General features: G+C 47.0%; 45 protein-coding genes, 1 tRNA gene and 1 rRNA gene (1 of these 47 cut by a window edge). 12 read left to right on the top strand and 35 right to left on the bottom strand.

Annotated features, from left to right (window positions below):
• The 10 genes from LZU85_RS16980 to LZU85_RS16935 form a co-directional block, all read right to left on the bottom strand.
• A 16S ribosomal RNA gene (locus LZU85_RS16980) occupies positions 1 to 78 on the bottom strand; the annotation flags it as partial.
• 460 nt (positions 79 to 538) lie between these two features.
• On the bottom strand, positions 539 to 1,795 hold the full coding sequence (locus LZU85_RS16975) for an HD-GYP domain-containing protein (RefSeq protein WP_237287887.1): 1,257 nt from the start codon (positions 1,793 to 1,795) through the stop codon (positions 539 to 541).
• A 94-nt stretch (positions 1,796 to 1,889) separates the two neighbouring features.
• Positions 1,890 to 2,297 (bottom strand): VOC family protein, encoded by a 408-nt coding sequence (locus LZU85_RS16970; protein WP_176299006.1) that lies wholly within the window; start codon positions 2,295 to 2,297, stop codon positions 1,890 to 1,892.
• Between the two features lie 64 nt (positions 2,298 to 2,361).
• On the bottom strand, positions 2,362 to 3,360 hold the full coding sequence (locus tag LZU85_RS16965; protein ID WP_237287886.1) for a LacI family DNA-binding transcriptional regulator: 999 nt from the start codon (positions 3,358 to 3,360) through the stop codon (positions 2,362 to 2,364).
• A gap of 94 nt (positions 3,361 to 3,454) precedes the next feature.
• Positions 3,455 to 4,213 carry a chitin disaccharide deacetylase gene (gene chbG / locus LZU85_RS16960; protein WP_237287884.1) on the bottom strand — a complete coding sequence of 253 codons (759 nt, stop codon included), beginning with the start codon at positions 4,211 to 4,213 and terminating at the stop codon, positions 3,455 to 3,457.
• Between the two features lie 42 nt (positions 4,214 to 4,255).
• Positions 4,256 to 5,578, bottom strand: coding sequence for a 6-phospho-beta-glucosidase (locus tag LZU85_RS16955; protein ID WP_237287882.1), 1,323 nt, complete (start codon positions 5,576 to 5,578; stop codon positions 4,256 to 4,258).
• 13 nt (positions 5,579 to 5,591) lie between these two features.
• Positions 5,592 to 5,900 carry a PTS lactose/cellobiose transporter subunit IIA gene (locus LZU85_RS16950; protein WP_237287880.1) on the bottom strand — a complete coding sequence of 103 codons (309 nt, stop codon included), beginning with the start codon at positions 5,898 to 5,900 and terminating at the stop codon, positions 5,592 to 5,594.
• A gap of 50 nt (positions 5,901 to 5,950) precedes the next feature.
• Positions 5,951 to 7,282: a PTS sugar transporter subunit IIC gene (locus tag LZU85_RS16945; protein ID WP_237287878.1), complete on the bottom strand. Its 1,332-nt coding sequence runs from the start codon at positions 7,280 to 7,282 to the stop codon at positions 5,951 to 5,953.
• Between the two features lie 89 nt (positions 7,283 to 7,371).
• The gene (locus LZU85_RS16940; protein WP_237287877.1) at positions 7,372 to 7,677 is read right to left on the bottom strand and encodes a PTS sugar transporter subunit IIB; all 306 of its coding nucleotides are present in this window, start codon (positions 7,675 to 7,677) and stop codon (positions 7,372 to 7,374) included.
• A gap of 698 nt (positions 7,678 to 8,375) precedes the next feature.
• Positions 8,376 to 8,460: transfer RNA gene (locus LZU85_RS16935), tRNA-Leu, on the bottom strand.
• Between the two features lie 192 nt (positions 8,461 to 8,652).
• Here LZU85_RS16935 and LZU85_RS16930 point away from each other — a divergent pair.
• Positions 8,653 to 9,126, top strand: a complete 474-nt coding sequence (locus tag LZU85_RS16930; RefSeq protein ID WP_108694257.1) for an RDD family protein — start codon at positions 8,653 to 8,655, stop codon at positions 9,124 to 9,126.
• Between the two features lie 96 nt (positions 9,127 to 9,222).
• On the opposite strand, the gene lptG is transcribed toward LZU85_RS16930, so the two are convergent.
• Together lptG and lptF are read right to left on the bottom strand one after the other, a co-directional pair.
• Positions 9,223 to 10,296, bottom strand: a complete 1,074-nt coding sequence (gene lptG / locus LZU85_RS16925) for an LPS export ABC transporter permease LptG (protein ID WP_237287876.1) — start codon at positions 10,294 to 10,296, stop codon at positions 9,223 to 9,225.
• Between the two features lie 3 nt (positions 10,297 to 10,299).
• Positions 10,300 to 11,400, bottom strand: a complete 1,101-nt coding sequence (gene lptF, locus LZU85_RS16920; protein ID WP_237287875.1) for an LPS export ABC transporter permease LptF — start codon at positions 11,398 to 11,400, stop codon at positions 10,300 to 10,302.
• 192 nt (positions 11,401 to 11,592) lie between these two features.
• Here lptF and pepA point away from each other — a divergent pair, with 192 nt between their 5' ends.
• From pepA to LZU85_RS16895, 5 genes are all read left to right on the top strand, one after another.
• Complete coding sequence (gene pepA, locus LZU85_RS16915) at positions 11,593 to 13,101, top strand: leucyl aminopeptidase (protein ID WP_176298996.1); 1,509 nt, start codon at positions 11,593 to 11,595, stop codon at positions 13,099 to 13,101.
• Positions 13,102 to 13,164: 63 nt separating this feature from the next.
• Positions 13,165 to 13,614, top strand: coding sequence for a DNA polymerase III subunit chi (locus tag LZU85_RS16910; RefSeq protein WP_176298995.1), 450 nt, complete (start codon positions 13,165 to 13,167; stop codon positions 13,612 to 13,614).
• Between the two features lie 87 nt (positions 13,615 to 13,701).
• Positions 13,702 to 16,557, top strand: a complete 2,856-nt coding sequence (locus LZU85_RS16905) for a valine--tRNA ligase (RefSeq protein ID WP_176298994.1) — start codon at positions 13,702 to 13,704, stop codon at positions 16,555 to 16,557.
• Positions 16,558 to 16,718: 161 nt separating this feature from the next.
• Positions 16,719 to 17,129 (top strand): DUF2061 domain-containing protein, encoded by a 411-nt coding sequence (locus tag LZU85_RS16900; protein ID WP_237287874.1) that lies wholly within the window; start codon positions 16,719 to 16,721, stop codon positions 17,127 to 17,129.
• A 46-nt stretch (positions 17,130 to 17,175) separates the two neighbouring features.
• Positions 17,176 to 17,670: a GNAT family N-acetyltransferase gene (locus LZU85_RS16895; RefSeq protein ID WP_237287873.1), complete on the top strand. Its 495-nt coding sequence runs from the start codon at positions 17,176 to 17,178 to the stop codon at positions 17,668 to 17,670.
• A 5-nt stretch (positions 17,671 to 17,675) separates the two neighbouring features.
• Here LZU85_RS16895 and LZU85_RS16890 read toward each other — a convergent pair whose 3' ends face one another.
• Entirely contained in the window at positions 17,676 to 18,452 is a 777-nt protein-coding gene (locus LZU85_RS16890; protein WP_237287872.1) for a glycosyl hydrolase 2 galactose-binding domain-containing protein, read from the bottom strand.
• Positions 18,453 to 18,607: 155 nt separating this feature from the next.
• Positions 18,608 to 19,030 carry a ribonuclease E inhibitor RraB gene (rraB, locus tag LZU85_RS16885; RefSeq protein WP_011079425.1) on the bottom strand — a complete coding sequence of 141 codons (423 nt, stop codon included), beginning with the start codon at positions 19,028 to 19,030 and terminating at the stop codon, positions 18,608 to 18,610.
• A gap of 586 nt (positions 19,031 to 19,616) precedes the next feature.
• Here rraB and arcA point away from each other — a divergent pair.
• The 5 genes from arcA to LZU85_RS16860 all read left to right on the top strand — a co-directional run bounded on the left by arcA (position 19,617) and on the right by LZU85_RS16860 (position 24,140).
• Positions 19,617 to 20,837, top strand: coding sequence for an arginine deiminase (gene arcA / locus LZU85_RS16880; protein WP_237287871.1), 1,221 nt, complete (start codon positions 19,617 to 19,619; stop codon positions 20,835 to 20,837).
• Between the two features lie 134 nt (positions 20,838 to 20,971).
• Positions 20,972 to 21,976: an ornithine carbamoyltransferase gene (gene argF, locus LZU85_RS16875; protein WP_237287868.1), complete on the top strand. Its 1,005-nt coding sequence runs from the start codon at positions 20,972 to 20,974 to the stop codon at positions 21,974 to 21,976.
• Between the two features lie 259 nt (positions 21,977 to 22,235).
• Positions 22,236 to 23,165 (top strand): aspartate carbamoyltransferase, encoded by a 930-nt coding sequence (pyrB, locus tag LZU85_RS16870; protein ID WP_194592981.1) that lies wholly within the window; start codon positions 22,236 to 22,238, stop codon positions 23,163 to 23,165.
• A gap of 14 nt (positions 23,166 to 23,179) precedes the next feature.
• Positions 23,180 to 23,641, top strand: a complete 462-nt coding sequence (gene pyrI / locus LZU85_RS16865) for an aspartate carbamoyltransferase regulatory subunit (protein WP_011151230.1) — start codon at positions 23,180 to 23,182, stop codon at positions 23,639 to 23,641.
• 109 nt (positions 23,642 to 23,750) lie between these two features.
• Positions 23,751 to 24,140, top strand: coding sequence for a RidA family protein (locus LZU85_RS16860; RefSeq protein ID WP_011079420.1), 390 nt, complete (start codon positions 23,751 to 23,753; stop codon positions 24,138 to 24,140).
• A 59-nt stretch (positions 24,141 to 24,199) separates the two neighbouring features.
• On the opposite strand, the gene LZU85_RS16855 is transcribed toward LZU85_RS16860, so the two are convergent.
• From LZU85_RS16855 to rapA, 3 genes are all read right to left on the bottom strand, one after another.
• Entirely contained in the window at positions 24,200 to 25,162 is a 963-nt protein-coding gene (locus LZU85_RS16855) for a D-2-hydroxyacid dehydrogenase (protein WP_237287866.1), read from the bottom strand.
• A gap of 56 nt (positions 25,163 to 25,218) precedes the next feature.
• Entirely contained in the window at positions 25,219 to 25,971 is a 753-nt protein-coding gene (rluA, locus tag LZU85_RS16850) for a bifunctional tRNA pseudouridine(32) synthase/23S rRNA pseudouridine(746) synthase RluA (RefSeq protein ID WP_013571073.1), read from the bottom strand.
• Between the two features lie 92 nt (positions 25,972 to 26,063).
• The gene (gene rapA, locus LZU85_RS16845; protein WP_237287863.1) at positions 26,064 to 28,973 is read right to left on the bottom strand and encodes an RNA polymerase-associated protein RapA; all 2,910 of its coding nucleotides are present in this window, start codon (positions 28,971 to 28,973) and stop codon (positions 26,064 to 26,066) included.
• A 538-nt stretch (positions 28,974 to 29,511) separates the two neighbouring features.
• On the opposite strand from rapA, the gene LZU85_RS16840 reads away from it, so the two are divergent.
• Positions 29,512 to 30,891, top strand: coding sequence for a PhoH family protein (locus LZU85_RS16840; RefSeq protein WP_237287862.1), 1,380 nt, complete (start codon positions 29,512 to 29,514; stop codon positions 30,889 to 30,891).
• 244 nt (positions 30,892 to 31,135) lie between these two features.
• Here LZU85_RS16840 and tldD read toward each other — a convergent pair whose 3' ends face one another.
• The 18 genes from tldD to LZU85_RS16750 all read right to left on the bottom strand — a co-directional run.
• Positions 31,136 to 32,581, bottom strand: a complete 1,446-nt coding sequence (gene tldD / locus LZU85_RS16835; RefSeq protein ID WP_176298983.1) for a metalloprotease TldD — start codon at positions 32,579 to 32,581, stop codon at positions 31,136 to 31,138.
• 23 nt (positions 32,582 to 32,604) lie between these two features.
• The gene (locus LZU85_RS16830; RefSeq protein WP_176298982.1) at positions 32,605 to 33,429 is read right to left on the bottom strand and encodes a carbon-nitrogen hydrolase family protein; all 825 of its coding nucleotides are present in this window, start codon (positions 33,427 to 33,429) and stop codon (positions 32,605 to 32,607) included.
• A 10-nt stretch (positions 33,430 to 33,439) separates the two neighbouring features.
• Complete coding sequence (locus tag LZU85_RS16825; protein ID WP_237287860.1) at positions 33,440 to 37,327, bottom strand: YhdP family protein; 3,888 nt, start codon at positions 37,325 to 37,327, stop codon at positions 33,440 to 33,442.
• Between the two features lie 10 nt (positions 37,328 to 37,337).
• Complete coding sequence (rng, locus tag LZU85_RS16820) at positions 37,338 to 38,807, bottom strand: ribonuclease G (RefSeq protein ID WP_176298980.1); 1,470 nt, start codon at positions 38,805 to 38,807, stop codon at positions 37,338 to 37,340.
• A gap of 22 nt (positions 38,808 to 38,829) precedes the next feature.
• Positions 38,830 to 39,390 (bottom strand): Maf family protein, encoded by a 561-nt coding sequence (locus LZU85_RS16815; protein ID WP_237287858.1) that lies wholly within the window; start codon positions 39,388 to 39,390, stop codon positions 38,830 to 38,832.
• Positions 39,391 to 39,393: 3 nt separating this feature from the next.
• Positions 39,394 to 39,882 (bottom strand): rod shape-determining protein MreD, encoded by a 489-nt coding sequence (gene mreD, locus LZU85_RS16810; protein ID WP_176298978.1) that lies wholly within the window; start codon positions 39,880 to 39,882, stop codon positions 39,394 to 39,396.
• Positions 39,872 to 40,762: a rod shape-determining protein MreC gene (mreC, locus tag LZU85_RS16805; RefSeq protein ID WP_176298977.1), complete on the bottom strand. Its 891-nt coding sequence runs from the start codon at positions 40,760 to 40,762 to the stop codon at positions 39,872 to 39,874. Before mreC ends, mreD begins: the two co-directional genes overlap by 11 nt.
• A 56-nt stretch (positions 40,763 to 40,818) precedes the next feature.
• Positions 40,819 to 41,862: a rod shape-determining protein gene (locus tag LZU85_RS16800; RefSeq protein WP_011151240.1), complete on the bottom strand. Its 1,044-nt coding sequence runs from the start codon at positions 41,860 to 41,862 to the stop codon at positions 40,819 to 40,821.
• A 152-nt stretch (positions 41,863 to 42,014) separates the two neighbouring features.
• Positions 42,015 to 46,208 (bottom strand): DUF6701 domain-containing protein, encoded by a 4,194-nt coding sequence (locus tag LZU85_RS16795; protein WP_237287857.1) that lies wholly within the window; start codon positions 46,206 to 46,208, stop codon positions 42,015 to 42,017.
• Positions 46,205 to 46,621 (bottom strand): MSHA biogenesis protein MshP, encoded by a 417-nt coding sequence (locus LZU85_RS16790; RefSeq protein WP_237287855.1) that lies wholly within the window; start codon positions 46,619 to 46,621, stop codon positions 46,205 to 46,207. The genes LZU85_RS16795 and LZU85_RS16790 overlap by 4 nt, the downstream gene beginning before the upstream one ends.
• Complete coding sequence (locus LZU85_RS16785) at positions 46,611 to 47,309, bottom strand: PilW family protein (RefSeq protein ID WP_237287853.1); 699 nt, start codon at positions 47,307 to 47,309, stop codon at positions 46,611 to 46,613. Before LZU85_RS16785 ends, LZU85_RS16790 begins: the two co-directional genes overlap by 11 nt.
• Positions 47,309 to 47,875: a type IV pilus modification PilV family protein gene (locus LZU85_RS16780; protein WP_237287851.1), complete on the bottom strand. Its 567-nt coding sequence runs from the start codon at positions 47,873 to 47,875 to the stop codon at positions 47,309 to 47,311. The genes LZU85_RS16785 and LZU85_RS16780 overlap by 1 nt, the downstream gene beginning before the upstream one ends.
• Positions 47,875 to 48,372 (bottom strand): prepilin-type N-terminal cleavage/methylation domain-containing protein, encoded by a 498-nt coding sequence (locus LZU85_RS16775; RefSeq protein WP_206625947.1) that lies wholly within the window; start codon positions 48,370 to 48,372, stop codon positions 47,875 to 47,877. Before LZU85_RS16775 ends, LZU85_RS16780 begins: the two co-directional genes overlap by 1 nt.
• Before the next feature lie 74 nt (positions 48,373 to 48,446).
• Positions 48,447 to 48,914 (bottom strand): prepilin-type N-terminal cleavage/methylation domain-containing protein, encoded by a 468-nt coding sequence (locus LZU85_RS16770; protein ID WP_206625948.1) that lies wholly within the window; start codon positions 48,912 to 48,914, stop codon positions 48,447 to 48,449.
• 33 nt (positions 48,915 to 48,947) lie between these two features.
• Positions 48,948 to 49,526: a prepilin-type N-terminal cleavage/methylation domain-containing protein gene (locus LZU85_RS16765; protein WP_206625949.1), complete on the bottom strand. Its 579-nt coding sequence runs from the start codon at positions 49,524 to 49,526 to the stop codon at positions 48,948 to 48,950.
• 77 nt (positions 49,527 to 49,603) lie between these two features.
• Positions 49,604 to 50,065, bottom strand: a complete 462-nt coding sequence (locus LZU85_RS16760) for an MSHA biogenesis protein MshF (RefSeq protein ID WP_206625950.1) — start codon at positions 50,063 to 50,065, stop codon at positions 49,604 to 49,606.
• A 5-nt stretch (positions 50,066 to 50,070) separates the two neighbouring features.
• Positions 50,071 to 51,291, bottom strand: a complete 1,221-nt coding sequence (locus LZU85_RS16755; RefSeq protein WP_176298969.1) for a type II secretion system F family protein — start codon at positions 51,289 to 51,291, stop codon at positions 50,071 to 50,073.
• Positions 51,292 to 51,300: 9 nt separating this feature from the next.
• Positions 51,301 to 51,654, bottom strand: partial view of an MSHA fimbrial ATPase MshE gene (locus LZU85_RS16750; protein ID WP_176298968.1) — the 3' portion only. 1,371 nt of this gene lie beyond the right edge of the window; only the last 354 of its 1,725 coding nucleotides appear in the window; its start codon lies off the right edge, out of view; it ends in the stop codon at positions 51,301 to 51,303.

Raw genomic sequence — 51,654 nt, 5'->3', positions numbered from 1 at the left:
TCTGTGCTGCCGCTCGACTTGCATGTGTTAGGCCTGCCGCCAGCGTTCAATCTGAGCCATGATCAAACTCTTCAATTAAAAGTTTTTTGAAGCTTTCGCTTCGGCTCAATGAATACTGAATAAATTGACTGTGCCGATACTTAGTATCGTTTTGGTCACTCAGTTCATTGATAAATCTTTTGGATTATCATCAACGAGTGCCCACACAGATTGATAGGTTTATATTGTTAAAGAGCTTGCTTCTCAAGAAGTTTTTCTCTCAAAGCGGAGGTGAATTCTAGCGAGTTAATTTGAAGAGTCAAACACTTTTTCAAATTTATTTTCTCAGAAACTTTTACCTCACCCGACCTCGCCGAAGCCTTACGCTGTCTGCCGTGTCGGTGGATGCGCATTATAGGGAAGACGTTTTTCTTAGCAAGCAAAAAAATAGTTTTTTTATTAAAAAAACGCTCAAGTGAACACATTTCACTCAAGCGCTTATTTGCTTGTATTTTATATTCAGGCTATACAGAAGATATTCACAAAATCCTGTGGATAACTAATCATCGCTATCGAAGAAATAAGAAATTCGTGAGCGAGGGTTTAAGTACTCTCTCACTTTGTCAGGTAACTTATTAGGATGAATTGCGCTGACTATCTTTATATCTTTGTCCGCCAAATCGATGATGGGCGCCTGAGTTCTTGGTACTGCTGGGTCGTACATCAAAACATTGGGATACAGTAGATGTGCCGCATTAACGGAAATGACCAGCCCGACCATATTATTGGAAAGTTGTACAACCGTTCCCGGAGGGAAAACCCCCATAAACTTGATCAGTATATTGAGGTTTTCTACGTTATAGAGATGCTTACAGTTCTTGTATAGATGAGAGAGAGCGGTATAAGGGATCTTTTGTTCCGCAGGAATATTATGGTGACATAAGTTATCAAACGCGTTTGCAACCGCAATAACTTGAGTTAACTCATCTATTTGATCACCTTTGAGACCGTCAGGGTATCCTGAGCCGTCATTAAGCTCGTGATGCTGCAGAATTACTTTCTTCGCACTTTCTGGGAACCCTTCCACTGTATTGGCTAGGTCCAACCCATATTTCGTGTGTAGCTTAAGATAGTTAAATTCAGGTTCGGTTAAAGGCGTCTGCTTACGAACAATCGCTGAAGGAATTTTTATTTTGCCAATATCATGAAATAAAGCGGCAAAAGACAGCTCTTTCAACTGCTCAGCCTTATAGCCTTTCGCCTTTCCTATCATCATGGCGATGACGGAGACGTTTAACGAATGAAAGTAGATATCTTCAAACTCACTTTTTCCATTCATAAGATGAAGAGTGACATTATCATCGCTCATCAGCTTTTCAACAATGTCGTCGATGAGTTGTTTAGCTTCCTCTACCGCATCGGTTGGTCGATTGCGAATTTTTGTCATCACAGAGCGCATTCTAGCCAAAGAACGTTCAAACTCTTTCTCGCACTGAATCACACGTCGGCGATAAGAACTGAGCTTTTCTATACGCTTTTGCTTTTCATCCCAAAGCTTTTTGGTTTCACCATCCAATTTCTCTGACTGAGCGTCAAGTTCACTAACGCTTCTCTGATTGGCAGGCAGGGGCTGTGTGTCACTTTGATTGACATTAAGAAACACATATTTAACGCCCAAGTGGCGGATCATTTCCACTTGTTCCTGGTCTTTAATCTTAAAGCTATTAAAAAGAAAAGGATGCTCGTTCCACTTCAACGGCAGACGTATATGTAATCCAGGCTGAATACGATCTACTGTAATTTTGATAGTTGCCACTTCTCGTAAATACCAAAATTTCCAAAACAAAGGCGAAATTTTAGTGCATTTTGTCAATTAATTCATCAATAACAATTCACATTTTCAATCACAATCAATTTGTGAGTTTACAGTGAATCATCCAGCGAATCCCAAACTTGTCTTCTACTTTTCCAAACCGAGTGCCCATAAATGAATCCGCGAGAGGTAACATGACGCGGCCATCTTGAGCAAGGCGATCAAACAGTTTTAACTGCGTGTCCAGTTTATTTACCACGATAGATAAGGCTATATTGTTCCCATGCAACTCCTTTGCAACGACGCCATCGGATAACATGAGTTTCAACCCCGGAGCTTCAAACTCAGCATGCATAATCCAATCTGGCACAACGCCATCCATCTGCTGAGGTGCATCTTTAAATAGACGAATATTGGTTATCTTTCCGTCAAAACACTGATGATAGAAATCGAGAGCTTCGGCGCAACGCCCAGCAAAGAATAAATAAGGGGTAAGTTGATACATTGGCCATCTCCTGTTATTTCTATTAAAAGATAGCCGACAAATCAACTTACTGCAGGTTGATTAGTTACGATATCACTCGATCTGCGTTACGTTTTTTCAGAACTGGACTGAAACTTGCGGGGGTGGTAATGATCTGCCCTTTGGTCAGACTCACTAGGGTTTGAACTGCCACTTCCGCCATTTCACTAATGGGGAAATGAACAGCTGTGACCGTCGGATAAAGGCTTTCACAGAGATCGACACTATCAAAGCTAACTAACGAAATAGATTCTGGAACGGAAATACGCTTTTCATGCAAGTATTGCATCGCCCCAATGGTCATTTCTTCACTGCATGAAAAGACCGCCGTTAAATCGGCGTGATGCGCTAGCAGGGTCTCCATTGCTTTGTAGCCACTTTTTCTTCCATAGTCGCCTTCCGCACATAAGAGTTCCAAATCACCTACTCCCAATGAACTCATGGCGTCTAGATAACCTTGTTTTCTTAACTGGCTGTTATAGCGTTGCGCCGGACCAGTAATGCACCCAATCTTTCGATGTCCTTGCTCTATGAGATGATTGACGGCAAGCACACTCGCACCTCGATGATCAAACGTAATGCATCGTTCTTCCAGCCCTTCTACATATCTATCTAACAGCACAAATGGCGTATCTTGCTGTGCTAGTGCGCGTAAATCATCATCCGAAAGATAGCGACTGTGCAGCACGTAGCCATCACAACGTAGATCATGAAAACGTTGAATCGCATTCTTCTCCCCTTGCGCAGAATGATGACCTTGAGCAGTAATTAAGAACTTATTGTGAAGATCTAATTCGGTTTGAACGCGATCCATCATTTCGCCAAAGAAACCACCTGTATAGTAAGTGACAAGCAACCCCATCATGTTTGACGATGAGGTGGCCAGAGAGCGCGCAATGGCACTTGGGCGGTAGTTAAGTTGCGCCATCGCCCATTCCACTTTTTGTCTGGTCTCTTCCTTGAATTTTCCTTCACCATTGATGATTCTCGAAACCGTTGAACGGTTAACGCCAGCAAGTTCTGCTACGTCTTTTATTCTTGCCATTTCTCTGCCTATCTATAATGCGATTTAGCGCTTTCTATAAAGTGACTGCCAGCAACTCGTAAGGTGACTAAGGGGACGTTGCTGACAGTCTTAATCATACACAGCTATGCAACGGTGCAAAAATTAACTCAGAATAATCCGTGATTTCGATATCATGCTTTTGCAGACTTAGACGTAATTCTTTACTGGTTAACACAGCAAGCTCTTCCTCTCTTTGCTTTGCATAACCACTACAGCGCTCCAACGCACTATCAACCAATGCAGGGTGACACATCACTTCAACGAGATCGTATTTGCCTTTTAAGGAAACCAGATGTTCCACCAGCGAATCGTGCTCAACACGTTCATCGTAAAAATGGTCCGTAAAGTAATAGCGACAGCCAAACTCTTCCTCACCTGCCATTCCTGTGCTGCGCAAAGGTACATGATAGGCTTTGGCGATATCATAGATGACCGATTCAAACTGCGGATGCGTGTGTGCATGATGATGACTGTCTATGTGACTAAGAGTTAGACCTAAAGCAAGGAAGTGCTCAACTTGAGCCATCGCCTCATCATGTATTGCAATGGGATCGTAATCTCGTCTCTGCCAAAAATCGCTGTAACGAGTAAACTCGCCATTAGGATCACACAAGTTGGTTTCTTCTGTTAATGGCCTACCAGCTGTGAACCTAAGATGAAGGCCAACTTTTAACTCTGGCAACTGATTGGCCAGTTCAACCGCATGTTTTTCTGCTGGCATACCAACCATCATGGTCGTGGACCGGACGACGCCTTCCAAATGCGCTTTCGCGATGCCATCATTGACACCCTGCGTCAAACCGAAATCATCAGCGTTAAAAATAACTTTCATCTTAGGATTCACCTTTTGTTTGAGGGCCTTTCGTTTAAGTGCCTAAAGCGACGTTAACTTAAACTGCGGGAGATATTGCGCGTTTTCACGAAGAATATCGTCCAGAATTGCCTTAGCTCGACCAATATCGGGCACTAATGGGTTGCTTGCTAACGCCATCAACGCTTGGTGGTAATCGCCATGAACAGCGGCTTCAATCGCCAGTTGTTCGTAGGCTTTCACTTGATGTAGCAACCCACTTACTTTAGGCGATAGGGTACCTACTGCAATCGGTTTGGCTCCCCAGCTGCCAACAACGGCACTACATTCAATCACAGCATCATCTGGCAATGTACTGATAGCGCCACGATTAAGAACGTTAACCACGTGAATACCATTTCGATTGTTGTAGATAGCATCAACCAAGTTGAGAGACGCATCTGAATAGTACGCACCACCCCGCTGCTCTAACTCTTGCGGTTTTTGATCAAGCGTTGGATCTTGATAGAGATTAAACAACGCCTTTTCTGTTTCCATCACCTGCTCTGCGCGAGTGCCTTTTTCTTCAGAGCTTTGTTTTTCTTCCGCTAGCATTGCGTCGGTTTGATAAAAATAACGATGATAAGGACAAGGAATCGCACCCAATGCTTTCAAAAAGTCCGGGTCCCAGGGCTCTTCCCAGATATTTTTCATGCTGAAGTTCGCGCCATCGCCAACCTTTTCTAGAACGACATCCGTAATATCTTGACCATCCAACCACGCTTTATGCACCCAGACCAAATGGTTCAATCCCGCGAACTCTAACTGCAACTCTTTGGGTTCGCATTCCATCATCTCGGCAATCATCATTTGCATAGAAACCGGGACGTTACACAGACCAATGCTCTTCACTTTAGAGTATTTGCTGACGGCTTCGGATACTAAACCTGCTGGGTTGGTAAAGTTGAGCATCCACGCATTGGGAGAGAGCTCCTCAATATCTTTACAGATATCCAAAATAACCGGAATCGTGCGCAGTGCTTTCGCAAAACCACCAGGTCCCGTCGTTTCTTGGCCAATGACATCATATTTCAGCGGGATCCGCTCATCACTTGCACGAGCGGCAAGACCACCCACACGAAATTGCGTCATCACAAAATCCGCGCCCGCGATAGCTTCTCTGCGATCAAACCCTGCTTTGATTTCGATATCCGCACCTACCTTGTCGACCATACGCTGTGCAAGGCGGCGAATGATGTCTAATTTCTCGGCGCCTGATTCAATGTCAACAAAATGCATTTGCTTAACCGGTAAATAATCCAGTCGCTTTAATACTCCTTCCACCAACTCAGGCGTGTAACTGCTTCCACCACCAATAATGGCCAGTTTTATTCCATCTCTAGACATGATGAATCCTTACTTATCCAGCCAATTGTTTGTGCAATGCAACCATTTCTGATGCCAGTTCCTGAGCGAGGATGGTAGTCATTAAGTGATCTTGCGCGTGAACCATGACCAGCGTCATCGGCACTTTACCCTCACCTTGGTCCTCTTCTATCAGTTGCGTTTGTACTAAATGGGCTTTGTTCAAACATTCTTTGGCTTGCTGCAGCTTTTCTTCAGCCACACTAAAGTTCTGTTCTCGAGATTGGCGCAATGCTTCAAAACAAAGGCTTCTCGCCTCACCTGCATTGCAAATAATTTCCATAACAACCAGTTCTTGTTCCATTTCTCTCTCCTCGGGAAGAGGCTGCCCGCAGACAGCCTCAACAATGTCAATTAAGCTGTTACACCTTGACCACTCACATGCTGTTGTTCAGGGACCACATCAACCGATTTCTCTTGCTCAAGAACTTGTTTTTCAAACATCTTGAAGAAAGGCAGGTAGATGAAGAGATCGAGAATTAACAAGCCGACCACGAGTAAAATTGGCGTAAACGTCCAGCCACTCCCCCACGAGGCACCGATAATGGCTGGCGTTGTCCAAGGTGTGGTCGCAACCCCCATACCAACGAAGCCAAGTTGCACAGCGAAATAAGCGATAGTGGCGTTAATCACTGGCGCAAAAACAAAGGGTAGGAAGAGGATTGGGTTCATCACCACTGGGCTACCAAAGATGACTGGTTCGTTGATCTGGAATAACCCAGGAACCGCACTCATACGGCCGATACTCTTTAAGTGTGCAGAGCGACTAAAAGACATCAGCATCACCAGCGCCAATGTGGCACCCGAACCACCAATAAAGATGTAGAAATCCCAGAATGGTTGCGTAAATACGTTCGGAATCGGTTGTCCTGCCACAAATGCATCAATGTTGGCACTGATGTTGGTTAGGAAGATTGGTGACAACAAGCCCACCACGATGGCCGCTCCATGAATACCTGCGAACCAAAGTAATTGGCACACTAACAACGCCCCGATAATGGCTGGTAATGTATTGGATGCACTGATTAATGGTTTAAACATGGCCATAACCGCATCAGGGATGAGCATGTCATATTGCGCTTGCACAAACAGGCTTAACGGATAGAGTGTGATAAAAATTGCCAACACAGGAAGTAACACTTCAAAAGAGCGTGCAATTGCTGGCGGTACCTGCTCAGGCATACGAATCGTAATATTGTGCTTTTTCATAAAGCGGTAGAGCTCGACCGAGAAGAATGCACACATCACTGCGGTGAAAATGCCAGTGCCCCCCATGTGCGACATTGAGAGTGCACCTTCTTTTGCTGGCGCTGCCACCAGTAGAAACGACATGAGCGACAGCACCGCACTGGTGATCCCATCCATCTTATACGCTTTGGCTAAGCTATACGCCACGCCAAGCGATACAAAGATCGTCATAATGCCCATCGACATATTGAATGGCATCATAATGGTATCAAAATGCGTGGTGGCAAAATCAAGCCAAACACGACCAAATGCGTTGGTGGTATCTTCTGAGAATGGGGGAAAAGCAAAGATGAGAATAAAACTCCCCACAATAATAAAAGGCATTGCGACAATAAAACCGTCGCGCATTGCTCGTACATGGGGTTGATTACCAACCTTTGCCGCAATTGGTGCTATGTATTTTTCTACAACACCTATTATTGCATCATAAAGCTTCATAGATTCCTTCCTTATTTTTAGATAAAGCAATCCTTAGCCATATATAAAATACACAGCTTGAATTACTCACATTTTAATCTTAGAAAAAACTAGTTAATTAGATCGAGTGCTTGCTGAAGAACTTCATCACCCTTCATCATTCCATAAGCTTGAGGAGAGATTGCCGCAATGTTTTTACCATACTCGTTTGCGGTTTTACGTAGCTCTTCCAACTGAAATCTCACTTGTGGGCCAAGCAGGCAAACATCGTAGTCTTTGATCGCCTCATCAAATGCATTCACCGAAAGTGCGTCAATCTTACACTCAACCCCTTTAATAACAGCAGCTTGCTCCATTTTCTTCACGAGCATGCTGGTTGACATACCAGCACTGCAACATAACAAAATCTTTTTCATCGCCAATTTCACCCTGTTCAAAATCCGACCTAAAAACTGTAGCAAAATATACGCGCACAAAAAAGCGCAACCGGTTGCATTGTTCGTGAACAAAATCTCATTTTAGACAATTAACCCTATTTTAACTTTGTTTATTTGGAGCGAATATTAAAGTAACAACTAGGTAATAAGACAAAGCAAAATTACGTCCATAAGATAGATAAAAACCTTTCTATCAATATAACCAACGACATCATAATCAAATATTATTTAGCATGGATTGAAATTATTTCCATTGCTTTTTTGAGCGTTACTGACCAACGACATAAATAGAAAAAATTATCAAAGCGATATGGTGAGCATGTATTACAACGGCAATGTTTCACATGCCTCATGGGCAACGGGGACATCTGAAACGCAGAACACTTTGTTGATCGTTCTAATAACTCTTCCAGCGATCACCATATAGATAGTTTGCGTAGTGGCACTTCCCCGCAGCTTTGTATCAACCTAAGACATTTCATTTTTTTGATAGCCCAGAGAGCCAAAAGATGAACGCAATCGTCACAACATCAGCTTGATTGAACACTGAACGTTACACACGAGTGAATAATAGTATAGAGAGAATGCAGTACGGAGGGAGGAAACATGGAAAAAGGAATCGTTATTGAAAGCCCCAAAACGACGAAAGGCCGCTATAAAAGCGACCTTTCTATGTATGGTACCGGTGGGCGGACTTGAACCGCCACTCCCGAAGGAAACGGATTTTGAATCCGTCGTGTATACCAATTTCACCACACCGGCATCTTTAGGCTATTGCCTTTCGATGCTTGGCATTATACGTAAGCTTTTCGGTTGTGCAAGAGCAAAAGATTGAAATAATTACCGTTTGCCTAAGTTTTCGCCACAAATGAACACAGTGTGCTCTAGCTCTCTTTTCTTCATACGGTTGAATCTATATCCTGACGCACAATTTGAATGGTAAGTGATCGATTTATGACTACAACAACACTACCGCCAGCTGGCCTATTTCGCCGTCTGGCTGCACTTTTTTATGATTCTCTAATTATTCTCGCGTTAGAAATGATGGCAGCGGGTGTCGTAATGGCCATACTGTTTGCCCTTAATGGCACAGGGCTGATTAGCTATGGTGAATATGTCGACGCAGCGGATTTGCTAAGCCGTCATCCTGTCATTAGCCCTCTCTTTACTCTTTATTTAGCCGGTGTTTGGGTGTACTTCTTGGTGTTCTTTTGGACCAAAGCAGGACAAACACTTGGGATGCGTGCGTGGAAGATTCAAGTTCGTAACCACGATGGCTCCATGATATCCGCCACTCAGGCGTTGATTCGTATTGCTACTTCTGCGTTTGGCTTAGCAAACTTCACCGTGCCAATCGATCCGAAGAAAAGAGGCTTTCACGACATCTGGGCCAAAACGGAAGTCGTTTTACTCCCTAAAGTGAGATAACCCCAAGTCGGACAAGTTCAGCGCTCATATTAAAGAGACCATAAAAAATGGAAGGCATAATGCCTTCCATTTTCTTTCGCGAGTAAATCCCACTACTTATTGCAGTTTTCGGTTCAACAACATCACTGCGACAACAAAGAACACAATGCTTGGGGCCACTGCGCCAAACACTGGTGGAATACCATACACCAACGTCAAAGGACCAAAGAACTCGCTGGATATGTAAAAAGCAAAGCCAGCAATCACACCCGAGATCACTCTCGCCCCCATGGTGACACTGCGAAGCGGACCAAACACAAATGACAGCGCCATCAACATCATCACCGCAATTGAAATCGGTTGAGTCAGTTTACGCCAAAACGCCAGTTCATAGCGTGACGCATCTTGTTCAGAGGCCTTTAAATAAGACACATAGTCATACAAGCCACTTAACGACAGTTCTTCAGGCTTAACGGTCACCACGGCTAGCTTATCGGGCGCCAATGACGTTTCCCATACCATTTGTTCTAGTGCATGTTTGCGGATGATTTTTTCATCTTGCATGTCGGTGACTTGGACATAACGCATTAACCAGCGATTGTCTTGTTGGTAATCCACCTCTTCGGCAAAAATCACTGACTGTAGCTTCTTATTCTGGTCAAACTTCCACATGTTCAGTCCATAGAGTCTATCTTCATCGACCTTGCCGATAAAGATAAAGTCATTAGCATCTTTGGCCCAGACCCCACTGCGCACGGAAACGATGCTACCGCCAGATAAGGCAAATGAACGCAAATCGCGGGCCATTTTCTGCGCTTCTGGCGCTCCCCATTGTCCTAGAGCCATGACAACGAGCATCAAAGGAACCGCGGTTTTAAGTACCGATATGCCGATATCCAATTTTGAGAAACCCGCGGCTTGCATCACCACAAGTTCAGAACTAGAGGCCAGCATCCCAAGCCCGATCAATGCCCCTAAAAGCGCCGCCATCGGGAAAAACATTTCGATATCGCGAGGAATGCTCAATAAAACAAAGTACAGCGCATGCAAGAGGTCATACGCACCTCTGCCCACTTTACGTAATTGCTCAACATACTTAATAATTCCAGAAAGCCCTACAAAGGTAACCAGTACCAATGAAGTCGTCGCAACAATCGTTCTACCGATGTAAAGGTCTAAAATTTTAAACACGATTTACGCTAGCCTCTTCTTTCTAAAATTATCTTTGATTCGTCTAACGGCAACGCTGTCCATAAAGTTCGCCATAATCGCCACCAGCAGTAGCAAACCGTTAATTGGCCACATGCCGATGGAGACCGAGATATCCCCCTCTTCCAACGCAGATTTCGTCGCACTGATCGACAAGAAGTAAGCAAGGTAGATGAGAATCGCAGGTCCCATTTTGGCGAACCGTCCCTGACGTGGGTTCACGGCAGATAATGGAATCACCAGCATAGTGAGTAGAGGAATACAGACAAACAACGACACTCGCCATTGAAGTTCTGCTTGCGCTTCACGATCCGGATGACCAATCAGCTCCAAGGTCGATATCGCATCCCAATCCCTTCCCTTTTGTTTCACTGATCGTTGGCCAATTAAGCCGTCATACTGCTCAAACTCGGTCACCATATACTCAACTCGCGTTGGTACCCCCTCGTAGCGCGTACCTTGCTTCATTGAGATAATCTGGCGGCCATCCGACAGTTCTTTTACCTCACCAGAATTGGCAAACATCACACTCGGCAAAATTGAATCTCTAGGTATGAGCTGAGCGATAAACACGTTGGAGAGTTGCTTGTCTTTGATATCGTCGATGAACACCACCGAAGAGCGATCAGGCGTGAACTGAAATTGGCCTTTTTTCAATAAATCGACACTATTTTCTGCCGCCACCTGTTCGGTAAGTTGCTCAACACGGTCCATTGACCACGGAGAAAGCCACAACGAGTTAAAGGCGGCAATTCCTGAAGTCATCACCGCGAGATACAAGGCAGCTTGAACGAGGAACTTATTGCCAATACCCGTGGCATTCATCACCACGATTTCACTTTCCGCGTAGAGACGACCAAAGGTAATCAAAATACCAATATAGAGGCTTAGAGGTAACATCAATAAGCCCATTGACGGCATATTCAGTGCAACAATGGACATGATCAAACTGGCCGGAATATCGCCATCCGACGCATCCGCTAACACACTGATGAACTGCTGGCTGAGAAACACCAAAAAAAGTACGAAAAAGATCGCAAATTGGCTCTTGAGTGTTTCGCGGATCAAATATCTAACAATAATCACGCTGAAATTACCTATACAAAACTTGTTTTTTTGGTCGAATCACTATAATTTCCCGTTGAACCTTTTATTTTTCAAAAAAACTGACTAAATGTTAATCTGTAACTTACAGAGTAGACCGAGAATAGAATTCAACAAGTAAGCGGTCATTATCTAACATTTAGAACTATTTGTCTTCAGGATGTAGGAGTACGCATGGAGTTCAGTGTAAAAAGTGGCAGTCCAGAGAAACAACGCAGTGCATGTATCGTTGTTGGTGTGTTTGAACCACGTCGCCTTTCTCCAGTAGCCGAACAGCTCGATAAAATCAGTGACGGTTACATCAGTTCATTACTTCGCCGTGGTGATCTAGAAGGTAAACCAGGTCAGATGCTACTGCTGCATCAAGTTCCAGGTGTACTTTCAGAACGTGTTCTTTTGGTTGGTTGTGGTAAAGAGCGTGAGCTTGGTGAACGCCAATATAAAGAGATCATTCAAAAAACCATCAATACTCTTAACGAAACAGGCTCTATGGAAGCGGTATGCTTCTTAACTGAACTGCACGTTAAAGGTCGCGACACGTATTGGAAAGTACGCCAAGCGGTTGAAGCGACGAAAGACGGTCTTTACACCTTTGATCAGTTTAAGAGCGTGAAGCCAGAAACGCGTCGCCCACTGCGTAAGCTTGTCTTCAACGTTCCAACACGCCGTGAACTTAACCTTGGCGAAAAAGCGATCACTCATGGCCTTGCTATCGCATCTGGTGTTAAAGCCTCTAAAGACCTTGGCAATATGCCACCAAACATTGCAAACCCAGCTTACCTTGCCTCTCAAGCACGTCGCTTAGCGGATGACTACGACACCATCACCACCAAAATCATTGGTGAGCAAGAGATGGAAAAACTGGGTATGCACTCCTACCTAGCAGTAGGGCGCGGTTCAAAAAATGAATCGATGATGTCGGTGATCGAGTATAAAGGTAACCCAGACTCGACCGCGAAACCTATCGTTCTGGTGGGTAAAGGTCTCACATTTGATTCAGGCGGTATTTCACTGAAACCAGGCGAAGGCATGGATGAGATGAAGTATGACATGTGTGGCGCAGCCTCTGTTTTCGGCACGATGAAAGCGCTGGCAAAACTGAACCTCCCTATCAACGTGATTGGCGTGCTTGCTGGTTGTGAAAACATGCCTGGCAGCAACGCTTACCGTCCAGGTGATATCCTAACGACCATGTCAGGTCAAACCGTAGAAGTACTCAATACCGATGCAGAAGGTCGTTTGGTACTGTGTGACGCACTGACTTACGTTGAGCGTTTTGAACCAGACTGCGTGGTTGACGTTGCGACGCTCACTGGCGCTTGTGTTATTGCACTGGGTCACCACATTACTGGTGTTCTGTCTAACCACAACCCTCTTGCTCATGAGCTCGTCAATGCTTCTGAACAATCTAGCGATCGTGCTTGGCGCCTACCAATGGCGGATGAATACCATGAACAGCTAAAGAGCCCATTTGCCGACATGGCAAACATTGGTGGCCGTCCTGGTGGTACCATCACTGCAGCATGCTTCTTGTCTAAATTTGCTAAGAAATACAACTGGGCACACCTAGACATCGCAGGCACAGCATGGAAGTCTGGCGCAGCCAAAGGGTCGACAGGTCGTCCTGTCTCTATGCTGGTCCAATTCCTGCTAAATCGCAGTGGCCAAGAGACTGAAGAATAATTCAAGTCAATGTAAAAAGGGCCGCTAGGCCCTTTTTTTCATCGCCAAAGAGACTAATAAGCCATGCAAAGAGCTACATTTTACATTGTCCGAGAAAACACCCCGCAAGCAACGCCAGAAGGTTTTGCTCACTATGTGGTGTTCCTTGCCCACCATTTTGCCAAGCAAGGCGCAAAGGTGTATCTCAACGGAGAAAGTAAACGTCACGCAGAGCAAATTGCAGAATACTTTTGGCAAGTCGAACCCGCTCAATTTGTCGCGCATAATTTGGTCGGTGAAGGTCCAAAATACGCCACCAATATTGAGATAGGCCATCAAGGCGTAAAACCTAGCTGGAATCGCCAACTGGTGATAAATTTGGCGAAAAATGAGACAACCTTTGCGAACAAGTTTGCTGAGGTGGTAGACTTCGTCCCTTGCGAAGAAAAAGCTAAACAGCTCGCACGAGAAAGGTATAAAATCTACCGTCAAGCCGGTTACCAACTGCACACCGTCGAAATTGAACACAACTAGCGGTCAATCCTTATAGTTAAGCTCTCCTACTAGAGAGTTCACTTATAGAGATTGACCTAGATTTACCATTAACCAGATTAAGCTCCCATGGAAAAAACATACAACCCAACTTCAATCGAACAAGATCTGTATCAGACTTGGGAAGAGCAAGGCTACTTTAAGCCACACGGCGACACGACTAAAGAAGCCTACAGCATCATGATCCCACCACCGAACGTCACTGGTAGCCTACATATGGGCCACGCGTTCCAAGACACGATCATGGATACACTTATCCGTTGTGAGCGTATGAAGGGTAAAAATACCCTTTGGCAAGTCGGTACTGACCACGCAGGTATCGCTACTCAGATGGTTGTTGAGCGTAAGATCGCCGCAGAAGAAGGCAAAACTAAACACGATTACGGTCGTGAAGCCTTCATCGACAAAATCTGGGAATGGAAAGGCGAATCTGGTGGCACCATCACTAAACAGCTACGTCGCCTTGGCGCATCAGTAGACTGGGATCGTGAACGCTTCACCATGGATGATGGTCTGTCTAATGCCGTTCAAGAAGTCTTCGTGCGCCTATACGAAGATGACCTCATCTACCGCGGTAAGCGCCTAGTTAACTGGGATCCAAAGCTACACACAGCAATTTCTGATCTAGAAGTTGAAAACAAAGACACCAAAGGCCACATGTGGCACTTCCGCTACCCGCTAGCTGATGGCGTGAAAACAGCGGATGGCAAAGACTACATCGTTGTTGCGACGACTCGTCCTGAAACCATGCTAGGCGATACTGGTGTGGCGGTGAACCCAGAAGATCCACGTTACCAAGATCTGATCGGTAAAGACATCATCCTTCCACTAGTTGACCGTCGCATCCCAATCGTGGGCGATGAGCACGCAGACATGGAAAAAGGGACTGGTTGTGTGAAAATCACCCCAGCGCACGACTTCAACGACTATGAAGTGGGTAAGCGCCACCAGCTACCAATGATCAACATTCTGACGTTTGACGCCAACATCCGTGACGCGGCTGAAGTATTCAACACCAACGGCGAAGCAAGCGATGCTTACAGCACAGAGCTACCCGCTAAATACCGCGGTATGGAGCGTTTTGCTGCGCGTAAAGCGATCGTGGCGGAATTCGATGAGCTAGGTCTGCTTGAAGAAGTCAAAGATCACGATCTACAAGTGCCTTACGGCGACCGCGGTGGCGTGGTTATCGAACCAATGCTGACTGACCAATGGTACGTGCGTACTGCACCGCTAGCGAAAACCGCGGTTGAAGCCGTAGAAAACGGCGACATCCAGTTCGTACCTAAGCAATACGAAAACATGTACTTCTCTTGGATGCGTGACGTTCAAGATTGGTGTATCTCTCGTCAACTTTGGTGGGGTCACCGTATCCCTGCTTGGTACGACAACCAAGGCAATGTTTACGTCGGTCGCAGCGAAGAAGAGGTTCGCAAGAACAACAACCTAGAGTCTGTGATTGAACTGCACCAAGACGAAGACGTACTGGATACCTGGTTCTCTTCTGCACTATGGACGTTCGGCACTCAAGGCTGGCCGGAGCAAACGGACGATCTGAAAGTCTTCCACCCATCAGACGTGCTAGTAACGGGCTTTGACATCATCTTCTTCTGGGTTGCGCGCATGATCATGATGACCATGCACTTCGTCAAAGACGAAAACGGCAAGCCACAAGTGCCATTCAAAACCGTTTATGTTACTGGTCTGATCCGCGACGAAAACGGCGACAAGATGTCGAAGTCAAAAGGTAACGTCCTTGACCCAATCGATATGATCGATGGTATCGACCTAGAGTCTCTGGTGGAAAAGCGTTGTGGCAACATGATGCAACCTCAACTTGCCGCGAAGATCGAGAAGAACACGCGTAAGACGTTTGAAAACGGTATCGAAGCCTACGGTACTGACGCGCTACGTTTCACCCTTGCAGCAATGGCATCAACAGGTCGCGATATCAACTGGGATATGAAGCGTCTTGAAGGTTACCGTAACTTCTGTAACAAGCTATGGAACGCAAGCCGTTACGTAATGATGAACACAGAAGAGCAAGATTGTGGCTTTGGCGCAGGTGAGATTGAATACTCACTAGCGGACAAATGGATCGAGTCTCAGTTTGAACTGGCAGCGAAAGCATTCAACAACCATATCGACAACTTCCGTCTCGATATGGCGGCAAACACGCTTTACGAGTTCATCTGGAACCAATTCTGTGACTGGTACCTAGAGCTGACTAAACCCGTTCTATGGAAAGGCACTGAAGCGCAACAACGCGGGACTCGTCGTACCCTAATCACTGTGCTTGAGAAGACGCTACGTCTCGCTCACCCAGTGATTCCTTACATCACCGAAACGATCTGGCAAAGCATCAAGCCACTAGTAGACGGTGTGGAAGGCGAGACCATCATGCTGCAAGCACTGCCTCAATACGATGAAGCCAACTTCAACCAAGAAGCGCTAGACGACATCGAATGGGTGAAAGCGTTCATCACTAGCATCCGTAACCTACGTGCTGAATACGACATCAACCCAGGTAAACCGCTGGAAGTGATGCTAAAAGCGGACGAAAAAGATGCAGCGCGCCTAGAAGCGAACAAGCAAGTACTGATTTCTCTAGCCAAACTTGAGTCGGTTCGTGTGTTGGCGGCGGGCGAAGAAACGCCAGCCTGCGCAACAGCACTTGTGGCGAAATCTGAGCTGATGATCCCAATGGCGGGCCTGATCGACAAAGATGCTGAGCTTGCTCGTTTGGATAAAGAAGTGGCGAAGACGCAAGGTGAAATCAAGCGTATCGAAGGTAAGCTGGGTAACGAAGGTTTCGTCGCCAAAGCCCCTGAAGCGGTTATCGCGAAAGAGCGTGAGAAGCTGGAAGGCTACCAAGAAACCTTGGCAAAACTTGAAGAGCAAAAAGCGACCATCGCGGCACTGTAATTCCAGTTAGCTTCATAAAACGAAAGGCAGCGTTATCGCTGCCTTTTTAATAGCTAAAAACTATTGTAGTTATACGATTAATCGATTTTAACTTTCGTAATTTTCCCATGATACTGTCACCAGTGGCAAAACGAGCCAAACGCATCATGAGAGATAAGATTATGAAAAAGACCATTACCTTTGCAGCACTTCATTTTACGGTCGCTTTCACTGTTGCCTTCGTCTTAACGGGCGATATCCTCATCGGCAGTTTGATAGCGATGATTGAACCTGCGGTCAATACCATTGCGTTTTACTTCCATGAAAAAGCATGGTCTACCGTGCCAGCGCTCAAAGCGCGTCAGTGGATGACGAAAATCAAGACCGCCAGTTTTGCTACCGTACATTTCAGCGTGGCGTTTAGCGTGGTTTACTTGTTAACAGGTGATGCGTTTGTCGGTGGGGTGATGGCATTACTCGAACCGTCTATTAACACCGTAGTGTACTACTTCCATGAGAAGGTTTGGTTGCGCCACAGCGCGGCAAAACAAACCCTCGATTCGCACAGTTTTTGTTTGCACCCAACCGTGTAATGACTCTATAGTTTTGACCATCATAATTTGAAATACGAATGGTCTTATGTCAGAAAAAATGGACTTTGTCTTGCGCCCTATCACCGTTGAAGACAACGCCTCAATCGCCAATGTGATTCGTCAAGTCTCGGCGGAGTATGGGTTAACCGCCGATAAAGGCTACAGTGTTGCCGACCCAACCCTAGACGATCTTTTTAGCATCTACTCACAAGCAAATGCCGCCTATTGGGTAGTGGAACATCAAGGGAAGATCGTCGGTGGCGGTGGCTTTTCTGCGCTAGCAGGGGTCGAAGGTGTCTGCGAGTTACAAAAAATGTACTTCCTACCCATTTGCCGTGGGCAGGGTCTAGCCAAACAGATCGTATCGCTCAGCCGCAGCACCGCGAAAAAGATGGGTTATCAACGCTGTTACCTAGAAACGACCGCCTGCTTGAAAGAAGCCATTGCCCTTTATGAAAAGCTCGGATTTGAACATCTGCAAGCGCCACTCGGGCAAACCGGACATGACGCTTGTGAAGTGGTGATGATTTGCCATTTATAAGGTAACTAGCGGATAAAGTGGGTGACCGAAATCGCCTCATCGAGCACAACGGGGGCGCTCAGCGTTTGACCATCAAGCTCAATCTCTAATTGATATGGTGTTGCTGGGCTGGGGGCGTCAATTTGAAATAAAGCACTGGCATGATCGCTGCGCAGATCCAGAGGAATACTGTAGCGGCGGCCATCAAACTTGACTGAAGCTGAAATCAAACCTGATGCGTAGGTTTGATAGTAGAGATCCACTTTAAATTCACACCCACCACCATGGTGCCAGATTTGCTCGGTCGTCACGCGATCAAGACGAACGTGGCGGATAAACTGCAAATACGGCTCTCGCCAGATCCCCATTCTTTCGTCACTTGGTTGATAGGCATTTGCCCCTAACTCGCACAATGCCAGTCTGTCTTCTTCAAACAGCAATTCTTCTTCCTCTTCGAGAAAAAGAATTTCAAAGCGATTACGTCCATGTTGCAGATAAGGACGAATATCTTTGCGATACTCAAACTGACTTTTATCACAATCAAACAAAGCAATGCCGTTTAAGCGCACTTCGGCATGGTAATCCACTCCAGCCAGCACCATCTCAACCGCAGGATAAGCCAGCAAACTGTCATCCACTTCGATGTCGTGCATCAAGTGCCATTCTTGCCCCGCAATGGCTTGCTCAGAGAGGGAAGCAGGTAAAATCTCGCTCAGTGGCGCGGGAAAGCAGAGATCATCTTGTGGAATAGAGAGATCGGTAAGCGGGGAAAGTTGCCAATAACCAGTGAGTGAGAGTTGCATATCATAATTGAGCTAGATCAAGTTTGCCGCATTATATACACAACCCTGCTAATGAGCGAGCGCTGTTCTCTGTGTGGGTGTAACAAGATGAATAACAACGCCATGCGAGCAAACGGAACACAAACAAAAGCCGGCAATCGCCGGCTTTGGTTTTATTAGTCTTCGAAGTCTTCGTCTTCGTCGTCATCTTGGTATAGTGCATCTTCACCTTCGTAGTAAGTGCCCCAACCATCATAGATGATGTCGTATTTTTCAGCGAGATGAACCAACTTCTCTACTTGAGCATCAATGGTTTCAGCGTCCAGCGTCGACTGCATGGTTGCATCACAACAAAGCAGCTTATTGCCATCTTCATCTTCAGTTTCTTCAGCTTCAAGCACTTCAAAGCCCATCTTAAATGCTTCAACAACCGCTTTCTCTAGGGTGTCAAAATCTTCAGCAAATAGGTGGTGCTCAATTTCGTACAAAGCTTCAGGATCGCTGCCATCTTCAAGCAGAGCAGCGATAATATCGCGAGTCTCTTCCTTTTGAATCTCAATTAACTCTTCTACTGATAGATATTCATCTTCGTGAGACATGTTTTAACTCCGGAATCGTTACTCTAAATTGGATCAACTTGTTGCGGTGAAATATGGCATGGATCGCCCAGAAAAGCCACCGACAAAGCGCTCTGTATCTCATCTTTTATCGCTGAATCAGCCAAAGCGATTCATTAGATGGAGAAAAGTAAGTCGGCCACAGAAAAGAACAACAGCTTATTAACAATTTGGCCTTTTTTTTAATATTCAGAACATCCTAAGGGCTAGAAGAAGAAAAAAGAGTACATAGAATAGTTCAATTTTCGATACTTCATTCACTCAGTTCAGATCAATTTCTTCACTATTTCGAGTAACACCACGACAAAAATGCATTTTTCTGAATAAAAAATCACATTTTATTCAAATGAAATCAAAGTAAGCAAAGATTCATTTACGCATAAAAAATCAATACTGCCGTAGTTTTTCTACACCCTACAACTCAAAACAATAGTCCGAACTTTATACAATACTCAAACTTAAACGCTATAAATTTAAATATAAATGGAATTTTAACGAAGTTGAGTAATTTGCATCTTATACAAAAGGTTGTCATAAATAGCGCCAGAATAAACTGAAAGGATGCAAAATGAGTAAGTTGTATGTAGGTTCTGAAGTCGGCCAGTTACGCCGAGTCCTTCTTAATCGGCCGGAAAGAGCCCTAACCCACCTTACCCCTTCCAATTGCCACGAACTCTTGTTTGACGACGTATTATTGGTTGAAGCTGCAGGCAAGGAGCATGATGCGTTTGCCGATACGTTGCGCCGGCAAGGTGTCGAGGTGCTACTTCTGCACGATTTGATGGTGGATACCCTCGCCGTGCCAGAAGCTAAGCAGTGGCTGTTAGATGTTCAAATCTCCGATTTTCGCTACGGCCCAATTTTTGCGCGCGATTTACGTCGTTACCTTTCAGAAATGGACAACGAACACCTTGCCACCATTTTGCTTGGCGGTTTGGCCTACTCTGAGTTGCCGATTCAATCCGCCTCTATGCTGCCACGCATGAAACAGCCATTAGACTTCGTGATTGAACCGCTCCCGAACCATCTCTTTACCCGTGATACTTCATGTTGGGTTTATGGCGGTGTCTCGCTCAATCCAATGATGAAACCCGCACGTCAACGTGAGACCAACCATTTGCGGGCGATTTATCAGTGGCACCCCATCTTCGCCGGACAAGATTTCATCAAATACTTTGGCAACGAAGATCTTCATTATGACAACGCCAATATTGAGGGTGGTGATGTGCTAGTCATTGGCAAAGGCGCCGTACTAATTGGCATGTCAGAACGCACCACCCCACAAGGGGTGGAAAACTTAGCCGCTAATCTGTTTAAACATGGCCAAGCAAAAGAAGTGATCGCCATTGAACTGCCCAAACATCGTTCGTGCATGCACTTAGATACGGTGATGACACACATGGATGTTGATACTTTTTCTGTTTATCCAGAGATCATGCGTAAAGATCTGCATACTTGGCGCTTAACGCCAAAAGGCAATGGTGAAATGCAAGTAGAAGCTTTGCATAACTATTTGCATGCCATTGAGCGTGCTTTGGGCTTCAATCATCTCAATATCATTACTACTGGCGGTGACAGCTATGAAGCTGAACGTGAACAGTGGAACGATGCCAATAACGTGTTAACGGTGAAGCCAGGCGTGGTGATTGGTTATGAACGAAACGTCTACACCAATGAGAAATACGATAAAGCGGGTATTGAGGTTCTCACCATTCCAGGGAACGAGTTAGGCCGTGGCCGTGGTGGTGCGCGCTGTATGAGTTGCCCAATTGAACGTGATGATATCTAACAGCCATCCAGCATGCTGAGACGAAAGCCAACTTCTTTGAGTTGGCTTTTTTATCATTAAAATAAAATAATTATTCACAAATACAGCATTTATATGTTTAACTATTGCCATAATGATAGAAAAAGGGACGAGTCATGGCATTTAATCTCCGCAATCGCAACTTCCTCAAGTTGCTGGACTTCTCTACAAAAGAGATCCAGTTTTTGATCGATCTTGCTGCTGATCTAAAAAAAGCCAAATACGCTGGCACTGAGCAGAAGAAACTGGTGGGTAAAAACATCGCATTGATCTTTGAGAAAGCCTCAACTCGTACCCGATGTGCTTTTGAAGTCGCCGCCTTTGATCAAGGCGCACAAGTTACTTACCTCGGCCCTTCCGGCTCACAAATCGGTGACAAAGAGTCGATGAAAGACACTGCGCGAGTGTTGGGTCGCATGTACGATGGCATTCAATACCGTGGCTTTGGCCAAGCGATCGTCGAAGAACTTGGCGCTTATGCTGGCGTCCCGGTATGGAATGGCTTAACCGACGAATTTCATCCCACACAAATTCTTGCTGACTTCCTCACCATGCTTGAGCACAGTCAAGGCAAACCCCTCGCTGAGATCAAGTTTGCTTACCTAGGTGATGCACGCAATAACGTCGGCAACTCGCTGATGGTGGGTGCTGCCAAAATGGGCATGGATATTCGCCTTGTAGGTCCGCAAGCTTACTGGCCCGACGAAGAACTCGTAGCCACCTGCCAAGCCATTGCCAAACAAACCGGTGGCAAGATCACCCTGACTGAAAATGTCGCAGAAGGGGTACAAGGCTGTGATTTCCTTTATACCGATGTCTGGGTCTCCATGGGTGAATCACCAGAGGCTTGGGATGAACGTGTCGCACTGATGAAACCTTATCAAGTCAACATGAACGTCCTCAAGCAAACTGGCAATCCAATAGTAAAGTTCATGCACTGTTTGCCTGCATTTCATAATGACGAAACTCAGATCGGTAAGCAAGTAGCCCAAAAGTTTGGTATGAAAGGCCTAGAAGTTACCGAAGAGGTGTTTGAATCGGAACATTCAATTGTGTTTGATGAAGCCGAGAATCGCATGCACACCATCAAAGCTGTTATGGTGGCCACCTTAGGCAGTTAATCGATTACATGATACGCCTAAACAGTGATGTAATCGCTTGCGCTCACTTTGCTTAGGCGTATAATGCTCGGCAATTTGTCCGAGGGTTGGTAGATAACAATGGATCATCGCAGTAGCAAAACACGACGCGCAGGTGAAGTATTCAGCCTGTGTAGTGTTGTTTGTTCTGCCCTTGTATTTAATCAACCCATAGATTTTTGAAGCCTCCCGTCATGGGGGGCTTTTTTATGCCTGAAACGTTCAGATAGGGAAGACGATTATGACAAACTCGCTTTATAAGAAGCACATTATCTCCATTCCAGAGCTTAGCCGCGCTGAGCTGGAATTGATTGTCAAAACGGCAGGTCAGTTAAAAGCAGAGCCAAACCCAGAGCTGATAAAGAACAAGGTCGTCGCGAGTTGTTTCTTCGAGCCCTCTACCCGCACTCGCTTGTCGTTTGAAACGGCCATCCAACGTATTGGTGGCGATGTCATTGGTTTTGACGATGGTGGCAATACCTCACTGGCAAAAAAAGGCGAAACGCTGTCTGATTCGGTACAAGTCATCTCGAACTATGTGGATGCTTTTGTCATGCGTCACCCACAAGAAGGTGCTGCGCGTCTGGCTTCTGAATTTTCTAACGGTGTTCCGGTGATCAACGCCGGTGATGGCGCTAACCAGCATCCAACTCAAACGCTGCTTGATCTGTTCACCATCTCCGAAACGCAAGGTCGTTTGGACAACTTGAATGTGGCGTTTGTCGGCGACTTAAAATATGGCCGCACCGTACACTCGTTGACGCAAGCCTTGGCAAAATTCAACAACATCCGCTTCTTCTTTGTTGCGCCAGACGCATTGGCAATGCCAGATTACATTCTTGAAGATCTGGATGAAGCTGGCATCAGCTACAGCCTGCACACAGACATGGAAACCGTAATCCCTGAGCTGGATGTTCTCTACATGACGCGCGTACAAAAAGAGCGTTTCGATGAATCGGAATACGCGCACATTAAATCCGCCTACATCCTCACCGCAGCGCTATTGGAAGGCGCACGTGAGAACCTCAAAGTGCTGCATCCACTGCCACGTGTGGATGAGATCACCACTGACGTCGACAAAACACCGCACGCTTACTACTTCCAGCAAGCAGGCAACGGCGTTTACGCCCGTGAAGCCTTGTTGGCACTGGTACTGAACGAATCACTGTAAGTAGGAGAATCAAGATGAACAAAGAGACAAAATTGCAGGTTGAAGCGATTAAAAACGGTACAGTGATCGACCATATCCCAGCGCAAGTGGGCATCAAGGTGTTGAAACTGTTTGATATGCACAACTCATCGCAGCGCGTCACCATTGGTTTAAATTTGCCTTCATCCGCTCTGGGTAACAAAGATTTGCTCAAGATTGAAAACGTGTTTATCAACGAGGAACAAGCAAGCAAGTTGGCCCTTTACGCACCTCACGCCACCGTCAATCAAATTGAAGATTATCAAGTGGTGAAGAAGCTCGCGTTGGAGCTGCCTGAGTTTGTCAGTGATGTGTTTGAATGCCCAAACAGCAACTGCATTACACACAACGAGCCAGTAGCGAGTAACTTCCGTGTGTTTGAGAAAAAAGGTGACGTACGTTTGAAGTGCAAATACTGCGAGAAAGTCTTCTCACGTGAGATCGTCACTGAGCGTTAATCAATATGATCCCCGCCTACCTTGCGGGGATTTTTCCTTTACCAATCATGTCTTTCGCGGCACACTGAACGCTCTTTTGTTTTCCTTTCAATCAAGATGGAATATAACAATGACTAAAGTACTTCACACAGATTCAGCCCCTGCAGCAATTGGCCCATACATCCAAGGCGTAGACCTCGGTAATATGGTACTGACCTCTGGTCAAATCCCAGTAAATCCAGCAACAGGCGAAGTGCCAGCAGACATCGCCGCGCAAGCTCGCCAATCGCTCGACAACGTCAAAGCGGTGGTCGAAGCCTCTGGCCTGACTGTAGGCGACATCGTGAAAATGACGGTATTCGTTAAAGATCTCAACGATTTTGGCACAGTAAATGAAGTGTATGGTAACTTCTTCGACGAGCACAACGTCGCGCACTACCCAGCACGTTCATGTGTGGAAGTAGCTCGTCTACCAAAAGACGTGGGCATCGAAATCGAAGCGATCGCGGTTCGCAAATAATCGCCAATCCAACCGATTTTAAAGGGTGACATCAGGTCACCCTTTTTCATTGCTGCTCGCTACACCAAACGGTTGAGCGTATCACCTCGCCAATAGGCGTTGATGTTTTCCAGCAAAATCTCACACAACTGAGTAATCGCAGAATCACTGCCCCACGCCACATGCGGCGTGAGCAGCAAGTTTGGCAAATGCATATTCGCGAGCAGCGGATTGGTTTCATCGGCAGGCTCTGCGCTAAACACATCTACACCAGCCGCCGCAATGTCGCCCTTTTTCAACGCCTCGACCAAAGCCTGTTCATCAACTAAACCACCACGCCCAGTGTTGATTAAAATCGCATTGCTTTTCATGCAGGTCAACTCTGCCGCGCCGATTAAGTGATGTGTTTGCGCTGACAGTGGGCAATGAAGGGAAATCGCGTCGGCTTGCGCCAACACCTCTTCAAAACGGTGATAGCCCTGACGACAATCGCTTTGCCCTTTTCGCTCAGCAAACAACACCTTCACGCCTAATGCTTGCGCCAATTGCGCCGTCGCTTGCCCTAACGCGCCAGAGCCAATAATGCCCAACGTCGTGCCTGCCACATCGCCAATGGGATGACTAAAAAAGCAAAACTGCTTGTCCTGTTGCCATACACCAGCAGCAATGTCTTGATGATAACCAAACAGGTTACGACGCAGCGCAAACAGCATGGCAATCACGTGTTCAGGCACCGATCGCGTCGCGTAGCCTCGCACATTCGCGACGGCAATGCCTTTTTCCGCGCAAAAATCCACATCGACATTGTTAAATCCGGTTGCAGCGACCGCAATCATCCGTAAGTTCGGCAACTGCGCTAACACAGCTTGGTCGAGCAGCACTTTATTGGTGATGACAATATCAGCCGCTTGCAGACGTTCAATCACCTGTTCTGGCGACGTGAAATCGTATTCAACCCAGCGATGCTCAAACGCCAAGATCGGCAGGGTGATGTGGGCAGGAATGGTGGCGCGATCGAGAAAAACCACAACAGGCAGCGACATAAAAACTCCTTACGCACTGCCAGTGAAAAGAAATCGAAAACGTGAAAGGCGAGAGCCTAGCTCTTGGGCAGCGACTTGTAATCCGGTAATTTACGCGCAGGATCGAAATATGAAAAGATCATCTCTTCGGCATCCGGATAGAAGTCACAAGGAACGAACAAGCTGCGTAGCCAATGGCTCTTAGGATGATAAAAGCTCAGCTCTGCGGCATGCAATTCAAGGCGTTCGGAGAAGGTAAACGCGTCACCTTGGGCGTAAAATTCATCGCCGACAATCGGATGCCCCAATGCTTGCATGTGCACACGCAGCTGGTGCGACCGCCCCGTCACAGGAAGCAAACGCATAATCGTGGTTTGTGCTCCATTGGCATGCACTTCGCGTTTGGCGACTTGGAACTCCGTTTGCGATGGCTTGCCATGCTCGTGACACACCTTCTGCATCGGACGGTTTGGCCAATCACAAATCAGTGGCAAATCAATCATGCCTGAGTCTGCTTCTACATGGCCCCACACTCGTGCGTAGTAAATCTTATGCGTTAAACGGTATTGAAACTGCTTCTTTAATGCTGCTTCTGCGCGCTTGTTCTTGGCAAACACCATCAAGCCTGAGGTCGACATATCTAGGCGATGCACCACTTGGATCTCCGGATACTGCTCTTGCAAGCGGCTCCACATGCTGTCGTGATGCTCTGGCAAGCGCCCCGGAACCGAAAGCAATCCCGAAGGTTTGTTGACCGCCAAAATATGGTCATCTTCGAAAATAATCTCCGTCCAAGGGTCGGTCGGTGGAAGGTACTCAAGCATTGCCATAGCAAAGTCTCACTGCAAAATTAACGGGCATATTGTAATAACAAAACGGCTCCAGTAAAGGAGCCGATGGTCGTTTAACGGATCACTCGGGATCAGTTGTGGCTCACCACAATCAGACGCAGTGAATCCAATTGGAATTGCGCCTTCGCGATGTAACCGTTCAACTCTTTGATTTGCGCGTCAATTGCCTCAATCTCTTCATCACGAATGTTCGGGTTGACCGCTTTCAATGCTTGCAGACGCTCAAGTTCACTATTAAGGCTCTGCTGCATCTCTTGCTGCGCTTGCTGACGAATTGCTTCGACATTTTCCACCACCAACTGGTCACCGGCTTCAATCAAACGATGGATATCGTTTTGCACCGACGAAACCAATTTGCTCGCCAAATGGCGATTCACTGGGCTCAATTGACGGTTAAAGCTTTCAAACTCCACTTGACCAGAGAGATCGTTGCCACGAGCGTCCATCATCAAACGAATTGGCGTGCGAGGTAAGAAGCGGCTAATACCACTGCGTTTCGGCGCTTGCGCGTCCACCGCGTAAATCAACTCTAGCAGCAAAGTGCCAACCGGCAATGCTTTGTTCTTGAGCAGAGAAACGGCACAAGTGCCCACCCCTTCACTCATCAGCAAATCAATGCCGCCTTGGATCATTGGGTGTTCCCAACTGATAAAGTGCATGTCTTCGCGTGACAACGCTGTATCGCGATCGAAGGTAATCGTCGCGCCTTCGTACGGCAAACCTGGGTAGCTCGGCACCATCATGTGCTCCGACGGCGTCACCACGATGGCATTTTCACCTTTGTCATCTTGGTTCAAACCAATGGTGTCAAACAAGCTAAGCGCAAAACTCACTAGGTTGGTATCACCATCTTTGCCGGCAATCTCCGCCACGATTTGCTGCGCTTTCTCACCACCGTTGGAGTGCATTTCCAACAGACGGTCACGCCCTTGCTCAAGATCGGCTTTCAACGCTTGATTCAGTTTGGCCGATTCCGCAATCACGTCATTCAACGCCTCATTGGAACCCGATGCCAACATCTCGATCAGTTGATCAGAGACTTGGTCATAGACAGTGCGGCCTGTTGGGCAAGTTTCAGCAAATGCATTGAGGCCTTCATCAAACCAACGCGCCAAGACTTCTTGCGCGGTTCCTTGCAGGTAAGGCACATGAATATCGATATCGCGTTTTTGACCAATACGGTCCAAACGACCAATACGCTGTTCAAGCAAATCTGGGTTGAATGGCAGGTCAAACATCACCAACTGGTTAGCAAATTGGAAGTTACGACCTTCAGAGCCGATTTCACTACAAATCAGCACCTGTGCGCCGCCCTCTTCTTGCGCGAAGTAAGCTGCGGCTTTGTCGCGCTCAAGGATGGACATACCTTCATGGAAAACGGTGGCACGAATGCCTTCACGCTCACGCAACGCTTGTTCAAGCTGCAATGCCGTGCTGGCACGCGAAGCGATCACTAAAACTTTCTCACTGCGTTGCGCTTTCAGCTTTTCCAGCAACCAGTTTACCCGGCAGTCAAACTGCCACCAGCTCGACTCTTCCCCTTCAAATTCTTGGAAGATCTCTTCTGGGTAGAGGTTTTTCATCGCACGCGCTTCTGGCGCCAACTTGCCACCGATCATGCCCGAAACACGCATCGAGGTGGTGTATTGGGTTGGGATCGGCATCGGCAACAGGTGCACATTACGCACGGGGAAACCTTTGATCGCCGCACGGGTGTTACGGAACAAGACACGCCCTGTGCCGTGGCGGTCCATCAAATTATCAATCAACTCTTGGCGAGCGATCGCTTTGCTCTCTTCGTCAGCATTACTTTCGATGATGCGGAACAGCGGCTCAACGTCCTGCTCAGAAAGCAGTTCGGTAATTTGGTTTTTCGCCTCATCCGCCAGCTTCACGCCGGAGAATAACGCAGTAATCGCATCCGCAACCGGCGCGTATTGCGCTTCTTCTTCAACAAACGCAGCGTAGTCGTAGAAACGGTCTGAATCGAGAAGGCGTAAGCGGGCAAAGTGGCTCTCACGGCCAAGCTGTTCTGGGGTTGCGGTCAGCAGCAACACACCGGGTGTGCGTTCTGCTAAGCCTTCTACCACTTGGTAGCCACGGCTGGGTTTGTCTTGGCTCCACTCAAGGTGGTGCGCTTCATCCACCACCAGCAGATCCCAGTCGGCTTCAAGTGCTTGCTCAAAACGCTTGCGACTTTTACGCAAGAAATCGAGTGAACACAGTACGTACTGCTGGGTATCAAATGGGTTATCTGACTCGGCAAACGCTTCGACACAGCGTTCTTCATCAAAGATAGAGAAATGCAGATTGAAACGACGCATCATCTCCACCAACCACTGGTGTTGCAACGTTTCAGGCACCACAATCAGGATGCGTTCAGCACGGCCAAGCAGCACTTGCTGGTGAATGATCATGCCCGCTTCAATGGTTTTGCCCAAACCCACTTCATCCGCCAGCAACACACGTGGCGCATGACGACGACCCACTTCGTGGGCAATGTAGAGCTGATGAGGGATCAAGCCCGCACGCATACCACAGAGGCCGCGCATTGGACTGCGGTGTTGTTCGTATTGATTTTTGAGTGCGCGGTAACGCAACACAAAGTTGTCCATGCGATCGATTTGACCGGCGTACATTTTGTCTTGCGGTTTATTAAAACGAATTTGGTTGCTCAGGAAGATTTCACGCAGTGCAACACCGGTTTCTTCAGTGTCTTCACGCGTGCCAAGGTAGGTATATAACCCGTTCTCTTCCACCACTTGTTCCACTTTGAGTGACCAACCTTCTTGACACTCAACCACATCACCGACATTAAAAACTACTCGGGTTACCGGCGCATCGTTACTGGCGTAAACTCGGTTCTCTTCTGATGCTGCAAACATCAGTGTCACGGTGCGAGTATCTAACGCCACTACCGTACCTAAACCCAAATCGCTCTCCGTATCGCTGATCCAGCGCTGCCCCAAAGCAAATGCCATGAATAGACTACCTCGTTTTAATTGTGAATCTTAAAAGCTTAGTTCTGCTTTTTGTCACCGCCAAACGGGACAAATTAATTATCAATCGATGAAGAAATCGCCGCAGAAAAAGGCCGCTAATCTTACTTGATGGCGTGATGGAGGTCACGCTCAAACACTCGGAATCTCAATATTTTTTTCAAGCCGTGACGATGAAATCAAAATGTAAACAAAGCGTGTCATTTGTGAGTTCTGGTGTTCCAAAAATGACGTATACTCGAATTAAGCCAGTATGAACGCGTCAGAAAAATAACTCGGTACAGTTCATGCTAGCTTTACAGGGTCAATAGACCGTTATTCAGTCGATTTGGATCAACACGGGTTTGCAGTAAGTCGTCTCGCTACTCGGTTGACATGCCATAAGCGCCCCAATTGGTGCCTCTGTCGGTATATTACGCCGTATGCTCACGACCTCTTCTGCAGGCAAGATGCTAAGCAGGAAGTAAGCTCTTCCGCTTAGTGTACTTTGAGCAAAGCCGGTTTACGGCAAGGAGACGCTATGGGCGATACCGATCGGAAACTGTTTGTACTTGATACCAACATACTGCTGCATGAACCCTTCGCAATTTATTCCTTTAAAGAGCATGACGTCGTCATCCCTATGACGGTGCTTGAAGAACTCGACAGAATCAAAGACAGCAAGCGAGATGTGGCCCGTGATGCGCGCGTGGCCATTCGTGCGTTGGAAGCGCTTTTCAAAGACGCAACGCCTGATGAAATTTCAGAAGGTATTCCTGTTTCGAAAGAGGGTGAAGGCCACGGCACCATTTCTATTCTGGCCGATTTTGAACTGCAAGAAACCGTCAAAGCGTTCGCCGATAAAGCGGGCGACAATCGCATCCTCAACGCCGTGCTCTATCTGCAAAACAAGCGTGCTCCACGCGAAGTGGTGTTGGTCACCAAAGACATCAACATGCGTCTCCGTGCCAAAGGGGCGGGTGTGCGTTTTGTGGAAGATTACCGCACCGACCAATTGATTGATGATATTCAATACCTCACCAAAGGCTACCAAGTGCGAGAAGGTAATTTCTGGAGCCAAGTCGATCAAGTCGAAAGCTACGCCATTGCTGGGCGCACTTTTCATAAGTTGGATCGCGCACCGTTTGATCCGACATTTATCAATCAATACGTGGTGGATGAGGAAGAGAGTGATTTCGTTGGCCGCGTCGAAACCATTGATGATGGCAAACTGACATTACTCGATCTCAGTCGTGATCGCCTGATGCACCGCAAAGCATGGGACATCACACCGAAAAATATCTACCAAGCGATGGCATTGGACGCCTTGCTCGATCCCGATATCGATCTCGTGATCCTCACCGGCGCGGCGGGCAGCGGTAAAACTTTACTGGCACTTGCGGCTGCGCTTGAACAAACCATTGAAAAAGGCATGTTCGATAAGATCATCGTCACGCGAAACACTCCAGACATTGGCGAGTCAATCGGCTTCTTACCGGGCACGGAAGAAGAAAAAATGATGCCTTGGCTGGCGGCGGTTACCGATACCTTAGAAGCGCTGCACAAGCACGATCACTGCACCGAAGGATCGCTGAAGTACATTGTCGACAAAGCCAACATTCAGTTTAAGTCGATCAACTTTATGCGCGGTCGATCGATCCAAAATGCGTTTGTTCTGCTCGATGAGTGTCAAAACCTCACCGCTTCGCAGATCAAAACCATTATTACTCGCTGCGGCGAAGGAACGAAGATCGTCTGTTCCGGCAACCTTGCACAGATCGATTCTCACTACCTCACCCCAGTTACCTCAGGATTAACTTACATGGTTGAGCGCTTTAAAAACTTTGAAGGCAGCGCCAACATTCACCTCAATGGCGTGGTGCGCAGCCGCTTGGCTAAATTTGCCGAGGAGAATTTGTAGTGGAGAAAGAGAGGGGCTAGGAGCTAGGAACTAGGAAATAGGAAATAGGAAATAGGAAATAGGATATAGGAACTAGGAAATAGGAACTAGGAGCCAGGAGCTAAGAGCTAGGAGCTAGGAGCTAGGAGCTAGGAGCTAGGAGCTAGGAGCTAGGAGCTAGGGTACTGAAGAGAGTCGCAATGAGTAAACAAGTTGACTCGCAAAGAAAAAGGGGCGAACACGTCGCCCCTTTGATTTCATAAGATTACTCGGTACCACCCACGGTGATCGAGTCCAGCTTGAGGGTTGGCTGACCAACGCCAACAGGAATGCTCTGCCCGGCTTTACCACACACGCCGACACCGCGATCGATGCTGAGATCGTTACCCACCATCGAGACTTGCTGCATCGCTTCGATCCCCGAGCCGATCAAGGTCGCCCCTTTCACTGGACGGGTGATCTTGCCGTCTTCAATCAAATACGCTTCTGAGGTTGAGAACACAAATTTACCGGAAGTAATGTCCACCTGACCGCCACCAAAGTTCGGCGCGTACAAGCCTTTCTTCACCGTCGAAATGATCTCTTCTGGGGTATGCTGACCTGGCAACATATAGGTATTGGTCATGCGCGGCATCGGTAAATGCGCGTACGATTCACGGCGGCCATTACCCGTTGGGTTAACCCCCATCAAACGCGCGTTGAGCTTATCTTGCATGTAACCTTTCAACACACCATTTTCGATCAGCGTGTTGTACTGGCCATTCACCCCTTCGTCATCGACGTTGAGCGAACCACGTAAATCTTTCAAGGTGCCATCATCAACAATGGTACACAACGAAGAAGTCACTTGCTGACCCACTTTGCCAGAGAAGACCGAAGATCCTTTACGGTTGAAGTCGCCTTCCAAACCATGACCGACCGCTTCATGCAGCAGAACGCCCGGCCAACCAGAACCGAGAACCACTGGCATACTGCCCGCAGGCGCGGCATCGGCTTCCAAGTTAACCAACGCCATGCGAATTGCTTCATCGGCAAAATGGAACGCGCGCTGTGCTCCATTTTCATCGCCAAGGAAAAAATCATAGCCAAAACGGCCACCACCGCCCGCACTGCCACGCTCACGTCGCTCACCTTTTTCCGCCAATACGCTGATTGAAAGACGAACCAAAGGACGAATATCTCCCGCGTACGTACCATCGGTCGCGGCCACCAGCATTTGCTCGTGCACACCACTGAGACTAATCGATACCTCTTTAATCAGCGGCTCTTTAGTACGGATATAAGCATCCAGTGATTTAAGCAGTTCAGTCTTTTGCTGTTTCTCCCAGACGGCCAGCGGATTAATCGCAGCATAGTAACTCTGGTTATCGCTGCATTTAAACGCTTGAACTTGAGCATTTTTCCCTTGCTGAGCAATACCACGCGCGGCAATGGCACTTTGTTTCAATCCTTCCAATTGGATTTGGTCAGAGTAGGCGAAACCGGTTTTTTCACCCGTTACAGCGCGCACGCCGACACCACAATCGATGTTAAACGAGCCGTCTTTAATAATGCTGTCTTCTAGTACCAGTGACTCATGCCAACTGGATTGAAAATAGATATCGGCATAGTCAATTTGGCGCGTTGCAATACTGCCTAACGTGGCGGCAATATCGTCTGCCGTCAGACCCCCAGGTGCTAATAGCGCTTCTTCAATCTGATTTATGCTCATAAGCTTGGCTCTGCCTTGTTATCTTATCTTTCGTTATCTAATAATGGGGTAAAGCGACTGTGTTGCGCCACTGGCATTTTGCCACGAATCGACTCGCAAGCACTTAAGTCGATATCCGCAATCAGAAGATCGCCCTGTTGCGGTAATTGTGCGACCACTTTTCCCCAAGGATCAATCACCATCGAGTGACCCCATGTTTCTCGTTGTGCTGAGTGATGTCCACCTTGCCCAGCTGCGAGCACCCACGATTGTGTTTCTATCGCTCTAGCACGCAGCAATACTTCCCAATGCGCCAGCCCAGTGACCGCCGTAAAGGCAGCTGGAACTAAGAGGATCTCTGCACCTCGTTGACGCAACTGCTGGTACAACGCAGGAAAACGCAGATCATAACAGATACTGAGTCCTAAACACCCTACAGAGCTCTCGACTAAGCAAACTTGGTTACCCGCTTTGAAACTGTCAGATTCTCGGTAGCGACCATGACCATCGGCCACATCAACATCAAACATATGTAGCTTGCTGTACTCTCCGATCCTGACGCCATCGGGGCCAAACACCACTAAAGTCGTGGTGACCGATTCACCATCACGAATCGGCATACTGCCGACTACTAAGGTAAGCCCAAGTCGTTTGGCAAGGTTACTCATCGCGTGTTGCAACGGCCCCTCACCTAAACGCTCTGCATGGCGGTGATAATCATCACGTCCACCAAACACCAAGGCATTTTCTGGCGTAACAACCAACTCTGCACCCTGTCGCGAGGCTTGCTCCGCCCAATGTTCAATATAGGCCACATTCTCATCAGGGTTGGCCGAGGATGTCATTTGAATAATGGCGATCCTTTCCATCATTCGCTCCTTATTCTTGCGCTTCTTTACGCAGTTTTTCCGGTAACTCGAACTCACCGCGACTACGCGAAATTTCACTGACCGTTGGCGAGTCAAGCGGCCCTTTAACCGAATAGTTAACTTGGGTAAACACTTCCACAACCGGCGAAATCACGGTGGAAATCGCCAACACGTAGAGTGCCGTTTGTGGCGCAACCGCAAACGCCGTCAACATCGGGATGCCAGAGGTGATATCTGGAGTAAACTGCACTTCCGCGTCTACCGTTCGAGTCACCATGTTGGCAAGCCCGCGAATTTTCATCGCACCCGCTAAGGCATCCATCTCAATATCATTGGTCACAAACACGCCATCTTGGATCTTGCCCGTGCCTTTAATCGAGTTAAACGCCATGCCTTTGTCGAACACATCGGTAAAATCGAGCTGCATTTTACGAATGATGGAATCGAGACTAAATAGTCCCAACAAACGAGCCGCGCCGCTCACGTCAGTAATGATGCCTTTGCCAAATTCGGTTTGCACATCACCATCAAGCGTGTTTACCCGCATCGACCAAGGCGCCCCATCCCAAGTCACTTGTGAGGTAATTTCAAACGGCGCTTTTTGGATCCCTGACGTGATACCAAAACGCTCCATCAAGTCACTGTTGTTGTCACTCTTAATTTTTAGGTTCATCTTCGACTGGCTAGTTTCTCTGTCCAGCTTCCAACTCCCATTAACATCGACGCGGTTTGAACCACTGACCAGCGAAATATTTTTCCACACCAAAGCTTTACCTTGGCGTTGCAAATCGATGTTCACATGACCCACTTTGTAACCCTGAAGCCAAAAATCATCGATGTTCAAGGTGAGATTTGGCATCAGCTGATGAAAATCGCGATCAAACTGACTGATCAATGGCGCTTCAGCGCTTTCGGCAGTTAACAAAGACTCACCTTGCGCTTTCTTCTCATCCAAACCCGGGACATAGAGATGCAAGCGCTCTAATGATACCGCTAAGTCGTAAGGTTCAAGGTAGTTAGCCTGTCCTACGGCTTCTTGGCTTTTAAGGTTGAACTGCCAATTGAGATTTTTCTTCCGTGCCGAGAAATCCACATCATGAAACTCGATACCGGCCAACACCAAGGTTGGCGTTTCCACTTTGACACGCGTTGGAAGCGGAACCTCTGGTGTATTCATTTGCGCCAGAGTCGACTTTTCCGCAACTTTTGGCGCGCTCAAAACCGAGAGCCATTGGTCAAGATCGAAATAATCAGTGCGAATTAAAGCATGATGCCCCACCACCGGACTGATTTTAAACCCACCACTACCCAGCACGAGATTGGTTGCACTCAACACTGGCACTTTACCCGTAATATCAATTTCTGTTTGATACTTGGCATTGGGCATTTGCAGACGTGCCGTGATCGACTCTTGATTTCCTGACGCTTGCATACGCGCCTGCCACGCTTCACCAACACGCTTATCAAGGGGGTAAGGGTACTGGCTGGCAATGTCGTTTAACTTAGCGTTCAGATCGACTTGATAGGTGAAACCGACATCATTCAACTGCAGATCGATATCCATACTCCAAGGGGCATGTCCCGATAAGCGACCAAGCCATTGCTCGCCCACATAAGGAACCAAAGGTTTCACATCCCAATCCGCCAGAGTATTGATCACCACGTTATAACCGTTTGCCGCGCTTTCCCCAGCAAAATCGATGGCAATCGGCTGTTTTAACAGGCGAGCAGAGAGTCCAGAGGCTTTCACCACATCATTATCGAACTCAATTCGTCCTGTCACTTTTTCCAGCCTCATCGGCGGCGCATCAATGTCAACTCGGTTGCCCTTTAACTCCGCATATCCCCACGCTCGCGGCTCTTTGTCACTGGTAAACGGAATATTGAGCTGAAACTCTGACTTCACTGGCCCACGAACTTGCAAAGCCGTTAACGCGGCGCCAACTGAATCCACCAATGGCGTCGCGGTCATGTAGTCACGCACGGCATTGCCCGCAGCCGTCGCCTTAGCTTCGATTTCGATGTGCCCCCCTTCTGCCAATTCGGGGATTCGCCCTGTAATTCGGCTCGCTTTGACGTCTTTTAAGGTGGCGGACTTGGAATCCAAATACATAGCATCGTTTTGGAACAAAAGATCCAACTGCAAATCGGTAATCGGAGGCCAAGCGGTATCAAAGCTGAACTTACCTTGTTTTAAACCTACCCACGCTTGGAACATGCCATCATTTTTTCCATAAGGAAATTGCGCTAATTCGCCATACCACAGCAGCTTTGCTGTGTTGACTTTACCACCTTGAATGGCCGTCGAAAGGTAATCGGTCAGTTCTTGTCCGAGCGCCAAGGTTGGCAGATAGCGCCACGTTTCCCCTACGTTGTAAGCATCAGCTTCGGCATAGAAAGACAAAAATGGGCTCTTATCTTTCGGGAAATCGAGACGAAACGCCCCCAGCACCTGCAGATCGGGCGTCGCTGCGGTGATTTTATCAGACCACAATCGCCAGCCATTTTGATCGTTCTGCCAAACAATATCCACCAGCCCTTGCTTGATGTTAAGCGGGGCCTGAAACACCTCTCCATAAGGAAACTCATCATCAATCACAGAAATAGAGGCTTTCGCTTGATTGAGACTACCAAAGAGTGAACCCGACACATGATGAAAACCCGGTAGCAACTCCCACTGCTGCATGGCTAAGGCATCAATGTCTGCTGAATAACGTAATGTCCCTAGGTCGCTACCAGACATCGCAACACGAATATCTTCAATCACACCATTCGGGCGCAGTTGCTGCAGCACATCACTTGTTTGATTCGATTCCGGAAGCAATTTGACCAACGGCATCAATGCCTCGAGACTTAACTGGGAAAGATTCAACTTCCAACCCTGTGGTTGCCAATCAAAAGCCACATCCAGTTCAGGCCAATCCATGTCATCGGTGCGCAACGTCAGTGAATGCCCACTGACTTTCCAACCTTCGGCATCAGGGGAGAGTTTTAAAACGCCCGATTCCAATGTTAGCTCATGACGCCCATTTTCCGTCCAAATGAGCTCAGATGGTAAAAGCTCCACAAAGGCGTAACGAGGTTGTGAGTGCTGTAAGGTCAACCAAGACTTTAGGCTGATTTTTCCTGACTCGATGCCAGTCTCTTTCTTCACATAGCGAGTGAGCCATTGTCTGACGGCAATTTCTTCTGCATTGACGTAAAATTCGCCACTCACATCCAAAAGTGAGCCATGGTCAACAAAGTTAGCGCTCACTAACAGCGCATTAAGATTGGTGCCCGCGACACTCACCACCCCTTCCGCTAAATGATGAGCACCTTGATTACGCCAACGTAAACGATCGATATCAAGGCGGCGATTTTCTCCCGAAACGGACTGATACCATATCTTCGATTGAGTAATAGAGAACTCGTCCAACTGACGCAGCAACAAGTTATCGAGTTGCTTAATCAGGTTCGAGGATTCTTGCGATTCAGAAGCGGTTTCGCGAGTCGGAGGCCCTTCAGTAGAGACCCATTCAATGGCGCGGACATCCAAAGCCAGGCCGCGCATGTCGAGATTGGCAACGACCGGTTGCAGACGAAAAATAGATTCTAGTAAATCAAATTCAATCTGAACTTCATCCACCGAAATATTGATTTTTTTATCCCCAGGCAAATACGCTTCAAAGCCCTGCAAAGCGACAGAAGGATGGCTATTTCGCCATGATCCCGCCACGCTAGAGATAGAGACATCCAACCCGGTGCCTTGCTTGACCCAGGTTTTGATTTCATTTTGAAAATGGTTCATCTGCGGCAACGCAATGCGTAGCCCAGTGACCAAGATGGCGAGCAATAATAACAGGGTCACTAACAACCACAGCACCGCCCGCCAAAATAGGGTAAAACCAGAAATCACAAACTATCCATTACATCATCACGACATCAAACTGCTCTTGAATGTAAAGATGCTCAGCTTGAATACGCACTTGCTTACCAATAAAAACTTCCAACTCTGCCAAAGCATGTGATTCATCGCCATGCAACGCATCTGCCACCGCTGGCGAAGCATACACAACAAACTTATCCGCATCGTAAGCTCGGTTGACTCGGGTGATTTCACGCAGAATTTCATAGCACACGGTTTCCACCGTTTTGACGCTACCACGCCCTTCACACGTTGGACAACTCGAGCAGAGAATGTGTTCAATGCTTTCGCGGGTGCGTTTACGCGTCATCTCCACTAGCCCCAGCTGAGTAAAGCCGTTGATGTTGGTTTTCACACGATCTTTGCTCAGCGCATTGTCCAATGAAGTGAGTACACGCTTACGGTGCTCATCTGACGACATATCAATAAAGTCGATAATGATGATACCGCCTAAGTTGCGTAAACGTAGCTGACGAGCAATCGCTTGAGTGGCTTCAATATTGGTATTGAAGATGGTTTCTTCCAAGTTACGACGACCAACGAATGCGCCGGTATTAATGTCCACCGTGGTCATCGCTTCGGTTTGATCAATGATCAGGTAACCGCCCGATTTGAGTTCCACTTTGCGCTCTAACGAACGTTGAATTTCATTCTCGGTGTCGTACATATCGAAAATTGGTTTGTCTCCTTCATAGAGTTCCAATTTTGCCGTTAGCTCAGGTACATACTCAGAGGTAAACTCTTTCAGATTTTCAAACTCTTGACGAGAGTCGACCAAAATCTTATCCAGCTCAGTCCCAACGAAATCACGAAGAATACGCTGCGCTAATCCCAATTCACCGTACAAGGTTGAACGCGTTTTGTACTTAGCCCTGCGCTCCATCACTTTAAGCCATAAACGTTTTAAAAACGCGGCATCTTGAGAGAGCTCCTTCGCATCAGCCCCTTCCGCGGCAGTGCGAATAATAAAACCACCGTGCTCGTCACAGTAATGAGAAACGATCTTCTTGAGGCGTTCACGCTCCGATTCACTTTCAATTCGTTGCGAAACCCCGACATGGCTCGCGCCCGGCATGAAAACGAGATATCGAGAAGGCAGTGTAATGTCGGTCGTCAGGCGCGCACCTTTGGTGCCCAGTGGATCTTTAACCACTTGCACTACAATGTCTTGGCCTTGGCGGACTAATTCTGAAATATCGCGAACTTGAAACTGCTGTTTCTCGTTTTCTGCAACACATTCTGTGTGAGGAACAATATCGGATGCATGGAGGAAGGCGGCTTTATCCAAACCAATATCCACAAAAGCAGCCTGCATACCTGGCAGTACTCGGCTCACTTTGCCTTTGTAAATATTTCCGACAATACCACGACGGGCTTCACGTTCAATATGGACTTCTTGTAAGACTCCACCTTCTATCATGGCCACACGAGTTTCACTCGGGGTCACGTTCAGCAGCAACTCTGCACTCATGTGCACACCTCAATCTTTAAAATTATATAAATTCGTGCAGCAGTTGGTCTGTTTCATACAAAGGGAGTCCTACGACAGCAAAATAGCTGCCCTCAATACGGGTAACAAAACGTCCACCCAAACCTTGAATTCCATAACTGCCAGCTTTATCGCATGGCTCGCCTGACTGCCAATATAGTTCGATTTCTTTATCAGTCAGCTCTTTGAACCACACATCCGTCGTAACGACGATAGAACGTTGTTTTTCTGCACTGACCACCGTCACTGCGGTCATCACTTGGTGACGACGGTTAGAAAGCTGCTTCAGCATTCGCTGTGCATCGGCAAAATTGTTCGGCTTTTCCAGTACATGCTCATCGCACACAACAACAGTGTCAGAACCAACAACAACGGCTTCTGCCGTTGTTAGTTGCAAACCTGCTTGTGCTTTTTGTTGAGAAAGGCGCAGCACATATTGTTGCGCAGATTCATGCTGCGCTTTGCACTCTTCAATATCAGGCAACACGACATCAAATACAAAACCGAGTTGGCCGAGCAACTCTTTCCGCCTCGGTGAACCTGAGGCCAAGACTAGCTTGTACATCGTTTACCTTACATGCCAGTGACGACGGACACGTCGTAACAGTAAAAACACCCATGGCCAAAGTATACAGTTAATTACCGCGGTCCATAGCGATAATGGGTTGAATACTACGTCCTGGATCAAATATTCACCACAGAAAATAAACACTTCAAGCAGTGCGCTCAAGAAGGCAATCAATAAGGCCTGCTGCCAAAGCGCCATATTTCGGATGACCAGAAAATTGAGGGCAACCAAATAGATGACGATGGACATCATCATACCTCGAATACCTAGTGTTGAGCCGATCAAGAGATCCCACAACAGGCCCACCACCAACGCGCTGCCCACGTTGACTCGATGAGGCAAAGCCAGCACCCAATAGCAAGTGACCAACAATAGCCAAGCCGGACGGAAAAGATCTAACGCCCCCGGCCAAGGAATGGTTTGTAGCACCAGAGCAATAAAAAAGCTTACCCCGATGACAATCTTGCTACGCAATACGCTATTCGCCATCCTTCACCTCTTGCGTCGCCTCTTCTTCTACGTTGGCATTCAGCACTTTATGTTGTCTATCTTCGTTTGGCCATACCAGTAAGAGGTAACGTAAGCGATCAAACTCCACTACGGGTTTGGCTTTAATCGCGGCAAACTCGCGTCGGGTATCGTGCTCTACCGAAGTAACATAGGCAACAGGATACCCTTCTGGGTAAACGCCACCCAAGCCAGAAGTCACCAGCAGATCATCGACCTGAATATCGGTACTGGTTGGGATATGCTCTAACTGGATCTCATCAATGCTGCCATTGCCAGAGGCGATCACACGAATATCATTGCGCACCACTTGCACTGGAATCGCGTTTTTCGCATCACTCAATAGTAATACTCGGCTATTGTGCGCCGCGACGAAGGTAATCTGGCCCACAATGCCTTTCTCATTGAGCACCGGTTGGCCAATGTAGACACCGTCAATGCCACCTTTATCGATCACGACTTGATGACGATAAGGTGAGGTGTCGACCGCCATCACTTCGGCAACCATTTTCTTTTCATCACGCACAAACGAAGAGCCAAGGAGCTTGCGCAGGCGCTGGTTTTCTTCTTTGTACTGTTCCAGTAGCAGCAGATCGCTTCTCAGCCTCAATACTTCTCGCTTGAGATTTTGGTTCCCCTCGAGCAGAGACTGACGGGTACTAAAACGCTCATAGACGCCATCAAACATGCTGCGTGGTAAATTAGCAGTATATTGAATCGGGGCGACTAAGCTATTGAGGAAATATCGAACACCAGAGAAAGCATCTAAGCGACCATCAGCCAGCATAAGGCTGGCTGATGCTATGACAGCAAAAAAAAGACGCAACTGTAGAGAAGGGCCTCTACCAAAAATTGGCTTCATTTTGTTTTAGAACCTTAGGTTTGAAGGCTAAGTGATCACTCACTTAGCCATCACCATTATTCTTCAGAGAATAGATCGCCACCATGCATGTCGATCATTTCAAGTGCTTTACCGCCGCCACGAGCCACACACGTTAGTGGATCTTCTGCGATCACCACAGGAATGCCGGTTTCTTCGGTCAGTAGACGGTCAAGATCTTTCAGTAGTGCGCCACCACCAGTGAGTACCATGCCATTCTCTGAGATATCAGAAGCCAGCTCTGGCGGACACTGTTCTAGCGCAACCATCACTGCTGAGACAATGCCTGATAGCGGCTCTTGCAACGCTTCTAGAATCTCATTCGAGTTGAGCGTAAAGCTACGTGGCACACCTTCAGCAAGGTTACGACCACGAACTTCAATCTCATGTACTTCATCACCTGGGTAAGCAGAACCAATTTCATGCTTGATTTTCTCTGCCGTCGCTTCACCAATTAAGCTGCCGTAGTTACGACGCACGTAGTTGATGATCGCTTCATCGAAACGGTCACCGCCGATACGCACAGAAGAAGAATAAACGACACCGTTTAGCGAGATGACCGCCACTTCTGTGGTACCACCACCAATGTCGACCACCATCGAACCGGTTGGTTCTGACACGCGTAGGCCAGCACCGATTGCTGCTGCCATTGGTTCATCAATCAGAAAGACTTCACGAGCACCAGCGCCTAGCGCAGATTCTCGAATTGCGCGACGCTCAACTTGCGTTGAACCGCAAGGCACACACACTAGAACACGTGGGCTTGGCTTGAGAATGCTGTTGTCGTGCACTTGCTTAATAAAGTGCTGAAGCATTTTTTCAGTCACGTTGAAATCGGCGATCACACCATCTTTCATTGGACGAATAGCCGAAATATTACCTGGAGTACGACCAAGCATTTGTTTTGCTGCGTGACCAACAGCGGCGACGCTTTTCGCTGAACCTGCACGATCCTGACGGATTGCAACCACTGAAGGCTCATCAAGCACAATGCCTTGGCCTTTCACATAAATAAGAGTATTGGCGGTACCTAAATCGATCGATAGGTCGTTGGAAAACATGCCACGAAGTTTTTTAAACATATTCTTCGCTCATCCTGCAAGAAAATAGAAGATAAAAATTGTCCTAAATGTACCAACGCCTTGCTGTGACAGCAAGGCATTGGAGTATAAACATGGGCTCAAAGCCCCAATTTCTGACAGATTCCTTACTTAGCGCAAAAAATCCACACTGTTTATTGGCCCGTTAAGCCAGATTCACCTTTGTAAATAACCCGGTCGTTGCCACGGTTAATCCCGAAAGTAACGACTGCGGAAGGATCTTCATCACCTTTGTTGCGCCAATTGAAGCGTAACCAAGGGCGAGCACCCACTCCATTACATTGAATATTGTTGTCGTTAATATCATCAACCTTTTGTAAGGCGGTGTCACTGACACGTAACCAAAAACGCACTTGTTCACGTATTTCATTATTGATGTCGGTTGGCGATTGTTGCGCAAAAAGTTGCTCAGCACTGCCTGCCGCGACTGTCCCGCTGCCACTCAGCGAAGCATTGCTGGTGGTTTGCGCTGTACTGTGCCAAATCACCTGACGACAGAACTGACTGCCATCGAAATCACTACCAGAATCGTCTCCATTGGTGACAAACTGGTTGCCATCCCAGTACTCAACCCTCAATGGTACGTTAATCTTGTTACCAGTATAGCCACCCACGTCCTGCAAGCGCATGCGTCCATAGCGGAAGACTGGCTGATTGATGAATGCTTTGCCCGACTTGACGATGGCACCACTGTCATGCACTTCCAACTCTTTGCTTTCGAAATCAACGCCATCCACCACTGTACTGCTCCACAAGCCAAAGCCTTGCGTAAAGGGCCCATCAGGCTCTGAGGTGTAAGGCGCAGATGAAGTGGCTTTTTTTACAAACGCAAAGTCAGGTAAAGTAACGTTTAAGCCACCTAAAGACCAAGCAGGTTGCTGCCAAATTAACGTCGAGTAATCTTTCACGCGATCATCGATTTCATTGTGCGCGTTATCAACATTGAAATAAGAGACGGTCGAGACATACGCTGAATCGAACAAGCCATAATTCTGCGTCACTTGATCTAATGCATTTTGTGCCTCAACACGAAATGCATGTTCAATGGGTTGGTTCATGTACGCGAATGCCGAATGTCCGGTGGCATACGTCCAACTATTGCTCGCTAATACCAATTTCTCAGGCACAAAACGGCCAATATTACGATAGCCCAAGTTAATATCCCTTTGCAGATAATCGGCCTGTGCATCTGCCGTCACTTTCAAGCTACCCACTTCGTCCCAATAGAGCTGAGTAAAATCATAGTACTGAAGTGAGCCACTGCCTATTCCACTGCTGTGCATTTTGCTCAACCCTCCATCACTTTGCAGTAACACGCTACTGTTTCCGCCAAGTGGTGAGTGCAACGAGCTGCTTATTACGACCGTGGCGCTCGGAGCATTGTTGGCGAAAAAATTCTGGGTAATGGCAGCATTACAGAATGAACTGGTTTCTACATCTCCTGATACAGCACCACCGCTCTGCCAAACAATCGGTTTGACGTGAAGATTAAAGCGCTCAGAAGCCACTTTAAATTTAGTCCCAGAGGATGAAGTGCCATTCATGGGCAACGCTGGATTTTCACCGCTACAGATGGCAAACGTCCACGGACGGGAATAGACATGGAACTGGCCTTTGAGACTCCCTGAACCTTCTATTGGACACCCTTGCACGCCCGTGCAATCAAAGTTCCCATCCTCCAGTTGTACCCTCACCACACCAGAATCACTAAAGGTTAAATCAGTATTACTGACACCTGCGGCAAATATTGGTGTGTAATCCAGTACCCCTACACCGGGGTTGGGTTGTTCAAGAGTAGAGGTAGGTTTGATTGTACCGTTATAGCCAATATCGACGACTTCTCCAGCATTGCAAGCTAAGACTTTCGCGTTGACAGGTTGGGGTTTAGCCGCAATCACATATTGATCGTCTATGGCAAACTTAAAGGGAACAAACTGATATTGCCCTGTTACCGTTGTATTAGCCTGGTCACCATTAATGTAGGCTTCAACCGAAACGGTTTTCGTTTGCGTTGCACTTAGGGCGAGTGTTTGTGATAAAACGCCATTGGTGGGTTCTAATTGCTGGTCAACACCATCGATACGCACCGTTACTGAACCAGTGAAATCAGTGGCTAAAACACCATTGTTAAGCACACGTACCGTTGGAGTTAGGATTTCGCAGGTCAACCCTATATCACTACTTGGCGCAAGTTCTAGGGTGTAATTGTCTTGAGGAGAAGTATCACAAGAACTGGGAATTTGGCCATTTAAGATATTCGTCCATCCACTCATTCGAAGACTGTAAGCCGTAACACCGCCATACAGTTTATTGTTATCCCCAGAGATATCGAATCCACCTTTATTAGTGGCCAAATGATCGACATACCAATATCCATAAAATTCAAGGTTATCTCCACCTATCTCTACGAAAGCATTTTGACCATGTCCAATCAGTAACAAATGATTTGGATCGCCCCCTTGGTTTACTCTAATATTATTTTTTTGTAGCAGAATAGATTTGTAATGAATCTCAACAGGCCCATTAATAATAATTTGCCCTCCGTCATCGCTAAAGTTCAGCTGATTGAAATAATACACACCACCATTAAGCACCAAGGTCGCATCTTTACTTATGTTGATATTATTATAAACACCAGCATTTAATGGCTGACATGAACTAGAACTGCAGCTAACATTGGATTTTCCGCTTGTATCATACGAATTAAGATTGATAGGAAAATTATCATAAACTAATGCCCTATCAACCAAACAAGAACGTTGACCATTAGGATAAACACATTGAGCAATATCCGCAGTATTAAAGGCGAATGAAAGAGCCAAATCGTTCTCTGGTATCACTGCAATATTGCCAGCACCGTTGGTAAACTCTAGCCCACCGTCGTATAGAGCTCCATTGTAATAGGCATTCGACTGCGCTACAGATGGAACATAAGGACAAATATCCAACGAAAAATCGTGCTCTAATTCAAAAGCAAAAAAACCTACCTTTTCTTTCTCACCGTGTCGACGGCTGCCCTTGTCCTCATCAAATACAAAACTAAAGCTATCCGTCTTACTTAAATCACACAACCTAAGCCAACCACCATCTCCACCGTTTCGCGTTTGTTTGTTGACGATAACACCATATTTATCTAATGAATCTGAAAAATTAAGGTAATTATTACTACATGACCATTGCAAGTACTCTTCAGTATTGCTGCCATTAGATTGCCCATATAATCCCGAAGGCAAAGCTATTTCATATTTTTGCCCCTCCGTTGTTAAACCCGTTTGTGGGACTGCCGCAAAATATCCCACTTTCTGTGGCGAGGAGGGTTTAATGGCTTGCTGGCCTATCTCTAAAGCCACATCAAAATCCCGAAAAGTCACATTTCTAACTGTCGTTGTGGCCCAGAGATTGGATTGATGTGAACTTTGCAGTTGAGTAAGTACTAAAGGTGTTCCGGAAGCAAAGTTGGCTGAAAAATCGGCATCGAACCAACTTTCTCCTGCGTCTGCCCCTTTGGCTTGATAATCAGTGATGTTATAACTACCCACCTGCGCACGAAAACTATTTCCTAAGCGCGAGTCTAATGTGACATACCCCGGCTCTGCGACAAGATAATAAATGGGTTGCATAGCAGTAGGATTATTGCTGACTGATGCGGGCATTCTCTGCACGATGGAGGCGCCATCAAGTCCGGTAGCTTTCACAAACACAGAAGATGGCTCGTCATTTGATAAGCCACTCCCATCAATTGATGGCATCAATATAACAATGGGGGTTGTTCTATATTCTTTTATAAAATTAATAGAGCATCCACTGTAGCAATCACTTTGTTTTATTTCTCCAAATTCAAAGCGTGCATCATCGAAAAATGAAGGCGGTACGATAGGAGGAGAGATCACAGGTTGACAATCTGTATCTGTAATCAGAATAGAATCGGACTCTGATGGTTCAAGTTCACCATTAGTAAAACTTTTATTACTTTGCTGTTTGCGTTCCCAGCTACCTAACAAAGGCGTCAATTGCCTTAAATAGTATTGACTCACCCCTGACGTTTGGTCCTGTGTGATAATTACTTCATACTTGTGACCAGTTACGAGCGATTTTTCTTGGAAAATATGCTCTGTGGCTGGAGCAGTTGTCGCCTTCGTATACCAAATGACTTCCTTAGGCTGATTGCCGTTTTTCATCATTTGGACATATTGATTGCCATCTGTTGCAATTACTTCAAAACTCACGGTAAAGCTTTTATGCCCTAAACAACTTGCGGCAACACTGAACTGACTAAAAAATATCAGAATCAATCCAAAACAACGAAGCATCACTTTGATTTTTGTCATTCCTTCACCCACACTTCTTGCCGACGTTCAACTTCCACTATACCGCTACCACAAACCGCGATCGCTTCCACCCGATAGAAAGTTTCGCCTTGTAACTGTCCTATCGACTGGCAAGTCATTTGTGGAGGACGACAAGGGCTATTGACGCTGACACTTGGCGTGTCACCTTGAATGGTAGCGCACGCGCTTGATACCGAGGCTGAAACGCCAAGCGGATAGAGCTGCGTTAGTGCCCATTCATTGGCGGAATGCGCCATTAACCATGCCTGTGTGCCCAACTGTTCTCGGGTTAAGTTGTCGCTGTTAGACCAATTAATCCGTGTCAATGACGAGGCGAGAAAGCCCATCACCACAATGACGAAGATGGTGACCACCAGCATGTTTCCTTGTTGCTTACGTCGATTAGGGAACATTGAGCACCTGTACATCTTGTTGGTAATGACTGGTTTCACCATTTTGCGTAAACGTCAGTTTGATATGCACTAGCCCACCCCGCTGCAGAGTCGGTTCCAGATATTGAAACGTGGCAGCTGAAACATTGTCGGCCACTTGCACACCATTTCGTGTAATTCTATCGCCATTAAAACAGTAGCGAACTGCATCATCTTCAGAGCGGTTCCAAAAGACGTAGTGACGATGATTAATCGACTCACTCGTTAATTGATTCGCTTGACCAGTTAACTCGAAATAACCGGCACTATTATCAAGATTGCTGACATTAAAAGAGCTGTTTTTGAGATCATCTTCACGGCTAGGATTAATCACCAAACTAAGTCCGCTGGATAATGGGGTGGTGACGTTATCATTACCAATCAAAAAACGAATATCGTTTCCTTCCACCGCATAAAAACCCGAATACACAATTGGATAAAAAGACAAGCAGTCGCCATTGTTGCTGAAACTGTTTGGCACAGCATGGCGAAACTCGCGTGAAATTTTCTCTAGGACAAATTGCGCTTGGGTCTGAATGCGCTGCCTGTCTACAGAATCCGCATAGCCTTTGGTTCCCAACTCAACAAAACCCGCAATGCCAAGCACCAGAATACTACCGACAATTAACGTCAGCACCATTTCCACTAGGGTAAAACCACGAGATTTCATCAATAGTTCCCCTTATAAGCCACAAGAGGATATGGGCCATATTGCCCGGCATAGATCTGCATTTCGATACGTTTTAATGTGCTGATCGAACCATCATCAAGACCATCCATGTCTGCATCGTAGAAGACATTCACTTCCACTCGGAAATTGGGGTACTCACTATCAATGGTGCTGCCAAACACATCGGCGAGTGATTTCTGAATGGCGCCAATTGGGCACTGAGATTGGGTGTTGGCGGTGTACCAACAGCCGATATAATCATCGACATCATTATACTCTGCAACCTTGATCTCTTCGGCACCCAAGCTACCCGCGGCGGTACAAGAGGATCCATTCTCACCACAGCGAGAACCTCCCCCATCAAAATTACTATTGTGATCAAAGCCTCGAGCCAAAATCTGGCTCATAAAGCCTTGCCCTAAGGCAATGGCGCGCGTTTGGTAGTGAGGGGCGGCAGAGTTTTTGACATTGGGGAACAACAAGCTCGTGAGAGTGACCATGGCAACCGCGATCAGCACCATGGCAACGATGCTTTCTATCAGAGTCATGCCTAGGTGTTTTTTCATCAGCAGCTCCCGCCACTGACGTAGCCTTGGCTATTAATACAAACCGATGCACTTTCCCCGGAAGCGGAAAAGGTAATAGTGACACTATTAAGAGCAGAACCGTCCGTTTGCAATGGATTACCACGCAAATCGAAGCGGATTGGAGAGATTGTCGAGGAGACGGAAACACCTTCAAGTCGCATCACATCGCTGCGAGATTGCGCAGCTTGAGGCGTGGTGGCAACATCACAACCTGCGCTGGAGCCTAAACAGCCACCGCTGGCGGTAAGTTCAAAACTCAAGTTGTAAGTGCCCGTGGTATTGGATTGCATGCGATAGACTTGCAGCTGGCGAATGATCGAAATCGCCTGCTCTTGCGCCGCATACGCAGAAAAACTGCCCGTGCCAATATAGCGACTGGCAGCATATGCGGAGACGATACTGATCAACACGATCACAACGATTAGTTCGATCATAGTAAAGCCCCTGAAGTTCTTGTTCCACGGAGCTACAAGCATGCTAAGTCTCTACCCTTAATATCGACAAAAAGAGCCAGTCATTTCACTGGCTCCTTGGTTAATACTAGCGCAGATTAACACTTATCGGACGTGACAAGTGTTGATGGTGCCGCAGAGACTGCCGTGCCAGAGGCCTCAGTATAAGATACATAGCACTCTGTAGCGGCAATGTCTGCTGCACTTAAGTTGTCCTTCTTAAAGGTCATTAGAATGCTAGAGCCAGATACGGCACTTGACCAGTCGCCATTAAAACCGACTACCGCTGCGCCAATACCACCCGATGTCGCCTTTGGGTAACCATAAATAGTAGCAATACCATCTACAGAAGTTTCGACTTCCTTAGTTTCAAGACCGAGAATAGCCGCACGACCATATACGATACCCGCAGCGCCATCTACTGCCCCTTTTAGACCTTGTAGCGATGCTTTTCTTGCATCGTTTTGCAGATTTAGAAAACGCGGAGCCGCAGTTACTGCCAAAATACCGAGAATTACAATCACCACCACTAACTCAATCAGGGTGAAACCGCCTTGTCTTTTCATAGTCTTCTCTCTCTATGTTTCAATCGTGCAGGGTTACTGCAAAGTTACGGTCACACGACCATTTTTCGCTTCATATTCAAACTGATGCTTAGTATTGCCGTCAAGTTGAATATACGTACATTTGGCATTTGCTGAGTCAGCAGATGCTGAATATTTGAAGCCACTAGCACTTGTGGTGTTCGAACCTGCAATGCCAACCTTCGGTGGGTTTTGCAACAAGTTCTCCATTAAGTCTACACACATTTGACTCGTTAGCTCAGGAGGATAACTGGAAAAGCCGCCTGCTAAGCCCCACGGATAGCCATCACGGAAACCAGTATCTGTATTAGCGTCATCTTTTGAACGCGTCAGCCAAAAGTCGACGCCATCATAGTTTACGGTGTTTTGCTCTTGGCTACTGATGCTTCGTGAAGGACGCGCTTCCGCTTCCCACTGGGCACGCGCAGACAACACGCCAGTCGCATACCCACCCGCAACGCCTTCAATACTGGCTTTTTTGGCTGCATCGGTCACATCCAAAAATCGAGGAAGCGCGGCAACCGCCAATAAACCAACGACGACGATCACCACCACCAGTTCAACCAAAGAAAAACCATCTTGCTTTTGTTTCATACACAACCTTTTACTTATAGGTTTTGGGTATTATACCCATCTTTGCATTTCAAAATAGAACAACACGTCAAAAAACATTACTCTGTCATCTTTTCGACACTAATTTTCAAAACCTTACGTTGTTGAGTTACCACAACCAACAAATTAGCCTGATAATTAAATCGACACTGATAAGCACCATTTATCTCTTGTTCATCAATACTGAGTAACTGAGACTCCAGAATTCGACGCTCAGGAAAGTGCAAATCAAGCCAGTTCTGGCATTGAAACTGACCATGTTCATCTTTTAGTGGTACCCATCCGTAAGCCGACATGGGAATCCGCTGTCCGTCCATTTCTAATCGTTTCGGTTTTCCCTGCAAGAGCCATTCCTGTTTATAGAGGTTTGCTCTTTCCAGCATGCGTTTAACCGACACTTCCGAGGCGGCTTTTGACGCTTCGTTTTCTACCGGCTGCCAAATCTGCGCAAACACCGCAAACAGTGTGACGACCAACAGCAGCCAAAACACTAAACTTGCACGATTTGTCTCTCGCCCCATCCTTTTTAACCCTTGATAACGTCAAGCATCCCCCACATAGGAAGGAAGATACCCAGTGCAAGCACCAGAACCATCCCCGCTACAATCACCAACAATATTGGCTCAATACGAGCAGTGAGGGTTTTGAGATCGTAATCCACCTCACGATCATAGAAATCCGCCACTTCCATCAAGAGCTCATCAATACGACCCGTTTCTTCACCCACGGAGATCATTTGAATCACTAACGGCGTAAAAATGCCACTGTTGATCGCCGTGACCGACACTTGGCTACCCGCCTCGATATCGGCTTTCATTTTGAGTATCTTCAGTTCCAAATAGCGATTTCCCATCGCCTCAGCAGATAACGACAGCGATTGGTTCAATGGAACGCCCGCTTGAAGCATCAACGCAAAGGTACGAGAGAAACGAGACAACTGAGCACGGTTAACCACCCCACCAACCACCGGTAATTTTAGACGCCATCGATCCCAACGCTCGCGCCCATCCGCCGTGGCAACCCATGCTTTAAAGCCAAAGATAAGGCCAACAATGAGCCCCGCCAACAGCATCCAGTAGTTAACAAAAAACTCTGACATACCAATCAGAATTTTCGTTGGCAAGGGTAAGTCTACGCCAAACCGGCTAAACATAGAGGCAAACTGCGGGATCACTTTCACATTGAGGATAAACATCGCCACAACAATAAAACTGATCACGAATGTAGGGTAGCGCATCGCGGTTTTAATCCGTTTGCGCGTTTCCAGCTCTTGCTCGTAATAATTGGCCAGCTGCAACAAGGCCTGATCAAGACGACCGGTGTTTTCGCCGACATGGATCATCGATACAAACAGCGAGCTAAATACTTTTGAATGCAGCTGCATCGAGGCCGACAAACTGCGACCATTGGTCAGCTCGCCCACCACTTCTTCAAGAGCGGTTTTCAGTTGCTTGTTTTCACAGTTTTGCACTAAACCACGCATTGCACGCAGTAACGGAACGCCCGCTTTAGTCAAGCTGTATAGCTGTCGACAAAACAGTACCAAGATCTCTAACGGGATCGCAGGCGAAAATAACGCATTGAGATCAAAGCTCTGCTCGGTACTCGTTTTACCTTTGGTGATCGAGACCGGAATAATGCCTCGATTCATCAACTGCTCGGCAGCGGCTTCTGACGTCACGGCATCAATTTTCCCGTTCGTTTTGTTGCCATCAAGGGTTCTGCCTTGGTAGTGAAAGGTGGCCATTGCTTCACCTTACATCAGAATGGCGTCAGCAACCCCGGAGGAGTCACCTTCACCTAAAGTCATCACTTCATCCAAACTCACTACCCCTTTAAGTGCGAGTTCCATCGCTGACGCTAACAGAGGTTTGTAGTTTGGAGAGCGACGAGCAGCGTGCGCAAAACCGACCGCATCGTTTGCTCGCAGTGCGTCCATCATCTCGTGCTCTAACTCAAGCATCTCAAAGACACCGATACGACCACGATACCCAGTCAGGTTACAATTTTGGCAACCGCGTCCTTTCACAAAGCCCGCTTCCACTTGATTTGGGAAACGCTGAGCCAACCACGCTTTGCGCGACTCGCCCACATGATCTTCCGTTTTGCA

This window comes from Vibrio floridensis, assembly GCF_021852965.1.
In the GTDB taxonomy this organism is placed as follows: Bacteria; Pseudomonadota; Gammaproteobacteria; order Enterobacterales; family Vibrionaceae; genus Vibrio; species Vibrio floridensis.
This window is presented reverse-complemented; position numbering and strand designations above follow the sequence as displayed.

Coding starts and splice junctions, on each gene's coding strand:
- LZU85_RS16970 (WP_176299006.1), bottom strand. CDS start 2,297: ATGTATCAACTTACCCCTTATTTATTCTTTGCTGGGCGTTGCGCCGAA.
- LZU85_RS16965 (WP_237287886.1), bottom strand. CDS start 3,360: ATGGCAAGAATAAAAGACGTAGCAGAACTTGCTGGCGTTAACCGTTCA.
- chbG (WP_237287884.1), bottom strand. CDS start 4,213: ATGAAAGTTATTTTTAACGCTGATGATTTCGGTTTGACGCAGGGTGTC.
- LZU85_RS16955 (WP_237287882.1), bottom strand. CDS start 5,578: ATGTCTAGAGATGGAATAAAACTGGCCATTATTGGTGGTGGAAGCAGT.
- LZU85_RS16950 (WP_237287880.1), bottom strand. CDS start 5,900: ATGGAACAAGAACTGGTTGTTATGGAAATTATTTGCAATGCAGGTGAG.
- LZU85_RS16945 (WP_237287878.1), bottom strand. CDS start 7,282: ATGAAGCTTTATGATGCAATAATAGGTGTTGTAGAAAAATACATAGCA.
- LZU85_RS16940 (WP_237287877.1), bottom strand. CDS start 7,677: ATGAAAAAGATTTTGTTATGTTGCAGTGCTGGTATGTCAACCAGCATG.
- LZU85_RS16930 (WP_108694257.1), top strand. CDS start 8,653: ATGACTACAACAACACTACCGCCAGCTGGCCTATTTCGCCGTCTGGCT.
- pepA (WP_176298996.1), top strand. CDS start 11,593: ATGGAGTTCAGTGTAAAAAGTGGCAGTCCAGAGAAACAACGCAGTGCA.
- LZU85_RS16910 (WP_176298995.1), top strand. CDS start 13,165: ATGCAAAGAGCTACATTTTACATTGTCCGAGAAAACACCCCGCAAGCA.
- LZU85_RS16905 (WP_176298994.1), top strand. CDS start 13,702: ATGGAAAAAACATACAACCCAACTTCAATCGAACAAGATCTGTATCAG.
- LZU85_RS16900 (WP_237287874.1), top strand. CDS start 16,719: ATGAAAAAGACCATTACCTTTGCAGCACTTCATTTTACGGTCGCTTTC.
- LZU85_RS16895 (WP_237287873.1), top strand. CDS start 17,176: ATGTCAGAAAAAATGGACTTTGTCTTGCGCCCTATCACCGTTGAAGAC.
- LZU85_RS16890 (WP_237287872.1), bottom strand. CDS start 18,452: ATGCAACTCTCACTCACTGGTTATTGGCAACTTTCCCCGCTTACCGAT.
- rraB (WP_011079425.1), bottom strand. CDS start 19,030: ATGTCTCACGAAGATGAATATCTATCAGTAGAAGAGTTAATTGAGATT.
- arcA (WP_237287871.1), top strand. CDS start 19,617: ATGAGTAAGTTGTATGTAGGTTCTGAAGTCGGCCAGTTACGCCGAGTC.
- argF (WP_237287868.1), top strand. CDS start 20,972: ATGGCATTTAATCTCCGCAATCGCAACTTCCTCAAGTTGCTGGACTTC.
- pyrB (WP_194592981.1), top strand. CDS start 22,236: ATGACAAACTCGCTTTATAAGAAGCACATTATCTCCATTCCAGAGCTT.
- pyrI (WP_011151230.1), top strand. CDS start 23,180: ATGAACAAAGAGACAAAATTGCAGGTTGAAGCGATTAAAAACGGTACA.
- LZU85_RS16860 (WP_011079420.1), top strand. CDS start 23,751: ATGACTAAAGTACTTCACACAGATTCAGCCCCTGCAGCAATTGGCCCA.
- LZU85_RS16855 (WP_237287866.1), bottom strand. CDS start 25,162: ATGTCGCTGCCTGTTGTGGTTTTTCTCGATCGCGCCACCATTCCTGCC.
- rluA (WP_013571073.1), bottom strand. CDS start 25,971: ATGGCAATGCTTGAGTACCTTCCACCGACCGACCCTTGGACGGAGATT.
- rapA (WP_237287863.1), bottom strand. CDS start 28,973: ATGGCATTTGCTTTGGGGCAGCGCTGGATCAGCGATACGGAGAGCGAT.
- LZU85_RS16840 (WP_237287862.1), top strand. CDS start 29,512: ATGGGCGATACCGATCGGAAACTGTTTGTACTTGATACCAACATACTG.
- tldD (WP_176298983.1), bottom strand. CDS start 32,581: ATGAGCATAAATCAGATTGAAGAAGCGCTATTAGCACCTGGGGGTCTG.
- LZU85_RS16830 (WP_176298982.1), bottom strand. CDS start 33,429: ATGGAAAGGATCGCCATTATTCAAATGACATCCTCGGCCAACCCTGAT.
- rng (WP_176298980.1), bottom strand. CDS start 38,807: ATGAGTGCAGAGTTGCTGCTGAACGTGACCCCGAGTGAAACTCGTGTG.
- LZU85_RS16815 (WP_237287858.1), bottom strand. CDS start 39,390: ATGTACAAGCTAGTCTTGGCCTCAGGTTCACCGAGGCGGAAAGAGTTG.
- mreD (WP_176298978.1), bottom strand. CDS start 39,882: ATGGCGAATAGCGTATTGCGTAGCAAGATTGTCATCGGGGTAAGCTTT.
- mreC (WP_176298977.1), bottom strand. CDS start 40,762: ATGAAGCCAATTTTTGGTAGAGGCCCTTCTCTACAGTTGCGTCTTTTT.
- LZU85_RS16800 (WP_011151240.1), bottom strand. CDS start 41,862: ATGTTTAAAAAACTTCGTGGCATGTTTTCCAACGACCTATCGATCGAT.
- LZU85_RS16795 (WP_237287857.1), bottom strand. CDS start 46,208: ATGACAAAAATCAAAGTGATGCTTCGTTGTTTTGGATTGATTCTGATA.
- LZU85_RS16790 (WP_237287855.1), bottom strand. CDS start 46,621: ATGTTCCCTAATCGACGTAAGCAACAAGGAAACATGCTGGTGGTCACC.
- LZU85_RS16785 (WP_237287853.1), bottom strand. CDS start 47,309: ATGAAATCTCGTGGTTTTACCCTAGTGGAAATGGTGCTGACGTTAATT.
- LZU85_RS16780 (WP_237287851.1), bottom strand. CDS start 47,875: ATGAAAAAACACCTAGGCATGACTCTGATAGAAAGCATCGTTGCCATG.
- LZU85_RS16775 (WP_206625947.1), bottom strand. CDS start 48,372: ATGCTTGTAGCTCCGTGGAACAAGAACTTCAGGGGCTTTACTATGATC.
- LZU85_RS16770 (WP_206625948.1), bottom strand. CDS start 48,914: ATGAAAAGACAAGGCGGTTTCACCCTGATTGAGTTAGTGGTGGTGATT.
- LZU85_RS16765 (WP_206625949.1), bottom strand. CDS start 49,526: ATGAAACAAAAGCAAGATGGTTTTTCTTTGGTTGAACTGGTGGTGGTG.
- LZU85_RS16760 (WP_206625950.1), bottom strand. CDS start 50,065: ATGGGGCGAGAGACAAATCGTGCAAGTTTAGTGTTTTGGCTGCTGTTG.
- LZU85_RS16755 (WP_176298969.1), bottom strand. CDS start 51,291: ATGGCCACCTTTCACTACCAAGGCAGAACCCTTGATGGCAACAAAACG.